This window comes from Shewanella sp. BJSY2023SW005 (assembly GCF_047314585.1).
Lineage (GTDB): Bacteria > Pseudomonadota > Gammaproteobacteria > Enterobacterales > Shewanellaceae > Shewanella > Shewanella algae.
The window spans coordinates 1-57,163 of sequence record NZ_JBKORJ010000065.1 but is presented as its reverse complement, the minus strand read 5'-3'; the positions used below and the strand labels follow the sequence as shown (position 1 = coordinate 57,163).

Sequence of the window (57,163 nt, the reverse complement as noted above, 5' to 3'; positions counted from 1 at the left end):
AGAATATTGTCAACAATCTCGCCCTTGACCATGGCAAAGTGCAGTTGATTATCTATGGTGTCGCGAAAGGTGTGTAGCTCAAACTCACCGAAACGGGTAGGCAGCTTGCACCTGGCCTCACGCACCACTGTGGTTTCTGTGTTATTGCGGTAATTGATCAGATCGGCAATGGTGCCCATCTTAACGCCGTGCTCCTTGGCGAACACTTCCAGATCCGGACGGCGCGCCATGGTGCCATCCTCGTTAAGGATCTCCACGATCACAGCCGAAGGTTCCAAACCGGCCAAACGCGCCAGATCGCAACCGGCTTCGGTATGACCGGCGCGCACCAGCACTCCGCCATCCTGCGCCATCAAAGGGAAGATATGCCCGGGCTGAACTATGTCGGACGGCGTGGCATTTTTAGCCACAGCCGCCTGTACTGTCACGGCGCGGTCATGGGCGCTAATACCTGTGGTCACCCCTTCAGCGGCCTCGATGGAGACGGTGAAGTTGGTCGAAAACTGGGCGTTGTTATTGCTGACCATCAGCGGCAGATTCAGCTGCTGGCAGCGAGCCTTGGTCATGGTTTGGCAGATAAGACCACGGCCGAAGCGAGCCATGAAGTTGATCGCTTCCGGGGTAACTTTCTCCGCCGCCATGATGAGGTCGCCCTCATTTTCTCTGTCCTCATCGTCCATCAGGATAACCATTTTGCCCTGACGAATATCCTCGATGATCTCTTCGATACTGTGTAGCGCCATTGTAAGACCTTTATCTCTTGTTCTGTGTAATCAATGAATTCTAACCTGTTAGCGCGCGATAACCAGTGGGCTGGCGCACATCTAGCGCATGAAGCCGGCCTTGGCGAGCATAGCCAGGGTGACACCTTCGCTCGGCTGCGCTTCCTCTTTGTGCTGCATCAGACGCTCAAGATAGCGGGCTATCTGATCCACCTCCAGATTGACCTTATCGCCGGGGCGCAGCTCAAGCAGAGTGGTTTCACTGGCGGTATGCGGCACTATGGTGAGACGGAAATTGCGGCCATCCACTTCGTTAACCGTGAGGCTGACGCCATCGACGGTAATGGAGCCTTTATGGGCAATGTAACGGGCCAGCTCAGCGGGTGCCTCGAGCCAAAACTCCAGCGCCTTGCCCCTTGGAGTCACACTGATGACCCGCGCCATACCATCCACATGGCCACTGACCAAGTGCCCACCCAAGCGGGTGTTTGGCGTGACCGCCTTTTCCAGGTTGACTTTGGTGCCGACGCTGTAGCGGTCAAAGCCGGTGAGACTGACAGTTTCGGCCGAAACATCGGCCACATAACCCTCCGCCAGGCGTTCAACCACGGTCAGACACACGCCGTTGGTGGCAATGCTATCGCCCAGACGCACATCACTGAGATCCAACTTGCCGCTGGCCACAGTCAGACGAATATCATCACCACGGCGCTCCAGTGCCCGTATTGTACCGACAGCTTCAATTATTCCGGTAAACATTCAATCACCTATCTTGAGAGTAAGCCGGGTATCATTGCCAAGCTTACGTTGATCTGTTACCCGTATCGCCGGGGTATCGGCTATCTGCTGATAGTTTGGCAAGGCCAGCAGGTTTCGGCCAGCGGCGCCAAGCAGTTTCGGGGCTTGATAAAGCAGCAGTTCATCGGCCAACCCGGCACTAATAAAGGCGCCGCAAAGCGTTGCCCCGGCCTCGACCAACACCGCATTACAGCTCTGGCTCAGGTGTTGCAGCAACGCCGCGATATCGACTCTGTTGTCTTCACCGGCCAGCACCAAAGTGGTGACATAAGGCGGCAAAGCGGCTAGGAATTCATCCTCATAGGGACGGCAGCTGACCAAGAGCACCGGGCTGGCAATTTGCAACAGCCTGGCATCGAGCGGCATACGGCAGTTGCTGTCGAGTATCACTCGCAGCGGTTGAATAAGCTGTTGCTCGCTGAGGGTTTCACCCAGGCTGCCAAGCTCAGCGTGCCGGACATTCAGGGAAGGGTCATCGGCCAATACGGTTTCAATGCCGGTGAGCAGAGCGCAACTGCGGGCTCTGAGCCTTTGCACGTCGCGGCGCGCCTCGGGGCCGGTTATCCATTTGGACTCACCGTTGGCCAGTGCCGTCTTGCCATCGAGACTCGCCGCCAGTTTGAGGGTGACCCAAGGGCGATTTCGCTCCATTCGCGATAAAAAGCCCGGATTCAACTCTCTGGCCTGCTCGGCCAAGAGACCGCTCTGCACCTGGATCCCAGCTTCCTGCAGCATGCCGATACCTTGGCCGGCCACCTGAGGGTTGGGATCTGTCATTGCCACCACCACCCGCTTGAGGCCATGTTTAATTAAGGCTTCGGCACAGGGCGGCGTGCGACCATAGTGACTGCAAGGTTCGAGGGTGACATAGGCAGTAGCACCGCGGGCCTTGTCAGCGGCCATTTTCAGGGCATGTACTTCGGCATGGGGCTCACCGGCACGCTGGTGCCAGCCTTCGCCGACAATCTTGCCACCGGCATCTATGATGACGCAGCCGACATTGGGGTTGGGGCGGGTTGTATAACGGCCACGGCGAGCCAGCATTATGGCGCGGCTCATCATGGCGATATCAGTATTGGACCACATGGGGGTTTCCGTTACTTAACAGTTGGCTGTGACTGACAGCCTATTTTTTCTCCAGCTTGGCAATCGCTTCACCAAACTCTGACACATCTTCAAAGGCACGATACACAGAGGCAAAGCGAATATAGGCCACCTTATCCAGCTCAATAAGATGATCCATCATCAGATTGCCGATCATTTCCGAGGTCACTTCCCGCTCGCCTGTGGCTCTGAGGGTGGACTTGATCTTGCTGATCGCCTCTTCAATCTTATCCATGGAAACCGGACGTTTCTCGGCGGCGCGCAGCATACCGCCGCGCAGCTTGTCCTCATCGAACGGTTGCCTGCTGCCATCGCGCTTGATCACTCTGGGCATGACAAGCTCGGCACCTTCAAAGGTGGTAAAGCGTTCATGACACAGAGTACATTCCCGGCGACGGCGCACCTGATGACCGTCTGCCACCAGCCTGGAATCTATCACCTTGGTATCCGTCGCACTGCAAAATGGACAATGCATTATGCCTCCTGGTGCTCAGTTGCCGGCAGCGGCTGCTGCTAAATGGCAGAAACAAAAATGGCCGCTGAATTCAGCGGCCATCGAAGTTTATCCTATTCCCTTGAAAAGGTTAACCGTAAACAGGGAAGCGAGCGCACAGTTCCAGCACCTGGCCCTTCACTCGCTCGATAACGGCGTCATCGTGAGCATTGTCGAGCACATCACAGATCCAGCCGGTCAGTTCACGGGCTTCGGCTTCCTTGAAACCGCGGCGAGTGATGGCCGGAGTACCGATACGCACCCCGGAGGTCACAAAGGGTGAGCGGGGATCATTAGGCACTGAGTTCTTGTTGACTGTGATATTGGCACGGCCCAGAGCGGCGTCGGCTTCTTTACCGGTCAGCTCACGGCCAATCAGGTCCACCAGCATCAGATGGTTGCTGGTACCGCCGGAAACTATCTTGTAACCGCGTTCGAGGAACACCTCAACCATGGCCTTGGCGTTATTAACCACCTGCTGCTGATAGGTTTTGAATTCCGGCTCCAGTGCTTCTTTGAAGGCCACGGCTTTACCGGCGATAACGTGCATCAGAGGACCACCCTGACCGCCCGGGAATACCGCGGAATTCAGCTTCTTGTACAGATCTTCATCGTCGGCAGCCGACAGAATCACACCACCGCGGGGACCGGCCAGTGTCTTGTGAGTGGTCGAAGTCACCACGTGGGCGTGCGGCACAGGGTTAGGATAAACACCGGCAGCGATAAGACCGGCCACGTGGGCCATATCGACAAACAGGTAAGCGCCAATTTTGTCGGCGATTTCGCGCAGCTTGGCCCAGTCAACTATGCCTGAGTAGGCCGAGAAGCCGCCGATGATCATCTTGGGCTTGTGTTCCAGCGCCAGCGTTTCGAGTTCGCTGTAGTCAATCTTGCCGGACTCGTCGATACCGTAAGGAATGATGTTATACAGCTTGCCGGAAAAGTTAACCGGAGAGCCGTGGGTCAAGTGACCACCGTGAGCCAGGTTCATCCCCAGTACGGTATCGCCGGGTTGCAGCAACGCCATATAAACCGCGCTGTTGGCCTGTGAACCTGAGTGTGGCTGAACGTTGGCGTAAGTAGCGCCAAACAGCTGCTTGGCACGCTCAATTGCCAGAGTCTCCACCACATCGACATACTCACAACCACCGTAGTAACGCTTGCCTGGATAACCTTCGGCATACTTGTTGGTCAGTTGTGAGCCCTGGGCTTCCATGACTCTGGGGCTGGTGTAGTTTTCGGAGGCGATCAGCTCAATGTGCTCTTCCTGACGACGGGTTTCATCCTCAATCGCCTTGAACAGCTCAGGATCATAGTCGGCAATGTTCATACTTTTCTTCAGCATCTGTCACTCCAGCTGGCAAATCTTATTGGTAGGGTTGCGCGGTATTCTACTCTGAGTGTGACAAATATCCCAGTCGCAGGATGATGAAAATCCTTGTGTCAGCAGATGACTATGTTTCATTTGCTGAACAATGGTGCCGCTATCTGGCCGCATCTGGCAGGAGCCCTGTCAAATTGGTAAACTGCCGCCAGTTTAGGAAAACTCAGTTCAGGACAACAGAGAAACAATATGGCTCAGTTTGTATACAGCATGCTGAGGGTCGGTAAAATAGTGCCGCCCAAAAAGCAGATCCTCAAAGATATTTCATTGAGTTTCTTCCCCGGCGCCAAAATTGGTGTCCTGGGTCTCAACGGCTCGGGTAAATCCACCCTGTTGAAAATCATGGCAGGTCTGGACACAGAAATTGAAGGTGAAGCCCGTCCCATGCCGGGACTCAAGATAGGTTACCTACCCCAGGAGCCCCAGCTTGATCCCAACAAGACAGTACGGGAAACCATAGAAGAAGCCGTCAGCGAAGCCAAAAACGCCCTCAAGCGTCTGGATGAAGTCTATGCGGCCTATGCTGAGCCGGATGCCGACTTCGACGCCCTGGCCAAGGAGCAAGGCGAGCTGGAAGCCATCATTCAGGCCCAGGATGCCCACAATCTGGACAACATTCTCGAGCGCGCCGCCAACGCCCTGCGTCTGCCGGAATGGGACGCCAAGGTGGAGGTGCTCTCCGGGGGTGAACGTCGCCGGGTGGCCATCTGTCGTCTGCTGCTGGAAAAGCCGGAGATGCTGCTGCTGGACGAACCGACCAACCACCTGGATGCCGAATCCGTTGCTTGGCTGGAGCACTTCCTGCAGGAATACTCAGGCACTGTGGTCGCCATTACCCACGACCGTTACTTCCTCGACAATGCCGCCGGCTGGATCCTGGAACTGGACCGGGGTGAAGGTATCCCATGGCAGGGCAACTACTCCTCCTGGCTGGAGCAGAAAGATGCCCGTCTGAAGCAGGAAGCCGCCAGCGAAAGCGCCCGCCAGAAGACGATTGCCAAGGAATTGGAGTGGGTGCGTCAGGGTGCCAAGGGACGTCAGTCCAAGGGCAAAGCCCGTATGGCCCGCTTCGAAGAGCTGAACAGCTCAGATTATCAGCGCCGCAACGAGACCAATGAGCTGTTTATTCCGCCCGGTCCTCGCCTGGGTGACAAGGTGATTGAGGTGCGCAATCTCACCAAGAGCTATGGTGACCGCATTCTGATAGACAACTTAAGCTTCAGCGTTCCCAAGGGCGCCATAGTCGGTATTATCGGTGCCAACGGTGCCGGTAAGTCGACCCTGTTCAGAATGCTCAGCGGCGCCGAGCAGCCGGACAGCGGTGAAATCGAGATAGGTGATACAGTCCAAATCGCCTCTGTGGAACAGTTCCGTGACTCGATGAACGACAAGAACACGGTTTGGGAAGAGATTTCCGGCGGTCAGGACATAATGCGGATCAACAATCTGGAGATCCCGAGCCGCGCCTATGTCGGTCGCTTCAACTTCCGTGGTGGCGATCAGCAGAAGATCATCGGCTCACTTTCCGGCGGTGAACGTAACCGGGTGCATCTGGCCAAGCTGCTGCAAGCCGGCGGCAACGTGTTGCTGCTCGACGAACCGACCAACGATCTGGACGTGGAAACTCTGCGGGCACTGGAAGAAGCGCTGTTGGAATTCCCCGGCTGCGCCATGGTGATCTCGCACGACCGTTGGTTCCTCGACCGTATCTGTACTCACATCCTCGACTACCGTGACGAGGGGCAGGTTAACTTCTACGAAGGTAACTACACAGAATACTCGGCCTGGCTGAAAAACCAATTCGGTGCCGATGTGATTGAGCCACACAGACTCAAGTACAAGCGGATGACCAAGTAATAGAAAAACCGTACAAAAAACGGAGGCAAACGCCTCCGTTTTTTATTTCCTTTAACCCAGGCCCGCTTCAGAATCGTCCAACTGCCTGCCACTGTCCGAGCGAAACGCCTGCTCTCTGGGCACACACTCAAACACTTCACGCACATAATGGCGTTTGCCGCGGTTACCTATCCGCTCCAGCTTCATTCCCGGCATCTGCCGCTGGTAGAGCTCGGCCTTGGCCGGATCCCAGGAGACCCGAATAATCTCCTGCGCCGCTCTTGTTGTTTCCACCAGGCACTTATAGTCCTGACGTTGCCCCTTGGGCTGTGCGGCAGCCAGGGGCAGACTCAAGAGTATGGCCAAAGACAACATCAGCTTGTTCATCATCCGCTCCTCAGTTGGCCTGATAGTAATAAATCTTGTTGGTAGACGGGCCGCCGCCGACACACTTGTGATCGCCAGCTGGGCAGCCTGGATCCGGCTTCACCTTCTCCATATCTTCGCCGGCATTGCCAATGCCTATCAAATACATATAGCTATCGGCCACAGTGCCATCACTCCTGATATTGGGCGGCACAACCAACTGCGGTGTATCCGGGACACTCTCTCCCATCTCCAGATAGGTTTTTGTGTAACTGCGGGTGCCCTTGTGCAGATCAAAGCCATAGAGGTAGCCCTGCCCGGCAACCAAACACTGGTTGGTGGAGGTCTGCGAGCCGGGCACATAGGAGGTAAAGAAAACCCGCCCTTTGATGATACTGGCATCGGAAAGGCTTTTTTCACCATTGCGGGTAAAGTCGTAATACCAACCGCGCTTGCGGCCAAAAGCAATATGTTCTTTCTCTGAAGTCGGCGCCTTGGCAGTCACATCGTAAAGATCCGCCAACGTCAGTGCCTGAGGCACTGCCTTGCCCTTGAAACTCTGACTGAGGGTATTTCTGTCCTGCAGAACAAAGAACATGTCCGAGCGACTGGTATTCGATGGAGATGGCCTGAGTCCGGAGCCGACCACCACGGCATCGTAAGGGATCTGCTGCGCCGAAATCACCGTCTTTGACTGGCCGTTGACCGTGACACGGTTCTCGCTCAGATTGCCAAACATGGTTTGCGCCACCACAGGGGCGGCAAAGAAGCGCCTGTCGGTATTCTCTGTGCTGCCACCAAGAGAAGCAAACTTGAAGGCACTCCATTGTTTGGTGTCGGCACCAGCCATATCCAGCCGCCAAACATTGGCCCCGGTATCTGTGGCATAGATACGGTCAGTAACGCCATCACCATTGCTGTCAAGAATCGCGACCGAATTGGGAATGCTGTCCCTCAGCCCCGGCATTGGAGTATCACCGCCGGGGCCAAATCTGTGCAGTAACTTGCCGGTTTCGGCATCCAGAATGAACACCCCTCGGCCCTGGCTATCGGCGCCACCGACCTCCAGAGTATCCTTGGCCGGAGAGTACCCTGCCCCAAAGATGAGCACCGGCTTATCACCCTGACCTGGAATGGTGGTCACCACAGGCTTGGCCCAGCTTTGCCCCAACTCACTCATGCCGGCCGAGTCTGCGCTGATATGCCACATCAGGCTAGGCTTATCCGGATTGGTCACATTCATGGCGTAGTAACCACGGCCACCACGCCGCAGCCCCATAAATACCCAAGCCTTCTCCATCTTGTTGCCGCTGCGCTTGATATAAGCCACGGGTGAGCCATCAAAACCATAAACCGAATGCACGCCGGAAGGTACGTTGGCTCTGAGCGTTGCCAGATTGGGCAAAAATTCCCAAGGCATAAAGGCCCAGCTCTCATTGACCGAGTCCCCTTTGTCCTGAAACATATGCAGCATGCCGTGGTTACTGCCCACCAGAATACGGATATCCGGGTTCTTTGCGGACGAACCGAAATCTATGGCCAAAGGTTTGGAATGCAAGGGGTCGCCCAGAAGGTCATGGCGCTTATCGCTGCGGCTGTTGTTTTGGTTGTCATCGTCAATATCCTTGCCGATAACCCAGTCGAACAGATCCTGCAGTTGGCTTTTGTCTACTCCCATATGCTGCGCCAGCTTGGCCTCGCCACCGGCGTAACTGCTGGCCGCGGCCTTGGTCAGGGGCGACAAACCGCCTTTGGAAGCAAAATTGCCGTAGAAAGTGCGCTGCTTTTGGTTATAGAGGGCCTCGGCCACCCCACCTTTGGTGACATCGTCGCCATCACCACCGGCGTTGCAAGCCGCCTGAGAGCTCCAGAAGGAGCAGGCCGAGGTATTGATATTGCCATTGTCGGCAATGGCCGGATTGCCGTTTTTGTCTACCACATCCCCTGTGCCTGTCACCCTGAATTTCTTGATATTGCCACGCCAACGGGGGCCCTTGTTGGGCAGAAACATGGAGTAGTACACAGAGTCAAAGGTCTGCACCTTGTTAAAGTTGTTGCTGGCCACTGAGGGCGAGGTGAAACTGGCATTCTTCTCCAGAATTTGATTGACCACCAACTGGATTGCCGACTGCAGCTTGCTGGCATTTTGGGCATCAAAGTAACGGCCGCCGCCTTTTTCAGCAGTCTTTCTCAGCAAGGCTTCCGCCCTGGCCGCCCCCTCACTGAAACCTATGGTAAAAGTATTGACCGTCTGTTTGCCGGCCATATTGGGGTTGACATCATTGCTGGCCATCCAGCTGCTCAGGGCACTGAGATAACTGTTGCCATTACGGCTCACATAGGCATCCTTGCCCCCGGTCATCCCCTGCACCAAGCCGTCAGCGGCGCTATCCAGCGTCGGCTCACCGTCTGTGATATAGATTACATAGGCTTGGTTCTGACATTTTTTAAACGGTGAATCATAGATGCCATTCTTGATAATGCTCGGATCCGCTTGCGGCGTATTTTCCGTAAGGTAGGTGCGGGTGACTATGGGGCGGCCCCAACGATCAGTGACAACCCGCCCCCAATAGTCCCTCTTGTAGAAAGTGTAATCGCTGTCATCGTCTCCAAAATACACCCCTTGACCACTAAAGTAACGATAGGCCTCGTAGAGGGTTTCACACAAGGGTGTATTCTGGGCGTAAGCGATTTCCTTGACACTCTCGATAAGTGCTATCTTACTGGCAGCACTCTGCTGTTTTATCCCGGAGATGATCCGCCCGCCGTCACGCACTCCTTCCCTGTCATGGTTGAGGTTGAATATGGCCAGTCCCAAATCCACCCCGGGAGTCGTCACAATCACGTTCTGAATCGCTTCCTGGGCGAGTTGCAGGCGAGTCTTGGTGACCTTTTTCTTGTCGCTGTGGTACCAGCGTAGATAATCTTCTGTGTAGAGGGTCACCACACGACCTGTGCCAAAACCTGTGCGCTCGGCCGAGTCCTTAGCCGCCTTCTTCTGCGCCTCGGTCGAGCCATTGCTGACCTGGGTGTAGCTGATCACTTGATTGCGGTTACCGGCACTATCCAGCGGCAAACCATCGGGTATCCCTTCGGCATTGCCATAACGCTCATCCTGAATATCCTCGAAACAATCTACCAGGGTAACATTGGCACCATTGTTTTCGGGCAACTCTTTCCAGGTGCCATTTTGTCCGGAGAAACTGTATTCACGGACAAAACCGGTATAAATCCCATACTTGTTCAGATATTCCCAGGACGTTTGGCAGCCGTTATTGCTGCGCAAAAAACGCCAGGTCTTATCCTGCTTGCCCGGAACCGGCATATTGTCTGAATCAGGAGCACCTTTGGTGAAGTAAATAAATTCTTTCTTGGGCTCAAGAGCGCCACCACCTGCGCCGGGAGAATAACTCTCATCCACATCGTATACATAATTACCCATACTGGCCGAGTTATCGAAAATGATCAGCATTTGCGGCCGGGCACCGCTGCGCGATGAGGACTCATAAACATAGAGTTCAGTGTCATCGGCCAATAATGGGCTGGCCAATATAAAACTGCCAATACAGGAGAGCAACAAGGCCAGGAATCGCCTGCTGATTTGCCGCCAACAAGGGCCGATACATCCGTGATTTGTCATGGTAGTTACGTCGTGTTTTACCGGTGTTTATTCCACTGTTCTGATAGATAGAGATAAACAAAACACCGGACTGTAAAATAAGGCTTTTATCTCTTCGAGCCTCTATTTACCACGACAGGAACACCCAAACAACAAATTAATCAAATTATTTACATTAATATCAAAATGTGTCGATTTGGCCTCAGGTTAATCAAACAGATTTGACCTTAGCCAAATATCTGACTCGACTTCAACATTTAACCGAACACCCGCACAATATCAGCCAGTTCATTTTAGAAGATCCGGTATTCACTACTATTATGGTGTTTTTAAAATGACCTTTATTCAAAACAGGAGTGGCACACCTCTTGGCTGCGCCGAATCAAATGTAAAATATATGTATCAAAACCTCAATTGTAATTAACATGGCATTTGCTGATATCCTAAAAATTCGGAATAAGGCACCGAAGAAGAAAGTTATCAATAGGAGAGACTTGGCCACGAAAGAAACCTCTTGTTCGGGCATTTACCTATTTGATGCAAACAGAGCGATGAAGCCAACCCTGGGTCTCTCAGTCCAGATTTTTGCCGGCCTGGTCGATTTTTCTTCCTGTGGCAGAGTAAAATTCCTCATTCCTTGATACGCACTCAAACACTTCGCGTATGTAATGGCGCTGCCCACGATTGCCAATCCGCTCCAGCACCATTCCCGGCATCTGTCGCTGATAGAGTTCCGCCTTGGACGGATCCCAGGAGACCCGGATGATCTCCTGCGCCGCTCTTGTTGTTTCCACCAGGCACTTATAATCCTGTCGCGTTTGCCCCTCACTCGCCATCAGGGGGAAACATACGCTCAAAGACAAGCTAAGGATCACCTTGTTCACTGTACACCTCTGCGCTTCAATCGGCCTGGAAGTAATAGAGTTTGTGAGTCGCCGGGCCTTCACCGACACACTGTTCGTCCCCAGCAGGGCAGCCTTTATCATCAACCAGCTTGTCCATGAGTGCCGCAGCATTCCCAATACCAATCAGATAGAGATAGCTGTCCCCGGCAGTTCCGTCGGCATTGGTGCCTGGCTGCACCACCAACTGCGGGGTGTCGGGGAGACTTTCCCCCGTCTCCAGATAAGTCTGGGTATAGCTGCGCGCCCCCTTATGCAGATCAAAGCCGTAGAGATACCCCTTGCCCGAGACCAGACATTGCTCCGCCGAGGCTTTACTGCCCGGGACATAGGAAGTGAAAAACACCCGCCCTTTGATAATACTGGCATCGGACAGACTCTTTTCACCACTGCGGGTAAAGTCATAATACCAGCCGAGTTTGCGGCCAAAATCGATATGTTCCTGGGCGGAATTCGGCGCCTTGGCCGTCACATCGTAGAGTTCGGCCAGGGTCAGTGGTTGTGGGGGATCTATTTCATTGAAATTTTGGCTGGCAGTGTTTCTGTCCTGCAACACAAAGAACATGTCCGAACGACTGGTATCCGAAGGCGATGGCCTGAGTCCAGAGCCCACCACTACGGCATCATAGGGGATCTCCATGGATGAATTGACTGTCTTTGACTCGCCGTTGGTCGTGACCCGGTTCTCGGTCTGATTACTTAACATGGTTTGCGCCACTACAGGCGCGGCAAAGAAGCGCCTGTCCGTACTCTCAGTGCTGCCGCCAAGAGAAGCAAACTTGAAGGCGCTCCAATTATTACGGTCGGCATCAGGCAGGTCCAGACGCCAGATATTGGCCCCAGTGTCTGTAGCATAGATGCGGTCGCTGACACCATCACTATTGTCATCAAGCACGGCCACCGTATTGGGGATACTGTCTCTGAGTTCAGGCATTTCGGTATCACCGCCGGGGCCGAACCTGTGCAGCAACTTACCGGTTTCAGCATCCAGGATAAATACCCCGCGCCCCTGGCTGTCGGCGCTGCCCACCCTCAGAGTATCCTTGGCCGGAGAGTACCCTGCCCCAAAGATGAGTACCGGCTTATCCCCATAACCAGGAATACTGGTCACCACAGGTTTGGCCCAGCTTTGCCCCAACTCGCTCATCCCGGCCGTATCGGCATTAACATGCCACATCAGCTTGGGATTATCCGGGTTGGTAACATCCAGAGCATAGTAACCACGGCCGCCGCGCCGCAGCCCCATAAACACCCAGGCTTTCTCAAGCCTGTTGCCCACACGTTTGGTAAAGGCCACAGGTGAACCATCGAAACCATAAACCGAATGCACGCCCGACGGTGCATTGGCTTTAAGTTCAGCCAGATTGGGCAGAAATTCCCAGGGCATAAAGGCCCAACTCTCACTGACCGAAGCCCCCTTGTCCTGAAACATATGCAGCATGCCATGATTGCTGCCCACCAGGATACGGATATCCGGGTCGGTTGCGGACGAACCAAAATCTATCGCCAGAGGCTTGGAATGCAGGGGGTCACCCAAAAGATCGCGACGCTTATCGCTGCGATTGCCGTTGCGGTTGTCGTCATCGACATCCTCGCCGCGTGCCCAATCAAACAGCCCCTGCAACTGGCTGCTGTCTACCCCCATATGCTGCGCCAGCTTGGCTTCACCTCCGGCATAACCGCTGGCGGCATCTAAGGTCAGCGGTGACAAGTCGCCCCCGGCGGCAAAATTGCCATACAAAGTGCGCTGCTTTTGGTTATAGAGGGCTTCGGCCACCCCACCCTTGGTCACATCATCGCCGTCGCCTCCTTGACTGCAAGCCCCGCTGGAACTCCAAAAAGAACAGCTCTTGGCACTGATATTGCCATTCTCGGCAATGGCCGGCTCACCTTTGCTGTCGACCACTTTGCCTTTATCCGTCACTTGGAACTTCTTGATATTGCCACGCCAGCGAGGTCCCTTGTTGGGCAAAAACATCGAGTAATACACTGAATCCAAGGTTTGTAGCTTGTTGAAATTATTGCTGGCCACCGAAGGCGAGGTGAAGCTGGCGTTCTTCTCCAGAATTTGATTAACCACAGATTGAATTGCCGACTGCAACTTGCTGGCATACTGGGCATCGAAGTAGCGGCCGCCCCCCTTTTCGGCGGTTTTTCTCAGTAAGACTTCGGCCTTGGCCGCCCCCTCGCTGAAGCCTATGGTAAAAGTGGTCACTGTCTGTTTGCCTGCCAGATTGGAGTTAAGGTCATTCCGACTCATCCAACTGCTCAGGGCACTGAGATAACTCCGGCTTCTTTGGGTGATATAGGCATCCTCATCCCCCGTCATCTCTTGGATCAGATCATCGGCAGAGGCATCCTGAGTGGGTTCACCGTCGGTAATATAAACAACATAAACCTGGCTCTGGCATGGCTTGAACGGCGAAACATAGCTGCCACCCTTGATAATGCTCATATCCCTTTGCGGGGTATCTTTAACCAGATACTGATCGACAACCTTGCCATCGCTGTTTGTAAAAAAATAATCACTGTCTTTATCGGCGAAGTGCACTCCCTTGCCGCTAAAATAGCGAAAAGCCTCATAAAAGGTCTCACACAGTGGCGTGGCCTGGGCGTAGGAAATATCATTAATCCTGTTAATGAGCTCTATCTTGCTGGCAGCGGTCATGGACTTGATCCCCGAGATGATCCGTCCACCATCACGCTCCCCTTCCAGCTTGAAGTTCAAGTTGAAGATTGCCAGCCCCAAATCAACCCCAGGAGTGGTCACTATCACATTTTGAATCGCGTCCTTGGCGACCTGCAACCGGGTCTTGGTTACTTTCTTTTTGTCGCTGTGATACCAGCGCAGATAATCTTCCGTGTAGAAAGTAACCGGCCGACCCGTGCCGAAACCGGTTCGCTCTGCGGCTTCCTTGGCGGCTTTTTTCTGCTCAGCGCTGGAGCCGTCATTCACCTCTGTGTAACCAACCACTTCTTTACGATTGCCGGTGCCATCGAGCGGCAAGCCATCTACAATTCCTGAGGCGTTACCATAGTGTTCATCCTGAATATCTTCGAAACAATCAATCAAGGTAAGATTGGCACCGGCATTCTCAGGTAATTCTTTCCAGGTACCATTCTGCCCCGAGAAGCTATATTCCCGAATAAACCCGGTATAAGTTCCATACTTATTTAAATACTCCCAGGAAGTTTGACAACCGTTATTCTCCCTCTTGAACCGCCGGCTTCCTTTCTGTTCATCCAACACAGGAATATTAACTGAATCTGGAGTGCCCTTGGTAAAATACAGGAACCCGCTTTCGGTATTTTGACTGCCGGAGCCCTCTACTCCCGAGTAACTTTCATCGACATCATAGACGTACTCTTCCATGCTGCGGGAATTATCAAAAATGATCAGGATTTGCGGCCTATCGCCGGTTCGCGAGGAGGATTCGTAAACATAAAGCTCAGTATCATCGGCTGGTACCGGCCGCGCCATCATAAAGAAAATAGCCAGCAGAATTAAATTACGAGCTTGCTTTCCGCCATAACAATAACGTGAAAACTTTATATTCCTGTAAATATTCATTGTGTTTCACCATATTTATACAGGCACCAATACAGTATTCCATGAATAAACAGAACACCAAACCAAATAACAACACCAATATAAACAACTCAGTTAGCACATATAAAAACAGGCGCACAAGCGCCAAAGGAAATAATTTAATATGACTTATGAATATGATGACCAAGTCTCATTAAAACCAAGGTAAAATGACTCCTGACAAATATCTGACTCGGCAAAAATTTACAACTACACATCTTACAACTCATTTTATTAAAAACTGTTGCAGGCAAGGAACAGTTTGAGAGAACAGATTCAGACATTCGCCATCGGTCACATTTTCACACTGGAATTTGCGCTTTTTTACACTCATTTACCAGCTTTATGCTTGAGGCTCCCGTAAAATAGGCAACCTTCAGATCCTAGCGGATCTCTACCGGCATCAGATGGGACACAATGAAAAAACCTTATATCGGACTCCTGGTTCTTGGCCTTTGTGTGGCCGCCTATCTCCTCTTGACTCCGACGGCAGATAAAGCCGGCAACAAACCTGGCTCAGGCATGGGGATGGGCAAAGCCGCCGTTCCCGTAATTACCGCCACAGTCACAGAGCAATCCCTGGCACAATCCCTGACTCTGATAGGCAAGCTGGAAGCAGAACGCTCGGTCACTATAGCGCCTCAAGTCGCCGGCAAGATAGACGCTATCGCAGTGCGCTCCAACCAGGAGGTGAAGGCGGGGGAACTCTTGCTGGTTTTGGAAGAGTCCAAGGCCAAAGCGGCGGTGATGGAAGCTGAATCTTATCTGGCCGATGAGCGGCGTAAGTTGGGCGAGTATGAAAAACTCATAGGCCGCAACGCCATTACCCAGACAGAAATTGATGCCCAACGCGCCAGCGTCAGTATCGCCGAAGCCAGGCTGGCCTCGGCCAGGGCCGAACTTTCCTACCATCATCTGCGGGCTCCCTTTTCCGGTACAGTGGGCCTGGTGGATTTCAGCAAGGGTAAGCTGGTGAGCCAGGGAACCGAACTCTTGAGTCTCGATGATCTGAGCTTATTGCGGCTCGATCTGCAGGTGCCCGAATCTTATCTGTCGCAACTGAGTGTCGGCATGCAGGTACAAGGCAGCAGCAGTGCCTGGAACGGCCAACTGTTTCAGGGCAAGGTGGTTGCCATAGATCCCAGAGTCAACCCGGATACTCTCAACGTCAGGGCGCGGGTAGAATTCAAAAATAAAAACAAATACTTGAGACCTGGCATGATGTTATCGGCCACCCTGACCTTCCCACCAATTCATCAGGCGGTAGTACCTGTACAGGCGTTGGAGTATTCCGGCACCAAGCGTTATGTCTATCGCATCGATGAAAACAGCATAGCCCACCGCACCGAAGTGCATTTGGGCGCCCGGGTCGACAATCTGGTGCTTATCACAGATGGCGTCAGCCTGGGGGATCGCATTGTGGTTCAGGGACTGGTGAATATTCGTGATGGCGCCAGCGTCAAGCCCTTGACCGCCGAAGCAGTACAGCAGACCGGGGAGCTTCACTGATGTTGTTATCCGATGCCTCGGTCAAACGGCCGATCAGCGCCATAGTGCTGAGCCTGCTTTTGTGTGTCTTTGGTCTGGTGTCTTTCAGCAAGCTGTCGGTGCGGGAAATGCCGGATGTGGAGAGCCCGGTCGTCACTGTGATGACCACCTATGAAGGGGCCAGCGCCTCTATCATGGAGAGTCAGGTCACCAAAAACCTTGAGGATGAGCTGACAGGCATCAGCGGTATCGATGAAATCACCTCGGTGAGCCGCAACGGCATGTCGCGGATCACTGTGACCTTCAAATTGGGCTGGAACCTCACCGAAGGGGTGAGCGATGTCCGTGATGCCGTGGCCCGGGCGCAGCGCAGGCTGCCGGAAGAAGCCAACGACCCGATAGTCTCCAAAGACAACGGCTCGGGCGAGCCCTCCATCTATGTCAACTTGAGCTCCAGCGAGATGGATCGTACCCAGCTCACTGACTATTCCCGCCGAGTACTGGAAGATAAGTTCAACCTGATCACAGGGGTCAGCTCGGTGGATATCTCAGGAGGCCTCTACAAGGTGATGTATGTGCGCCTCAAGCCTGAGCAGATGGCCGGTCGCAATGTCACTGTGCAGGATATCCTTACAGCCCTGAAGGCGGAGAATATGGAATCCCCCGGTGGTGAGCTGCGTAACGACACCACAGTGATGACAGTGCGCACCGCCCGCCTCTATCTGAGCCCTGAGCAGTTCGACTATCTGCAGGTCAGCAGCGCAAACGGCTCGCCGGTTTATCTCAAGGATGTGGCCGAGGTATTTGTCGGCGCCGAGAATGAGAACTCCACCTTCAAGAGCAACGGCATAGTCAACCTCAGCCTGGGGATAGTACCGCAATCGGATGCCAACCCGCTGGATGTCGCCAAAGATGTCTACAAGCAGGTGGACGCACTGCAAAAGTTTCTGCCGGCCGGTACCCAGCTATATGTGGACTACGACTCGACCGTGTTTATCGATCAGGCCATAGACGAGGTATATTACACCCTCTATATCACGGCGGCGTTGGTACTGCTGGTGCTGTATATTTTCATCGGCCAGCTGCGGGCAACGCTTATTCCTGCTGTGACTGTGCCGGTATCGCTGATCTCGGCCTTTATGGCCGCCTACTTCTTGGGCTTTTCCATCAACCTGCTGACCCTGATGGCACTGATCCTGGCCATAGGCCTGGTGGTGGATGACGCCATTGTGGTGGTAGAGAATATCTTTCACCACATAGAGCGCGGGGAAGACCCGCTGCTGGCCGCCTACAAGGGCACCCGCGAAGTGGGCTTTGCCGTTATTGCCACCACGGCGGTATTGGTGATGGTATTTCTGCCCATCTCCTTTATGGAAGGCATGGTCGGCTTGCTGTTCACCGAGTTTTCCGTGCTGCTGGCGGTGTCTGTACTGTTCTCATCCCTAGTGGCGCTGACACTGACACCTGTGCTCAGCAGCCAGTTGCTCAAGGCCAATGTCAAACCCAACGCCTTCAACCGCGCCTTGAATCGCTTCTTTGCGGCGCTCGAGCTTAAGTATCGCGCCATGGTGGCCATTGCCATACGTCACAAGGTTGCGGCACCCTTGGTTATCCTCGCCTGTATCGGCGGCAGCGCCTTGCTGGTAAACCATATTCCCGCACAGCTGGCACCGCAGGAAGACCGCGGGGTGATCTTCGCCTTTATCAAGGGCGCCGAAGGAACCAGCTACAACCGCATGACAGCCAACATGGACATAGTACAGGACAGACTGATGCCGCTGCTGGGCCAGGGCGTGCTCAAGTCCTTCAGTGTGCAGGCGCCGGCCTTTGGTGGCCGCGCCGGTGATCAGACAGGTTTTGTGATCATGCAGCTCGAGGATTGGGAGGACAGGGATATCAACGCCGATCAGGCGCTGGTGATGATAGCCCAGGTATTGAAAGATATTCCCGATGTGATGGTGCGGCCCATGTTACCCGGCTTCCGTGGCCGCTCCAGTGAGCCGGTGCAGTTTGTTATCGGCGGATCCGACTATAAAGAGCTGTTCAAATGGGCACAGCTGCTGCAACAGGAGGCCAACAGCAGTGGCCTGATGCGCGGCGCCGATCTGGATTATGCCGAAACCACCCCTGAGCTTCTGGTCACGGTTGACAGACAAAGGGCGGCAGAGCTTGGTGTCAGTGTTGCCGATGTTTCGGAAACCCTGGAAGTGATGCTCGGCGGCCGCAAACAAACCACCTATGTGGACAGGGGTGAAGAGTATGATGTCTATGTGCGCGGGGATGAAAAACAGTTCAGCAGCATGAGCGACCTTAGCCAGATCTATATGCGTACCACCAAGGGCGAGCTGGTTACCCTCGACAGCCTGGCGCATATCGAAGAAGTGGCCTCGCCGCAGCGACTGAGCCATACCAACAAACAAAAGTCCATCACCATCAAGGCTAACCTCATGGATGGCGCCACTCTGGGAGAAGCGCTGGATTTCCTCGACGCCAAGGCGATTGAATCCCTGCCCGGTGATATCAGTATCAGCTATACAGGTGAGTCGAAAGACTTCAAGGAAAACCAGAGCAGCATGCTGCTGGTATTCGGTTTGGCCCTCTTGGTGGTTTATCTGGTGCTGGCGGCTCAGTTCGAAAGCTTTATCAACCCACTGGTGGTGATGTTGACCGTCCCCATGGGGGTATTCGGCGGCTTCCTTGGCCTGTGGCTGACACAACAAGGGCTCAACCTCTACAGCCAGATAGGGATGATCATGTTGATAGGCATGGTGACCAAGAACGGTATTCTGATAGTCGAATTTGCCAACCAACTGCGAGACAAGGGGCTGGCCTTCGAACAGGCGGTTATCGATGCCTCGGCGCGGCGTTTGCGGCCTATCCTGATGACCTCCTTCACCGCGATTGTCGGCGCGATTCCGCTGATCTTCTCCACCGGTGCCGGCTCTGAGAGCCGTATTGCCGTGGGAACCGTAGTGTTCTTCGGTATGGCGTTTGCGACCTTTGTCACCCTGTTGGTGATCCCGGCCATGTATCGACTCTTGTCCTATAACACCAAGTCGCCCGGCCATGTCAAAGACAGGCTCAATGCCGCTATCGCCCGGCAGCAGGCGCAGATAAACATAGGCTCAGGTTCAGATTGATTCTGCCTGGCTCAATAGAAAGCCTCAATAAAACACGGGATGCCAAGCGGCATCCCGTGTTTTATTGAGGAGTCAAAGAAAGGCTACTCCTTGAGCAGCATCTCAAAGCCGCCCCAGATCATCCTCTTGCCATCGAACGGCATATCGCCGAGAGTCTCGGGAACAGAAGGATCTGTCATGATAAACTGCATACCTTTATCGCGCGTGGCCTTGTCCGGCCAAACGATCCAGGAAACCACCACAGTCTCGTCGTCCTGGCGCTTTATCGCCATAGGCATGGAAGTAAGCTTACCTTCCGGGACATCATCCCCCCAGCATTCTACCAGCTCCAAAGCCCCCTGAGACTTGAACAGACCCGCCGCCCGGCGTGCATGCTCAAGATACTGCTGTTTCTTGGCGCTGGGAACCGGAGCGACCATCACATCGATATAACTCATTCTCGCCTCCTTTGCTATGTTATCCCTGAACTTGCATCTTCCCTTGCAAGTGTAGGAGGCGAAACGGCATTTTGCCGTCTGATCCAATGGTTATCTGTCAGCCTGTCAGTATTCACAGCAGCAGGCCTGGTTCAGCGCTTTACTTTATTTAGCCCAGGTTTGGCAAGGACTGACAGCGCTCAAGCCAAGAGCATTTGAAGCTTCAGGCATCAGACGCTTTGATGCTCTACTCTGGAGGCGCTCAACAGGTTGTCATGCACGGGACAACGATGGCAGACAGTATCGAGAAACTGCTGCTTTTGTTCTGCAGTCATGTCGGCGTCAATATCGGCATCCAGGGTAATACGGCGAAACCCGACAGGATCCTCGCTGGCTTTCCCCAGCAAACCGTCGGAATTCATCTCGCCACGCACCTTGATGTTCATCCCCCGGAGATCGATTTTCTGCTCTCTGGCTACCATTCTGGCAATGGCAGAAATACAGCCCCCCAGAGAAAACAGGAAGGTCTCAAGCGGATTGGCTCCTTCGTTACCGGCCGTCGGTTGGTCAATGACCAAGGTATGCTCACGCACCTGCGCTGTCACTTTCCAGCCTTTACCCATTTTGGTTTCAAGTTCAATAATCTTTTCTGGCATGGTACACCCCTATCCATTAGAAAAATTTCATTGAGAATAATCTAATGATATATAGAATGCAAACCACCACAATAATAAACGCCAACTGGTTCACAATCTAAAACCCGGGCTTTTCGGCACTCGCTATGAGGGGATGCAATTTAAGCAAAACACACACCCTTTGCGAAAGGTGTGGCCCGGGTATTTGCTGATTTCAGTGGCCTGTGATTCGACTCAGGGCACAGATGGGACTTGCTCGCATCTTCCCTAAGACTCAGGTACTATTTTTAACCTTTCCAAACCAGGCGACTCAATCAAAGGATGAGAATGAGATCTGGAATAATAGCTGTATTAACTTGTTTTATTTACATGTTTTCTTCAACATTGGCTTGGGCCGAAGCAGAGACAAAAGTCTTACTCGCCGCCGAAGACAGCTGGCCACCTTTTGCCGACAGAACCGGGCAAGGCTTATCCCACCAACTGATAACCGCCGCTTTCTCTATTGAGCATATTCAAGTGGAAAGCTTGGTAGTGCCCTATTCCAGAGCCTTGATGATGGCCCGTAAGGGACAGGTGCAAGGGGTGTTCAATGTGACCCGTGAGCGCAGTACCGAGCCGGATTTTCTGTTTGGTGAAGAGCCGCTGTTTGTTGCCAATGCCTCCTTCTACTACAACAGAAATCGGCCACTGAATGCCCAAAACAAATGGCAGCTACCCAAGGGCAGCGTCGTTGGGATAATCAAGGGTTACGAATACGGCGATGAATTTGCCAAACTGAGCCAACAGTTACAGTTGGTACCGGTAGCCAGCCAGGAGCAATTACTCAACCTCTTACTGCTCAACCGCATAGATGCAGCCATTATGTTCGACAAGGTGGCCGAAGGTTTTATCAAACGTATGGGTGTTGAAGAGGAGATCCTACCGGCATTTTCCAATCACCAGAGCCGAATATTTCTGGCTTTTTCGCTGCAAAATGCCTCTTCTCCAAAGCTGGCCAAGGCACTGGATGAAGGACTGAGACAGATGAAACAAAGCGGTCAATACCAGCAGATCATCAGTAGCAGCCGCCTCTGAGCTGACCTTTGCCGGCGCGAGTGCTAAACTGCCGGGCGCGACTCAATTACAGGTATTTGCATGCAACTCAGCTTCAGCCCTTGGTTTCATTTTCAATTGCAGATCTACTACGAAGATACGGACTTTTCCGGCGTGGTGTACCACCCCAATTTTCTGAAGTACTTCGAGCGCGCCCGTGAACAGGTTATAGGTGCCAACGAACTGAAACGCCTGTGGCATTCGGATGGAATAGGTTTTGCTGTCTATCGCTCCGAGCTCACCTGTCAGGAAGGGGTCGAGTTTGCCGATATCCTGGATGTCCGTACCCGTTTTGCCTTCGAAAGCAAATACCGCACAGTGTGGGAACAGGAGATCTGGCGCGAAAACGCCGCCAGGGCGGCAGTCAGTGGCCGGGTTGAAATGGTGTGCATGAATAGCCAGCGCCAGCTTTGCCCTATGCCGGCGACACTACTCGAACAGTTGGAGACACAGTTAAGGGCATAGCAGCAACAAGATTAGGCCTATAGCCAATAGTTCAGCTCACCGTCTTGGTTTGCATGCTGTGCTTGGCGTACCAGTATTCAAGCTCAGGCGCCGTCTTGGGTTTGGCGACAATATCACCCTGCAGCTGATCGGCCCCCAGGGAGATCAGCATCTGTTTCAGCGCCATAGATTCGATCCCCTCGACAGTGACCTCAAAACCCAGTGACTTGGCCATCTGGATGCTGGCACGCATAATATGCTTGGCATTGCTGTTGCTGAGCAACTCTTCATTGAACGCCTTATCGATTTTGACTTCATCTACCGGCAGATTTTTCAAATAGGCCAGCGACGAGTGCCCGGTACCAAAATCATCTATCGCCAGACGAATGTCCAGTTGCCGCAGCCGCTCCAGGATTTTTATCGCCTGCTCAAGATCGGCCATCAGGCTGCTCTCGGTGATCTCTATCGCCAGTACCTCACCCGGCAACTGATACTCCTGCAGTTGGCGTTCAATCTCCTGCAGCATGCAGCCGTTGTTGAGATCCTGCGCCGAAAGGTTAAGCGCTATCCGCACCTTGAAGCCACCGCTGCGCCACTTGCGCTGCTGCATCATCACCTGCTCCAGCGCCCACTGACTCACCAGGCCTATCATGCCGGAATACTCGGCCAGTGGAATAAACTCGGCCGGAGAAATGGTGCCGAATTTGGGATGTTCCCAACGGATGAGCGCTTCAACCTGGCGACAAAGGCCGCTGCTCACCTCTTCTTTGGCCTGATAAACCAGATACAACTGCCCTGTCTTCAACGCCTTGGGCAGGCTGTTGATGATCTCCAGCTCGCGCATTTGGATACTGTCTTCACCCGTCTGATAACCGGCCAGCAGATCACGGCTATTGCGGGCTTTTTTCAGCGCCAGATCCAGGCGGCGCAACATCAGGCTGAGATCGGTATGATGGGCATGCAAATCCAGATAGCCCATCTGAATGCGGATACTTACAGGCGTACCTTCAATATCAAAAGGCACCTGTAACCTGCCCCGCAGCCGATGCAGATCTTCTTCTGTCTGTTGCTGCTCAAAGTACAGCAGAAACTCATCTTCATTCATCCGCGCCAGTAATCTGGGCACCTGCTGCAATCCCAGCAGGCGGTCTGCCATCTGCTTGAGCAGCTGATCGCCAAAGGCAAAGCCAAACAGGTCATTGACGTAACGGAAACGGTAGATGTCCAGCAGCACCATGGTGCCCTGTTGCAGCGGCATCAAGGCGGTAACGCTGCGCTTGAGCCCTACCCTATTGGCAAGACCTGTGAGTTTATCTTTCCCCACAGGTGGCGGAAGGGCCTGCAGCAACTTCTCCAGGCTATTGACCAGCTCATAGAAGGCGACCGGCACCCAAGGCAGTTCAAGTGGTGCGCGCGCTTTTATCTGATTGTCGAGTTGTTTGCCGAGCAGCTTGATAAAGCGCCGCTCTTTTTGACGCTGGCGGCGCCACAAAAGGAGAATAAACACTGTGATTAACGCGATAGAAAGCAACCATGGGCCTATCATCAAAGCGGTATTCTCCCGTGAACGACAAAGATGGGTTAACTCAATATTTACTCATAGCTTTGCTTGATTGAATGGTACTTGTCCAGAAACTCATCACTGCCTAGCAGTTCGGCACTGACGGGCAAGCCCCTATCGACAAAGACTTCCAGACGCTGTTCAAGCTCGGCGCCGGCTCGCAACTCCCCGGCATAGAAGGCCGCCGAGCGAATGAAGTCCAGGTAAGTCACATGATCCGGCAGATAGGGCAAATCAGCCCAGCGCTCGACCACTTCCATCACATCCGGGGCAAAGTCCCAGCTCTTGAGTACCGCCCGCCCTATGGGCCCTTGCATCTTGCGCACCAAGGCTCTTAGCTGATCTATGCTGCCAAAGAGCTCCGGGTGAGCCTCGGCCTCGGTCAGTACCGGCAAGGCACCGATATTATGCACCAGCCCCGCCAGGGTCAAAGTATCATAATTCAGGCCGCTGCCCGGATGGGTCTTGTTATAGATAAGCAGCATGGCGCCGGCCGCGGCGGTTACATCTATGGAAGTGCGCCACACCTCATCCATGACTTCCCACACCATCTCGTTGGTGGAGATGAACAACTGCTCCATGGCGATGGAGGTGGCGATGGATTTGATCTGCGCCAAGCCTATACGGGTTACGGCACTGTTGATGTTTTCCGCAGGAATACCCCGGCTGTAGAAAGCACTGTTGGCTACCTTGATCAAACGCGCCGATATGGCGGCATCCTGACCTATGATATCGGCAACTTCCCTCAGGCTTGAGTCGGGACGACTGACCACCTCCTGCACCCGCATGGCCACTTCCGGCAAGGTTGGCAGCACCAGGGTATCGTTCTTGAGTTTCCGCAACAAACCAACCAAGAGTTGATGTTCGGTAGACATGCACTCTCCAATGTAAAAAAACTGTTCAGATACTGTGACTCAGTATATCAGCAACCCCGGCAGCCGTGAGCGTAAAAAAACGCCAAGTGATATCAAGTTGCCGTAGTTGGCTACTGAAATCGACTGCCGGTCACTGTTTAATCGCCACCTTGTCCCAAATGGTACCAGAAGTCGCACCTTCCTTTGATAAGGCAAGGTTTCTTGTTGTTATGCCCGTTGTGATTGACAGCCAATGTTTGGGATATTTGCATACCCCTACTTTAATTAAGTAAAATGCCGCCCCTGCTGCCACGTCGTGCAACCGCCGGACTGCCGTTAATTGAGAGTAAATTATGTTTAAACCAGAGCTTCTGTCTCCCGCCGGGACCCTGAAAAATATGCGTTATGCCTTTGCCTATGGTGCAGATGCCGTATATGCGGGCCAACCCAGATACAGCTTAAGGGTACGTAACAACGACTTTAAGATGGAAAACCTGGCTACGGGGATTCAGGAAGCCCATGCTCTGGGCAAGAAACTCTATGTGGTCAGCAATATCGCTCCCCACAATGCCAAGCTCAAGACCTATATCAAGGACATGGAGCCTGTGGTCGCCATGCAGCCGGATGCCCTTATCATGTCAGATCCCGGTCTTATCATGATGGTTCGTGAAGCCTTTCCCGAGCAGGTAGTGCACCTGTCGGTACAGGCCAACGCCATCAACTGGGCCTCGGTTAAATTCTGGCAGTCCCAGGGGATCAAGCGCGTGATCCTCTCCCGCGAGCTATCGCTGGATGAAATCGAAGAGATACGCCAGCGTTGTCCGGACATAGAGCTGGAAGTGTTTGTTCACGGCGCACTATGCATGGCCTATTCCGGCCGTTGCCTGTTGTCCGGCTATATCAATAAACGCGATCCCAACCAAGGCACCTGCACCAACGCCTGCCGCTGGAAGTATGATGCTCACGAGGCCAAGGAAAATGAAACCGGCGACATAGTCGCAGTCAACCCGGTGCAGATAGAGCAGCCGACTCTGGGCCAGGGCCCAAGCAGCGATCAGATTTTCCTGCTGCAAGAAGCCAACCGTCCCGGCGAATATATGCCGGCCTTTGAAGACGAGCACGGCACCTACATAATGAATTCCAAAGATCTGCGCGCCATTCAGCACGTAGAACGCCTGAGCCGTATCGGCGTGGATTCATTGAAGATTGAAGGCCGCACCAAGTCATTCTACTACGTGGCGCGCACGGCGCAGCTTTACCGTCAGGCCATAGATGATGCCGCAGCCGGAAAAGACTTCGACCGTAGCCTGATGAACCGCCTGGAAGGCTTGGCCCACAGAGGTTACACCGAAGGCTTCCTGCGCCGTCATGTTCACGATGAGTACCAGAACTATGAATACGGCCACTCTATCAGTGACAACCAGCAGTTTGTCGGTGAGTTTACCGGTCAGCGTAACGCCGAAGGTCTGGCCGAAATCGAAGTGAAGAACAAGTTTTTGCTGGGCGACAGCCTGGAGATGATGACGCCACAAGGCAACATCAACCTGACATTGGAAAGCCTGCAAAACCGTAAGGGTGAAGCCATTGAGGCCGGTTTAGGTTCGGGCCATACCGTCTATATGCCGGTACCGGCCGATTTGGAACTGGACTCAGCCATCTTGCTGCGTAACTTGCCGGAGGGGACGGACACCCGCAATCCCCATGCCGAAACAAAAGCCGAAACCAAAGCCGCAACAAAATAAACCAGGCTTGATTGAAAACAGAGAAAGGCTGCCTTGGCAGCCTTTTTTGTATACTTTTCGCACACACTCACATTGCAGAATACCACTGTGTTCTATATCGAATAATCTCCTGCTACGGGGCGAGGCTTATCAGGAGATCTCGGCAGCCGGTATACGGGCATTTTCACGGCGATTGGTCGCTGTGATAAACAGCAGGCCAATCACGGGAACCAAAATGGCAGCGAATGGGATCATATCGGCACCCACTTGGCTATCGAGCACCATGCCGCCGAGAAATCCGCCGAAGGCATTGGCCAAATTAAATGCCGAGATATTGGCGGTCGCCGCAAGCTCCTGACCATCGCCACCGTGATCCATGACCCTTAGCTGCATGGCGGGCACGTTGGCAAAAGAGGCGATACCGAAGATGAAAGTCGTCACGATAAACATCAGTTTGCTCTCAACCGTCAGGCCAACCAACAGCAGAGAAACTATCATCGCCAAGGTCCAGAACACAGATGCCTTATGCAGATCCTTGTCAGAGGAGCGCCCACCCAAGGTATTGCCCACAATCAAGCCGACACCCACCACAACCAGGATCCAGGTCACCGCGCTTTCACCAAAACCGGTAACATGCATGGCAATGGGAGCCAGATAGCCGTAGAGGGTCATGAATCCGGACCAGGCAAAGACGGTTATCGCCAGGCTGAGCAGCAGCATGGGATTTTTAAAAGCCGCCAGTTGCGCCCTGACATCTTTGGCCTGACCGCTGCCTGTGGACTGGATCACTGTCAGGATGAAAAACAAGGCAACCAGACCCAATGCGGCAACGGTCAGGAAAGTGGTATGCCAACCAAATTGCAAACCAATCCAGGTTCCTCCTGGGACGCCAAGCACATTGGCCAGAGTCAGGCCGGCGAACATTTGCCCCACGGCTCGGCCAGCCATTTTTTCGGATACCAGATTGGTGGCCACCACGGCCCCTATGCCGTAAAAAGGACCTTGCACCAGGCCGCTGACAATGCGGCTTATCATCAAGACTTGATAGTCAGGGGCAAATGCCGACAACAAGTTGCCGGCAATGAACAACACCATCAAACCGGCCAGAACTTTCTTTTTGTTGAAACGTGCCAGGTAGATGGTGAGTATCGGCCCACCAAATACTATGGCCAGGGCATAAGCACTGATGAGATAGCCCGCCTGCCCTTCGGTAATTGACAATGAAGCGGCCACCTGGGGAAGTATACCGGCGATAACAAACTCGGCTGTGCCTATGGCAAATGCTGCAAGTGTCAAGATCCAGACCTGCAGCGGCATTTTTTGCTTGTTCATAATGAAATTTCCTGAGCTTTGAACGATGTCGGCTTGGCGCAGACACCGCACTATTGTTGTTGGGAATCGCTTTGGTAAAAGACGCTTAGTTGAGCAGCGCCCCGCCGTCGACATCGATAACCACGCCCGTCATATAGGGGTTTTGCAGCAATAACAGGTAGGCCAGGGCGATATCTGCAGTCTGGCCAATCCTCTTTACCGGCAAGGCCGCTTCGGCGCGCTGATACATGGTGTTTCTGGCTTCGTCTGACATGCCATGGTGCGCTTGTGTGTCAGTTAACCCGGGACTGACGGCATTGACACGAATCGGAGCCAACTCCTTGGCAAGCACTCGGGTTACGGCTTCTAAAGCGGCATTGATTGCCGTTTTCACATAAGTCGCGGCAACCACTTTGCGTGCCAACATTCCGGAAGTCAGAGTGATGGAACCACCGTGTTTGATGTAACGTGCAGCCTGTTTGGCAGCATTTATTGCGCCCCAAGAAGGCGGCTTTGGCCTGAGCCAGCTCAACATCAACCACCCTGCCTGCCGGAGCGAAGGAACCTGCGGTAATGATCAGGTGATCGAAGGCACCTACTGATTCAAAGAAGTGATAAACAGATTGCTCATCGCTGATATCCAGCCCGGTTCTACGACTCGCAACATGAACCTGTGCTCCTTCGGCCTTCAATAGCCCTGCGAGTTCGGCGCCTATGCCGGATGTTCCGCCTATAACCACATAAATTTGGTTGTCTGTTTGCATTGTGTCTGTCTCCAATTACTAAGATGGAGCCAGTATATTTATTGGATAAATTTTGATAATTGGCTAGCATTTGAATTGATTATTCAGCTCAACCAAATAATAAGCGGGACAAGTGGACAAATTTGCAGACATGACCTTGTTTGTCAGTATCGTCAAGAATCAGGGCCTGGCCGCCGCCGGTCGGGAATTGGGCCTGTCGCCGGCGACAGTCACCGCCAGATTGCAATCCCTTGAGGAGCGCTATGGTGTCAAGCTGCTGAATCGCAGCACTCGTCATATCTCCCTCACAGATGCCGGCGCCCTCTATCACCAGGCCAGCCTTGAAATAATCAACAGTGTCAAAGAGACGGAAAACCTGTTGCAAAACGGTACCAAAGAAGTACGGGGGCCATTGAAAATCTCGGCGCCGCGGGACATAGGCAAACAATATGTGTCGCCGATACTGACGGCCTTTACTGAGCTTTACCCGGATGTCATCCCCTACCTCTATCTGAACGACAATCTCACCAACCTGGCCGAATCCGGATTGGATATAGTGATACGTTATGGTGAACTGGCCGACAGCAATCTGATTTCCCGCAAGCTGGCTTCCAGCAGAAGGGTTTTGTGCGCCTCGCCCGACTATCTGGCCAAAAAAGGCACACCCATTACGCCGCAGGATTTGGTCGGCCATGATTGCCTGGCCATGATCCGCAGTAATGAAGAGCTGAAAACCTGGCATTTTCAGGATGATGAAGGCTACAAGGCCATCACGGTTGTGCCCAAACGTTTCTCGGACGATGGTGAAGTGATCCGCCAGTGGGCGCTGCAAGGTGCCGGCATTGCCCTGAAATCAATTCTCGATGTACAGCAAGACATCAAGCAGCAACGTCTGGTTACTGTGCTGAATGGCTATATGAAAAACTTCAGTGCTTCCTCCTCGGCAACTGGGGCTGATTTGAATGTTATTTACTTGAGTCGACAATACCAACCCAAGCGCATTCGCCTGTTTGTGGATTTTTTGATTGAAAGATTTCGCACCCAAACCCAAGAAAGTTCGCTGTCGAATTGAGACTTCAGGCAGGCAAAGCCTAACACCAATCTTTGCTGTGCCGCCCGGCTCACACTAATAGTGTTGCTCACAGGCACAGGCCCTGTGATAAAATCTGTGCTATGACTTAGTTTGGGCTGCACCTGCTACTGTTTTGTGCGCCAAGCGTTGACCGAAAACCTGCAAGACAGGATAAGTAATTCCGAGGTAATACAAGGCAATGGCCTTAATCATTGATGACAGCTGCATTAACTGCGACATGTGTGAGCCCGAGTGTCCCAACCAAGCCATCACTATGGGTGAAGAGATCTATGAAATAGATCCGACGCGCTGCACCGAATGTGTTGGCCACTACGACAACCCAACCTGTGTTTCTGTCTGCCCTATAGACTGTATCGACAAGGATCCCGAACATCAGGAAACCCAAGACGAATTGCTGGTTAAATACGCTCAACTGACCGGCAAGCTATAAGGATAAAATGATGAAAACATTACTGCTTCTTGCTGCATTACTCAGTCTTGGCGCCTGTGCCGAGCTCAAGGAAACCGGCCGTACCATAGGCCATACCACCAGAGACGTGACCAAGGAGATAGGCCACACCACCCGGGATGTGACCCGTGAAATCGGCCACGCCTCCCGTGATGCCGCCAAATCGGTCAAGGAAGAATTGAAAGACTGAGCGCGCCAGCCAACCGGGCAAAGCTCAGCCTGGTTGGCAAGCGCATTCAAACATCAGAGTTATCAGGCGGCATTGGCCCGCATACCGTGAGGCACGGGCAAGCCGGCTTCATTCACATTGACGAAGACCATCTTGTCAATGCTGACAATAGGCGCCAAATTCAGTTTATTGCGCACTTCGCAGCGAATGGTGATGGAAGTATGCCCCAGGCTGATAAGCTCAAGGCCAAATTCAATCACATCCCCAAGCTTGGCCGGGGTCATAAAGTTGATTTCCGAGATAAGCTTGGTCACATGGCTGACACTCTTCATCTGGCATGCGGCGAAGATGGCCGCTTCCTCATCGATCCAGCTCATCAACTGTCCACCGAACAAGGCTCCCGCCGGGTTGAGATGTTCGTGTTTAACCAAACGCCGACTGTAGTATTTCATGTTTGCGTCCTCGCATTCGCCTGTGATTGGAATTCTCACTTGAACTAAAGCAAATTGGACGCCAAACATTCAATCAATATAATTCAATAAGTTACACCACACTTGTGTTCATAAATGCCATTGCGATGCACCAGGATCACTCCTGCTGCACCGTAATGGACCGTGCTCAAACCTAGCTGAGCACCCGCTTGAAGGCCTGCAGAGTCTTATCGATATCGGCAGCGCTGATATCTTTGTGAGTCACCAGGCGTAGTTGCCGAGCGCCGCTGATACGCACTCCTTCCTGCAACAAGCCTTTGACCAGAGCTTCAATATCCACTTCATCGGCCAAAGTGGCAAACACCATATTGGTTTGTACCTGGCTCATATCCAGTGCCAGCTCATCCAACTGACTCAAACCTTCGGCCAAAGCCTTGGCATTGGCGTGATCTTCCGCCAAACGCGCCACCTGCTCAGTCAAGGCCAACTCAGCTGCAGCTGCCAGGATCCCGGCCTGGCGCATCCCGCCACCCAGCATCTTCCGCCAGCGACGCGCCTTATGAATAAGCCGTTCATCCCCGAGTAATAAAGAGCCAACCGGCGCCGCCAACCCCTTGGAGAGACAGATGGATACCGAGTCGAAATATTGGGTTATATCGGCTATCTCCAGTCCTTGCGCCACGGCGGCATTGGCCACCCGGGCACCATCGAGATGGATTTTCAAACCGTGATTGAAGGCCAGCTGCTGCGCCCTGGCCAGATATTCCTGCGGCAATATCTTTCCACCTATGGTGTTTTCCAGGCTTAATAGACGAGTGCGGGCAAAGTGAAAATCATCGGGTTTGATGGCAGCACGAATATCTTCGAGCGCTATGCTACCGTCGGCCTGATTATTCAGTGGTTGAGGCTGAATACTGCCTAACACGGCCGCGCCACCGCCTTCAAACTTGTAATTGTGGGCTTGTTGGCCACACAGGTATTCATCGCCCCGCTCGCAGTGGGACATGAGTGCCAACAGGTTGGCCTGAGTGCCCGAGCTGGTAAACAAGGCACTGTCAAAGCCGAACATCTCGGCGGCCATGGCTTCCAGGCGGTTAACCGTCGGGTCATCTCCGTAGACGTCATCGCCTACCTGCGCGGCCGCCATGGCCTGGCGCATCGCGGCAGTAGGTTGGGTCACGGTATCGCTTCTGAAATCTATCATCTCTCCCCCATATCACATCCAGTTGCCCCGCATTAAGATACATGGGGCCAAAACACTCTAGCGCCGCTCGGCTTGACTGTACAGCACCAGGAGAGCAAAGCTAAATAACTGGACTTTTTACCAAATTGACACCCCCAAACAGCCCAAACAAAACGAGAGAAAGACAAGTGTACACATTAATCAGTAATCCTCATACCAGATAAAAAATAAAACCATTTAAAATCATAAAAATACACAAACAATGAACAACAAACAATAATCAACCATAAATAAAACTAATCCAAAAATTTAAATAAAATCACTGTTAAACTGCGGTATTTTCCGGCAGAATTCTGATCCTTTGTTATTTTGATGCGAATATTATGCAAGAAGCTCAGTTTATCGCCATACTTTGGCTGATTGGTGTACTGGCCGAAGCAATGACCGGCGCATTGGCGGCGGGTAAAAAACAGATGGATCTCTTTGGCGTGGTAATTGTGGGGTGCGCTACCGCCATAGGCGGCGGCACGCTCAGAGACATGCTATTGGGTAACTACCCGCTGATCTGGGTAGAAAACTGGCATTATCTGGTGGCTATCGGCTTTGCTTCACTGTTGACTGTGATAATTGCCCCTGTAATGCGTTACCTGTCAAAGCTGTTTCTGGCAATCGATGCCCTTGGCCTGGCTGTGTTTTCCATTGTCGGAGCCCAAAAGACCCTGCTGCTGGGTTTCAGTCCCGTAGTGGCTGTGGTAATGGGGGTGGTTACCGGGGTTTTCGGCGGTATTATTCGCGACATTCTCTGTAATCAGATGCCGCTGATCTTTCGCAAGGAGCTGTACGCAGTGATCTCCATCATCACTGCAGGGCTCTATGTATTTTTGTCGCAGTGGCAACTGGCCGAATGGATCAATCTCAGCCTGTGTCTCACTCTGGGTTTCAGTTTGCGGATGCTGGCCATCAAGTATCACTGGGCCATGCCAACCTTCGACTACCAAACCGGCTCAGATCCACATCTGGACTAAGTGAGCAGGTAGCCCTCTAAAACTGAAAACGCCGGCACACAAGCAGGCGTTTTCACATTCAGCCCTTGCTGATTTCGCTCAAGGCCTTGAGCGCCGCGTCGTAATCAGGATGGTGAGACACATCTGCCACCAGCTCACGGTACTTGAGCTGGCCATTGGCATCTATAATAAATATCGCTCTGGCCAGCAAGCCTCGGTTAGGGATCAACAAACCATATTTATTACCAAAATCACGCCAGACTGAGTCTGATAATACCTTGATTTTATCGACATTCTCCACCTTGCAGAAACGTTTCTGGGCAAAGGGTAAGTCCTCACTGACGGTCAACATGATCACTGAATCATCAAACTTGCTGAACTCCTTATTGAATCTCTTGGTCTGCAGGGCACAGACGCCGGTATCCAGACTGGGAACCGCGCTGATAAGTACAGTCTTACCCTTGAAGTCACTTAAAGTCACTGGGGCAAACTTGTCATCCACCACCTTAAACCCTGGTGCAAGCTGGTTAAGCTCGGGCAACCTACCCATCAAGGTGACACTCTGGCCGCCCATTTTGACTTCGGCTGCCACTTTCCCTTCTGTCGCCATAGCCGAGGCGCTCGCCAAGGCCAATACACACACGGCGCTCCACTTTGTCAGTTTCAACATAGTTTTCTCCATCAATTCTGGTTCAAATTCATCCTGGCTAATATAACCCATTGTCAGAATACAGGTAAAAAAAGACCGGCATCTGCCGGTCTTTGTCCAAAGCTGAACTTACTTGGAAGGCAGCTCTTTGACATGCAGATCCATCTGAGGATATGGAATGCCAATGCCGTTTTCGTCCAGAGACTGTTTAATCTGCTCCATCAGTTCGAAGTAGACCCCCCAGTAATCAGCGGACTTCACCCAAGGGCGAACCACATAGTTAACCGAAGAGTCAGCCAGTGTGTGCAGACCCACAGTATAGCCAGGCTCTTTCAGCACTTTCTCGTGGTTATCGAGAATGCTTGTCAGTATTTGCTTGGTATGACGGATATCGGCATCGTAAGAAACCCCAATCACCAGATCGATACGGCGCTTGTCCATAGCAGAATAGTTGGTGATGCTACCATTCATGATAGTGGAGTTGGGCACTATGATGACCTTGTTGTCCGGCGTTTTCAGACGGGTAGAGAAGATGGTGATTTCATCTACAGTACCGGCAACACCTGCGGCTTCAACATAGTCACCCACACGACAAGGGCGGAACAGTACCATCAAGACACCGGCGGCAAAGTTGGACAGTGAGCCCTGCAGCGCCAAGCCCACAGCCAAACCAGCGGCACCGAGAACTGCAACCAGAGAGGCAGTCTGAATGCCTAGCTGCCCCAAGGTAGCGATAACGGTAAATACAAACACCACGGCCCAAGCCATGTTGGCGACGAAGGAAACCACTGTCTGATCTATCTTGCGCTTGCCCAACATTTTAGCCGTGACTTTCTTGGCCACATTGGACAGATACTTACCGACAAAGAAAATGACAATGGCAAGCAGTATCTTGATGCCATAGGCCGCGATTAACTCGGGCGCTTGTTTGAACAGCCCTTCGAGATTTTCCATTGAAATACTCCCTTAAAAACCTTATTTAACTTACTTTTTTAAATCGACCACAAACTCAACCCTACGGTTAAGGCTGCGACCCGAGACACTGGTATTATCGGCGGCAGGCTGCTTACTGCCATATCCGCGGGTACTGAATTGCGCCCCCGGAAAACCATAATCTTCAATCAGTACCATTTTGGCACTTTCGGCCCTGGCTTCAGACAAAGGTTGATTTATGGCATCTGAACCGCTGATGTCGGCATGTCCTTCAATGCACAAGTTTACCTTATATTGATGAAGAAAAGCTTTCATTCTGGCAAGTTGCGGCCACTGAGCCAGGGGGATCTGCGCCGAACCCAAGTCAAAATACAGCCTTACTGGGTTGGCTGTACCGCATTTTGGGGGATAGACACCACCTGACGTTGTCGGTAAACAGATATCTGTCAGGGAGACGGCCTTGTCCAAGACACAACCATTGGCGCTCACAGCTACCTGTGCCGGGGTATCGGGACAGGCATCTTTAGCGTCAGGGACACCATCACCGTCTGAATCTTCCCAGGCAAGTACAGCGCTGCTCAGCAACAGCAGAGGAATAAACCCCGCCAAGCCCAAATAACGGTTCACTCAGGCCTCCCTAACTATCAATCCTTCATCTGTATAGATGAGTTCCAGGCAGAACACAATCCGCCGCCGGTTCACTTGGCTTTAGTGCGCCAAGTCACAGGTCACCGGCTAACGCATTGTATAATCGTCTGTAATTTTAGCCAAGATAAACCAGTATCTGCGGTAAAGAGTCGCTACTACAGCAGAAACCTCCTACATATAGTTGCCTTTTTATTAAACACCTTGCTGATATGGGCCGACATACTTGAGCCGTAAACTGTCATAGAACCAGTTAAACAAAGGGTTGTAGCAAAAGAAGAACACCAGAATACCGGCCTCGATAAAGAAAGCGTTGAGCAAGCTGGTTTCCAGCGCCCAAGCAATAGCGGGAACCGTCACCAGAATGAGTCCGCCTTCAAACCCCAGGGTATGCAATAACCTGAGCCCAATACCACGGGCATCACGGTTATTGCCATAAAGCCGGTCAAACCCCAGGTTGTACAAGTAGTTCCACACAATGGCACACAAACTTAAGAAAACACTCACGCCTGCCATGGTGCCCACTGCGCTGCCTGTGGCCCAGGAGGCAACCGGGATTAATAGAATAAGGGCTATGGCTTCGAATAGCAGCGCCTGAAAAATACGTTCTTGAATAGTCATGCTTATTTCCATTCTGATTAACAGGCCGCGGATTATCATCTATCATCAAGATACCTAAAAGTTAGATACCATCACCAATAGTGATATGTTAACCACAGAACAATTAGAAGCTTTTGTCGCCAGTGTCGAGACGGGCTCCTTTTCAGCCGCCGCCAGACAACTGGGTAAAGTGCAATCCGGTATTAGCCAGCAGATAATGAATCTGGAGCTGGATACCGGGCTACAACTCTTTGACCGCAGCGGTCGTTATCCCCAACTGACCGCGGCTGGGCATCACCTGTTGCCCTACGCCAAAGCCGTGTTGGCTCAGCACCGCAGATTGGCTCAACAGGTATCCGGTTTAGGCAGTGACACATCAATGGAAGTGATTCTGGCGGTTGATGAAGGGATCCCCTACAACCGCCTCGGCGATCTGCTCAGACAACTGGAACAGGAGTTTCCGCAAATTTGCCTGAGTTTGCTGTGCGCCTCGAGCAAAGATGTGATTGCTCTGGTCAAGGAAGGCAAAGCCACTTTGGGCCTGCTGTTCAGTGAACCGGTTTACCCCGAAACTCTGGACTTTGAAACCATAGGCACTGTGACTTTTGAGTTACTGGTCAGCCCCAAACACCCCTTGGCCGAGATACGTGCCATGCATACGGATATTCTCAAACTGCACAGACAACTGGTCATAGGCAGCAAATACTCGAGTAATTTCTGGTTCGATCAGGTGCACTCGCCGGATGTTTGGTTTGCCGACAACTATTACGTCCTGTTGGAGCTGGCCAAACAAGGGTTTGGTTGGGCACTGCTGCCAAAGCCTTTGGCTCAGGAAGCAATGAGTAAGGGGGAATTACAGGCCGTAAAGCTGGATTTTGAAGTAGGTGGCTGGCAAGCCAATGTGGATGTACTCCAGTCATCGGCCAGTCAGGTCTCCAGAGTCAATGTCAGAATGCGGCAACTACTGCGTGAACTGCTTAAAAAACAATAAAGCGGCTTTATGCCGCTTTATTCCAATGTTGAATTCCCACATTGTGCCCGTGTGGATCAGAGGTTATTTTTCCACCTTGGGCGGGAAGTTGCTCATTACACTGGCTACCGCCTCGTTAACCTTGGCAATTCGCTTTTGCGGAGTATCGCTATCGCGAATAGTGTCAGCCACTGAGCCACGCCAGATGAGCTTGCCGGACTTGGCGTCGACCAGATCCACAATCAAGGTACCGACTTCATATTCGCGTACTGTGGTTTGGGTCTGCATATTGCCGCCCCAGCCCCAGCCCGGCCCCCAATATGGGTTGTAACCATAGTTGGTGTTGAAAGTGTCGACATTGATTTTCTTGTCTACCTTGGTCAGATAATTAACCAGGATATCGGCGTTTTCCTTGGTAGCAATCTGCAGGCCCTTTTGTGCCAACTGCCGATCCAAGGCATCACGTACTCGCTGATCCATCAAACCATCCAGATGATAGCTGGTGTCTTCGGATTGCTTTTCCACCCAGGCATAACTCTTGTACTGGCTGAAGTTCACACCCGGGTCATAATCCCAGCCAGTATTCAGTGTACTGCAAGCACTTAGCATCAGTGCCATTGCGGCTGTTATCAGATACTTCATCGAAATTTCCTCGTTTACCCAGGCCAGGAAACGGCCATAAAAACCCATGAAATCAGCTTACATTTCAATCTTCTGCTCTACAACCGAATTTAACAAAATTTAGTTTACCGATTCAGCTTGACTTCAGTATAGCACCAAATGATAATGATTATCATGTAGATTAAATGGTGAATGACTCATGCTTTGGTATCTCGCATTCTTTATTATTGCCAGTGGCGTTTTGCTGACTCGAAATTCTCTGCTGCAACAGGCGCAGGAACTGGCCGGAATAGGCAGCATCAATCAAGCCAGGCGTTTGCTTATCCTGCCGCTGCTCATTCTCGGTTGGCTCGGTGCCAGATTGGTCGAGCAACAGATTTCACCTTTTGATCTGGCCGCTTTCGGCTTCGTCCTGACGACACTGACACTACTGGTGCCCAAGCTAAGAATACTGATGCTGCCCTGCGCCTTTTTATCTGTGGTGGCAGTGCTTGGCGGAATACTGCTTTCCTGACATCTTCTTGTGATTGCCGGCGTCCAAGCCGGTGGCTGATATTGTTCCCTGCACAATTTCAGTTTTTTACCAGCCACCTTAATGGTGGCTTTTTTTTGATTTCAGCGGCTTGGAGCAAGCCATTGGGCGCTTAGGTTAAATCTGCTAGACTGCGCCCATAAGCCATAGATCAGCATCAACAATGAAAACAGATCCCAATGTCAGTTTGGTATACAGTACCGACAAAGGCCGTATTAGCCAGCCCAAGGAACAAGCCACAGTCCCGACATCCGATGGTATAGTCCGGATCCACAAGGACAGCAAAGGCCGCAAAGGCAAAGGTGTTTCAGTAATCAAGGGGCTGGGACTGGACGCCAAGGCGCTGAAAGAACTGGCACAAAAACTCAAGAAGCAATGCGGTTGCGGCGGCACGGTAAAAGCGTTCGACATCGAGATCCAGACCGACAATCGTGAGCAAATCCAGGGCCTGCTGGAGAAGCTGGGCTACAAGGTGAAGCTGGCCGGCGGCTGACAGGCAACAAGTACCAGGAGCAGTATGATGGACAGTTTGCAAAATCATTTTCTTATCGCCATGCCTTCGCTCGATGATACTTTCTTCGAGCGTTCGCTCATCTATGTGTGCGAGCACGACAGCAAGGGTGCCATGGGACTCATGGTCAATCGTCCCATAGGCATTGAGGTTGATGAGTTACTGCTGCAGATGGAGCTGGCAGAAGAGGTATCTCTCAAGCCTTCAATAGACAACAGCGTACTGGTAGGCGGTCCGGTGAACCCGGAGCGGGGCTTTGTACTGCACAGCAGTCAACCCTATTGGGCCAACAGCACTGCCATCAATGACGAGATTATGCTGACCAGCTCACGGGATATTCTCACCTCTCTTGGCACCTCAAAGGCGCCGGAGCATTTTCTGGTGGCGCTGGGATACGCTGGTTGGAGCCGCCACCAGCTGGAGCAGGAACTGGCGGAAAACAGCTGGCTGACCATTCCCGCCACACCCGAGATACTGTTCAATACTCCCCATGAGCATCGCTGGCTCAAGGCCACCCAATCACTGGGATTCGATATCTGGCAAATGTCCAGCCAGATGGGACACGCTTGATTACAGAGGCAAAATGACTGCAAAAACCGTACTGGGCTTCGATTTCGGCACTAAGAGCATAGGCATAGCCATAGGTCAGCAGTTGACCGGCAGTGCCAGCCCACTGACATCCATCAAGGCAGTGGATGGTATTCCCGATTGGCAGCAGATAGCGGCTTTAATCGAAGAGTGGCAACCGGATCTCGTGGTGGTGGGACTGCCACTCAATATGGATGGCACAGAGCAGGAGATGACCCAGAGAGCCCGTAAGTTTGCCAACCGTATTGCCGGGCGTTTCGGTGTCAAGGTAGCCACCCAGGATGAACGCCTGACCACGGCCGATGCCAAGGCCAGATTATTTGAACTCGGTGGCTTCAAGGCGCTGACCAAGGGCCAGATCGATGCCGTCTCTGCTGTGCTGATCATCGAAAGCTATTTCGAGAACCAGTACTGAAACTTCAGCGGCTTAAAGACTCCCGGGGAGTTCAAGCCGCAGCTGGTCCAATCTTATTTCGGCTTCCTCAGGAATGAGTCCCATCTGGATCGGCCCTAGACCCTGCCCCCAAGCGATCAGGGCCTTTTGCCAGCCAACTGTCTGAGCCCCTGCAGCAAAACCTCCATATCCTCACCATCGGTATAGATATGCGGCGAAAAGCGAAAGCCAAATCTTGGGCGCAAGTCTGTCTTGATCCCCAATCTGTTGAACACTTGCTGCGCCGCCTGCCTATCGGCGAAATCGAGTACCACAGTGCCACTGCGCTCGCCGCTGATATTGGGCGTTACCACCTTGAGTTCATGACTCAGGGCACAATCCAGGATCCCCTGCCCCAGGCGCTGATTGTGTTGATAAATTTGACTATCGCCGAAAGCGCGCAGCTGCTGCAGTGACGCCGCTGCCAGCATGTAAGGCAATACGGAAGGCGTGCCCCCCCAAAACCTTTTTGCTCCCTTGGCATAGCGAAAATCATGGATATCGAACTCAAACGGCGCCTCATGGGAGAACCATCCCAGATCCACAGGCTCCAGCGTCTGGGCCAACCTATCGCTGAGCCATAAAAAGGCCGCCCCCGGGCCAGCACAACACCATTTAACGCAGGAACCCAAGACAGCATCAGCCTGCCACTGCCCCAAATCTATCGGTATGACTCCGAGAGACTGGGCAATGTCCACCACAGTCATTACTCCTAAGCTTCGGGCCAGAGCGCAAATTTCACTCACAGACTGCAACTGACCGGTTTCGGAAATGGCATGGGTGATAAAGGCCAGCGCCACATCCTCTCCCAAGGCCTGTTGCCACTGACTCAAAGACACCAGCCCGGCTTGCGGCTCAAGCAGCTGCAGGCGGTAGCCCTTCTTCTCGGCCTGTTGCAGTACAAACCCCATGGAGGGGAAATCCAGTTCAGTGGCCAAGATCCGCTGACCGGGCTTGGCATTCGGCAGGGCGCCGACCAGCTTGGATAAAGCCGAAGAGAGATTCAGCTGCGGGCAAAAGCCACTGGTGGGAACTCGGGTCAAAGCCGCAAGTTGCTGCAAAAACTGCTCAACCCCCTCGAGCCACACAGGCCAGGCGTCACCGCCTTGATGCTTCCAGGCGCCGAGAAACTCGCTGGCCGCAGCTTCGCAGCCCTTTGGCATGGCGCCCACTGAGTGGGACAAAAAATAGTGCCCTTCGGGCAGATGAAAACGCGATTTCAACGACATTCCAGGCTCCTCAGTCGGCAATCGAGTCGCGTTTGACACCGTAAACACCGCCCCAGATATCTGTCATCTGACCGCGAATTTGCCACAGTTTAGGGAAAAACTGCATCTTCATACCTGAGTTAAGGATTTCAGTGCTGCGCCCCTTCAGCGACATGCTGTCTATGCCTATGCTTCTGTGGATGAGTTTGATGTGATGGTAACGGAAGTGCTGAAACAGCTGGTCGTACTCTATCATGGCCTCGGCCACCATATAGCTTTCATCATGACGGTATTCACTGTTGTATATCTGCTCGACCGTCAGCCCCTTTTGCTCAAGGTAGACTCGCTCAAAGGTGAGCCACAGCGGCTTATAAAGCTGCAACAGGGTTCTGAATCCCGGTGATTCCTGACCGCTGCCGTTGCCCAGTTGCAGTCGAATGGCCTGATAATCCTTGATAGACATAGTGTCGAGAATACTCAGTTGCTCGATAAGAAACCCCATCGCCTTATGTACCCTGGCAAACAGGGTCAACACCTTGAAGGTCTCCCCTGCGGCCATACGCTCATCAATCTCCAGCAGGGTGTAGCAGATGAGCTTCATCCACAACTCCTCCGACTGATGCACTATTTGAAACTGCAGCTCATCGGCGTTACACAGCTGCTCATAGGGCTTCTGACAGCTGAGCAATTTGGGAGTATTGAGGTACTTTTCATAATCCAGTCGACCCTCTCCGGCCATGCTGGCATATATCTGCTCGCGATCCATGATGCCTTATCCTTATTCTTGTGTTGTTAACCATAAATTAACATTCAACTTGCCAAGCTAAGGCATAGCGTGGCAGGCAACAAGGGCAGCGAAGCGATCCGCAAAGAACAGCAGTGTCAAATATTGTTGGCAGGGCTGCCGGACTGCAGCCCTGATTAGGGGGGAGGAAGAATGCTTACAGATAGGGACGAACCAACTCCGCCATCATCTCTATATGGCGCGGTCTGTCGTTGAGCGCCGCTATATAGCGGAATGACTTACCACCGGCCTGTTCGAAAAACTCACGGTTCTGCCCGGCAATCTCCTCCAGAGTTTCCAGGCAGTCGGCGCTGAATGCAGGACAGGCAACGGCTACATCTGTGATCCCCTGCTTTGGCAGAGCCATCATGGTTTCATCCGTGTAAGGGCCCAGCCATTTGGCCTTGCCGAAACGGGACTGGAAGCTACTGATCACATCATCCTCTGCCAGCCCAAGACGCTCGACCAACAATCTTGAGGTCTTGATACAGAAGCAGTAGTAAGGGTCGCCCAGCTTGAGATTCCGCTCCGGCATACCATGGTACGACAGCACCAATTTCTGCGGTTTGCCGTGTTGGGCAAAGTCTACTTCGATGGACTCGGCCAGCGCCTCGATAAACAGCGGATTATCGTGGTAGGTATGGATAAAGTGCAGCGACGGCAGGTAACGCCATTGAGTCAACTCTTTGGCTATGGCATCAAATGCAGAGCCCGTGGTAGGGCCGGCATATTGAGGATAGAGCGGCAGCACAACCAGTTTATCGACCCCTTGATTGTGCAGGCGTTTGAGCACATCGCCCACCGCCGGGTTGCCGTAACGCATCGCCAAGGCAACTTCGGCTTCAACGCCTTCGGCCTTGAGTTTTTCTGCCAAGGCCTGGGTCTGGCGCTCACTGATATCCATCAGTGGCGAGCCCTTATCAGTCCACACCTCACGGTAAAGGGCCGCCGATTTGGCCGGCCTGACCCTGAGAATAATGCCATGGAGAATAAGCTTCCACAGCGCCTTGGGGATCTCCACCACCCTGGGATCGGAGAGAAATTCGGCCAGATAACGCCGCACCGCCGCGGGTGTCGGTGCGTCCGGCGTCCCCAGATTCAACAGCAATATCCCGGTTTTACCACGCCCGGCGTGGCCCTTGTCTTTATCAAGACCGATAAACTTAGCCAAAATCACCTCAGATAGAAAACGAATAAGTCAGATATTAAAGCACAGATTCAATCGCTTTGATCAATTCATCACTATCGGGTTTGACTCTGGAGTTAAAGCTCTGCACCTGTTTACCGTCGCCACTGACTAGGTACTTGTAGAAGTTCCACTTGGGCGCGCCGGCCTGCTGCCCCAGATAGGCAAATACCGGGTTCACATCACTGCCACGAACCGCAGAGGTAGCCACCATGGTAAAGGTCACGCCATAGTTGATGTAGCACACCTTGGCGGTATCCTTCTCTTGGTTTTCTTCCTGGAAGAAGTCATCGGATGGGAAACCTATCACCACCAGCCCGCGCTCGCGGTAGTCCTTATGCAGGGCTTCAAGCGCTTTGAATTGAGGCGTAAAACCACAATTGCTGGCGGTATTGACCAGAAGCACAGGTTTACCTTGGGTGAGTTCACATAGGTCGACAGACTCCTGGGAATGGAGCTTTCTCAACTTGATATTGAGGTAATCGGGGCACTGACCGGCAAAAGCCGCCGTGGGCGCTAAAGCCAATGCTGTAAAAGCCAGCCTCTTCAATGCAGGCCCGGTTAAATTCAATCTTGCCAAGGGCTTGAACACCTTCACCATAACACCTCCATTTGTTTTTATTCTTACCAGCTTCAGCCGTTAAAAGTAGAAGCCAACATTGATATTCAGCCTTGAATGCCAGCTGCTGTCGCCTTCGGCAATACCTATGCCGGGGCCGTTGACAAACCACATGTTTTTACCGGCGATCCAGTCCACGTAGGAGTAAAACTTACCGGCGCTGATGGCGCATCCTGTGACATTCTGCACCGAATCATCCAACCCGGTACCCGAGGCAAATACCTGGCTGTAGTCGTTATAACAGTTGAGCTGAGTGATAGGGCCCCAATCAACATCTATGGTGCGCGAAAGGTTAAATGTGAGCACATCGGCCTCGGCCGCTATCTCAAACGGGTAGGCAAAGGCCGACAGTGCCAAACGCTCGCCTGGCATGTCATAGTCATAATGCAGATACTGCACCTGAGTCTGCCAGGCGTGCCAATCCATTTGCCAATGGGCTGCTACCGCCAAGCCATCTGTGTCTTCACCGGCAACGGCGCCGGCCATTGGCTTGTAGTCCAAACGGCTATATTGCACAGAAGCGCCCAGTTTATGGGCAAACTCGCCATACTTCAGGCTGCGCTCGACTCTGGCGTTAAACTGCCCTGCCTCTTCATAGGGGGCGTTTTCTGTGGTGGCGACATCGAAGGAATAGCGCTTGAAGCGGCTACCGTCGCCATATTCATCATTGGCAAACCAGGCGAGATCGTAGCGCCAGCCGTCCTTGTTGTACTGCCAGTGAACACCGGCATCATAGTCGTCTTCAAAGCCGAGATAATAAGTCGCGCCGAACCAGAAGGAATGAGCCGCATAGGGCAGCAAACCGAAAGGCACCTGGGTGACCCCGAGGCGAATGTCCGAGTTTTCTGAAAAGCGATAGCCAAAGAAGGCATGCTGGATCACATCCTGATCCTGATACCAGCGGTACTGAGCCGACGCGAACAGTTCTCCGTTATCGTATTTGACATCGGCGCGAAACAGCTCGAACTCCAACTTGGCATCGTCATCATAGTCTTTCCAGCCATAGTTGACTCGTACCGCCCCGCCGATATCCAGCTCGTCGGAAACCGGCACGGCCGCGGCCGGCAGAGTGAAACAACCGGCCAGAGCCAGACCCAAAGCTGAAAATAAAGTGGTTTGCTGCAATTGCATTCCCCTTCCATCCTTTTCACAAAACAGGCGCAACACAATAACAAAAAGATAGCTCTTTTTCGAACAATCCACTCAATACAAACAAAAAAGGCGTCATTCCGACGCCTTTTGCAGTGCTTTCCCACTAATCCATATCCAGGGTAACTCCCTCCATGAAACCTGAATTGCCGGTGTCATTGCTGTGGAGTTTAATCATGAGTCGCAGGTCGTTAGGTGAGTCGGCATGATGCAGTGCATCGGCGTAGCTGATCTCTCCTTCACAGTAGAGCTTGAACAGCGCCTGGTCGAAGGTTTGCATCCCCTGCTCGTTGGACTTGGCCATGGTGTCCTTGAGCACGTGCAGCTCGTTCTTTTGAATAAGACTGGCCACCCTGGGGGTGTTGATCAGCACTTCGATGGCGGCGCGCCGGCCGCTGCCGTCCACCTTGGGCACCAACTGCTGGGCCACAATACCGCGCAAGTTAAGCGACAGGTCAAATAGCAGTTGTTGGTGCTTACTCTCTGGCACCAGGTGCATGATGCGATCCAGCGCCTGGTTGGCGTTGTTGGCGTGCAGGGTTGCCATACACAAGTGGCCGGTTTCGGCGAACGACAGGGCAAACTCCATGGTTTCCTGGGTACGGATCTCACCGATAAGGATAACGTCCGGCGCCTGGCGCAATGAGCTCTTGAGTGCCGCATCAAACGACTCGGTATCTATACCCACTTCCCGCTGGGTGATAATGCTCTTGCCGTGTTGGTGAACAAATTCCACCGGATCTTCGATGGTGAGTATGTGTCCCCTGGCATTAGCATTACGGTAACCGATAAGTGCCGCCAGCGAGGTGGACTTACCCGTACCGGTTCCCCCTACCATGATCACCAATCCGCGCTTGCTCATTACCAAGTCTTTGAGAATGGGCGGCAGGTACAGCTGCTCCACAGTAGGGATCTTGGTTTCGATGCGCCGCATCACGCAGCCCGCCGACTCCCGTTGCCAGAAGGCACTGACCCGGAAACGCCCCAGCTCTTTGGCGCCCACGGCAAAGTTACATTCGCGGGTCTCGTGAAACTCCTTTTTCTGCTCCGGTGTCATCAAAGACTCAACAAACTCCAGCGACTGCGCCGGGGTAAAGGCGTTTTCCGCCAGCGGTCTGAGTTCACCGTCCACCTTGGCACTGGGAGGAAAGGCCGCGGTAATAAAGAGATCCGAGGCCTTGCGATCCACCATAGCCTTGAGAAAAGGTCTGACTTCCATGGGAACTCCTTAGAAATTCGCTTGTTTGTTGGAGCTCTTGGCCATGGCATCTTCCCGACTGATCAAGCCGCGATTCACCAGGTTCTGCAGGCTCTGCTCCAAAGTTTGCATGCCATGGGCCATACCGGTTTGGATAGCAGAATACATCTGTGCCACCTTGTCCTCACGGATAAGGTTTCGGATAGCCGGGGTTCCCATCATGATCTCATGGGCCGCCACCCGGCCGCCGCCAACTTTCTTGATCAGGGTCTGGGAGATAACCGCCTGCAACGACTCAGACAACATGGTACGCACCATGTCCTTCTCGCCTGCGGGGAATACGTCAACCACACGGTCAATGGTCTTGGCCGCCGAGGTGGTGTGCAAGGTACCGAACACCAAGTGGCCGGTTTCTGCCGCGGTCATCGCCAGGCGTATGGTTTCCAAATCCCGCATCTCACCGACCAGGATGACATCCGGGTCTTCACGCAGGGCGCTTCTGAGGGCGGCGTTAAAGCTGTGGGTATGGCGATGCACTTCCCGCTGGTTGATAAGGCATTGCTTGTTTTGGTGCACGAATTCGATAGGGTCTTCAATGGTGAGAATATGATCGTGACGGTTCTCATTGACGTAATCTATCATCGCCGCCAGGGTGGTACTCTTACCCGAACCTGTGGGGCCGGTTACCAGCACCAGGCCGCGAGGATATGAAGCAATTTTCTTGAAGATTTCCGGCGCGCCCAGTTGTTCCAAAGTCAAAATGTCGCTGGGAATAGTACGAAAAACCGCGGCGGCGCCGCGGGACTGATTGAAGGCATTGACACGAAAACGCGCCAGATTGGGGACTTCAAAGGAAAAGTCGATTTCCAGAAACTCTTCATAATCCTTACGCTGCTTGTCATTCATTATGTCGTAGACAAGTCTGTGAACCCCTTGGTGATCAAGCGCAGGGACATTAATCTTTCTGACCTCGCCGTCGACGCGTATCATGGGAGGCACACCGGCCGACAGGTGCAGATCCGAAGCGTTATGCTTTACACTAAAGGCCAATAATTCAGTGATTTCCATAGTTTGGGATATCCGTTCAACCAAAAAGTTTACATCATGACAACAATAGCAGACAGACTGGCGCTAGCCCAGCGCAGGATAGCTCAAGCGGCGCAAATTTCGTCCCGAAATGCAAGCGAGATCAAGCTGCTGGCTGTCAGCAAGACCAAGCCGATCGCCGACATTGAACAAGCTTATGCCGCCGGGCAACGTTGCTTTGGCGAAAACTATGTCCAGGAGGGGCAACAGAAAGCCATGGAACTGGCGCAGCGCTGTCCCGATATAGAATGGCACTTTATCGGCCCGCTGCAATCCAATAAATCAAAAATTGTCGCCGAGCACTTCCATTGGATGCACACCCTGGAGCGGGAAAAAATTGCCCGCCGCCTGTCGGAGCAGCGCCCAGAAGGCATGCCACCACTGGAAATCTGCATCCAAATCAATGTTTCGGGTGAAAGTTCCAAAGCAGGAATAGCAACACAGAGCGAGATGTTTCAGTTGGCAAGCCTGGTGGACTCATTGCCCAACCTCAGACTCAGGGGACTGATGACAATTCCCAGTGCCGGTGAAGGTCCAAGGCTTGAGGCGGAGCTGTCGCACATGCAGCAACTGTTTGCCAAACTGAAGCTCAAGTTTCCACAGGTGGATACCCTGTCCATGGGTATGAGTCAGGATCTTGAGCTCGCCATCGCCAAGGGCTCTACCATGGTCAGAGTCGGCAGCGCTATTTTCGGCGAGCGTAACTACGGCTGATAAACCAGCCAATAAGATCTGAGATTGGCCGCTGAGACCTTGTTTTTGATAGTATTGGCCCAAATACTAATATCTCCCGCACGGTCAAACCCGATGCGGGATACACTCCAATCACAAGTGACAGGGGACAGCATGGCTCAAAAGAAAATCTGTTTTATCGGCGCCGGCAATATGAGCCGCAGTATCATCAGCGGGCTGGTGGGCAGCGGTTATCCGGCTGAATTGATCCAGGCCAGCAACCCAAGCACAGGTAAACTCGATGCCCTCAAGCGCGATTTCGGCATCCTCACTACCACAGACAACCAAGCCGCCTGTGACTGGGCCGATATCATAGTGCTGTCGGTCAAACCGCAACTGATGCAGCAGGTGTGCGAGCAACTGGCAACACTGCCGCTGGCCAACAAGCTGTTTATTACCATAGCGGCAGGGATCCCGGCCACCAGATACAATGACTACTTCGGCCAGCAGATTAAGCTTATCCGCACCATGCCCAACACCCCAACCCAACTTGGCTATGGCATGACAGGCCTTTATGCCGCAAGTGGGGTTGAGCAGGCGGATAAAGATCTTTGCCAGCAGATTATGGCCAGTGGCGGCGAGACTCTGTGGGTAGACAAAGAAGCGGATCTCAATTTGGTAATCGCCTTAGCGGGCAGTTCTCCGGCCTATTTTTTCCTGTTTATGGAAGGCATGATGGATGCAGCCAAAGAGCTGGGGCTGGATGAATCCAAGGCCAGGTTACTGGTGCAGCAGGCGGCGCTGGGTGCCTCACAGATGGTGATTCAAAACCCTGAGCTGAGCGCCGGCCAACTGCGGCAGAATGTCACCTCCAAGGGCGGTACCACCCATGAAGCGGTGGAAACCTTCCAACGGGGTGATCTCAAGGGACTGATCAAGCAAGCAATGAATAACTGTATTGCCAGGGCTGAAGCCATGGCCAAAGAATTCTAAACGACCCAAGGGCGAAACTTTTCATGAATGAAGCATTGATTTACCTGATTACAGTCGTATTCGACCTCTATTTTATGGTAGTCATACTGAGGATCTGGCTGCAGCTGGTGCGGGCAGATTTTTATAACCCCTTCAGCCAGTTTATCGTCAAGGCCACCCACCCTATTGTGGCGCCCATGCGGCGGATACTGCCCTCCATAGGCAGTCTGGATACGGCCTCTGTGGTGCTGGCGCTGCTGGTAGTGGTAGTCAAAATACTCTTGCTGACCCTGATGGCGGGCCAGGCGTTCAACTTGGTTGCAACCTTGATGTTTGCCCTGGTGTCCTTGTTCAAAAAGGCCGGGGTATTGCTGTTCTGGATCCTGATCATTCGCGCTATCCTCAGTTGGGTCAGCCAGGGGCGCAACCCGATTGAATATGTGATGATGCAGTTGACCGAGCCGCTGCTGGCGCCCATTCGCCGCTTCCTGCCGCCCATGGGCGGGCTGGACTTGTCGCTGCTGGTGCTGATGGTGTTGATGAATTTCGTCAACATACTGCTGGCCAAGACGATTCCTTTCTGGGCCATCGCTTGATGAAAGCCGTTAGTTGGGAGCAGCAGGATCTACTGCTCAATCTCTATATCCAGCCCAAGGCCAGCCGGGATCAACTGGTTGGCCTGCATGGTGAAGAGTTCAAGGTGGCCATTACCGCGCCACCTGTGGACGGCAAGGCCAACGCCCACCTGACCAAGTATCTGTCCAAGGCCTTCAAGGTGCCCAAGGGACAGATAGCCATAGTCAAGGGAGAACTGGGCCGCCACAAGCAGGTGCGTATTGAAGCGCCCAAGATACTGCCCGCTGAAATCGAGGCCTTGCTCTGATGCCATGGCAGCAGACAAGGGACTATAATCAATTCAACACACTTAACCTCAGGTAAAGCATTATGTTGCGCAAATTTTTGACCCTGCTTTTGTGTCTCGGCTCTCTGGCCGGTGTCGCCCAAGCCGAACAGAAGCAGACCGTCGGCCAGTTCGATATTCACTATATGGCGCTGGGCAGCACCTTTTTGACGCCATCCATCGCCAAGAGCTACGGCATAGAACGCAGCCGTTACACGGGTATCATCAATATCGCCGTATTGGATACCAGTGAAGAGGGCAATCCGGCAGTACCGGTCGAGATATCCGGCCTGGCCAACAATCTTATCGATGCCAGGATGCAGTTGAAATTCCGCGAAATTCGCGAGGGTGATGCCATCTACTATATTGCCGAGGTGCCCTATCGCGACGATCAGGAGATTAACTTTCAAATCCTGATAAAACACGGCAACGAGCTCAACACCACTCTGGCGTTCAAACAGAAATTCTACGTCGATTGAGCAGCACATTCCGTCAATAGAGCGCCGCCGAATGAGCGGCGTTTTTTATGGCCGCCCCGAGTGGGTATTGACCGCCGACTTAGAGAAACGACAACAGCCATTAGGGCTCAAACCTTCCACGGCTCTACTTGTTTTCGCACCTTTTCATTGTCGCTGAGTGAGTAAACTCTTTTGCAAAATGGTACTATTGCCGGCATTGCGAAATAAGGAAAATCCAAGATGAAACAGATAGTGCTTGCCAGTGGCAACAAGGGAAAACTCAAAGAATTCGCCGAGATGTTCAACGCCTTCAATATTGAGGTGTTGCCACAAAACCAATTCGATATGCCTGAAGTGGCGGAAACCGGCACCACTTTTGTTGAAAATGCCATTATCAAGGCGCGCCATGCCGCCGAAATCACCGGCCTGCCCGCTATCGCCGATGACTCAGGCCTCGAAGTTGATGCTCTGGACGGCGCTCCCGGCATCTACTCCGCCCGTTACAGTGGCGCCAACGCCACGGCCGAAGGCAACTACAACAAGCTGCTTGGCGCCATAGAGGCAACGCCTGCCCCCCGTACCGCCCGTTTCCAGTGTGTACTTGTGTATATGCGTCATGCCAAGGATCCGACTCCCATCATCTGCCAGGCCGCCTGGGAAGGGGAAATAGGTTTTGAACCCAAGGGCGACAATGGCCATGGTTATGATCCCGTATTCATTCCCTGTGGTTACCAGCAAACTGCCGCCGAGCTCAGCAGTGATGAAAAGAACCATCTCAGCCACAGAGGCAAGGCGCTGAAATTGCTGCTTGAAGCCTTCAAACAACAGGGGATCCTCGGCTGATGCTGACGCTGCCACCGCTGAGTCTCTATATTCATATTCCCTGGTGTGTGCAGAAATGCCCTTACTGTGATTTCAACTCTCACGGAAAACAGGGTGAGCTGCCACAGCAGGAATATGTCGATGCCCTGCTTGGCGATCTCGACGCCGACCTGCACTATGTTCAAGGCCGGCAACTGCACAGCATCTTTATCGGTGGCGGCACCCCCTCCCTGTTCGATGCTGCCCAGATAGGCAGGCTGCTGCAAGGCGTGAACCGGCGCATTGCCTTTGCCGATGACATAGAGATCACCATGGAGGCCAACCCAGGCACTCTGGAACATGATGACTTCAGCGCTTACCGCGCCGCAGGTGTCACTCGCCTCTCCATCGGTGTGCAGAGCTTTGCCAAAGACAAGCTCAACCTGCTGGGGCGAATTCACGGCAAGGACGAAGCAGTCAACGCCGCCAAAGGCGTTGCCGCAGCCGGATACCAGAGCTTTAACCTGGATCTGATGCACGGTCTGCCGAACCAGAGCTTTGAAGAAGCCATGGCCGATATCGACACGGCGGCGGCGCTCAATCCTCCGCACCTGTCCTGGTATCAGCTCACCATAGAGCCAAACACCCTGTTTCATTCGCGCCCGCCGCAGCTGCCGGACGATGAAGCGCTTTGGCACATCTATGAACAGGGCCAGCAAAGACTTGCGGCCCTTGGCTACCAGCAGTATGAAATATCCGCCTACGCCAAACCCGGTTTTCAGTGCCGCCATAACCTCAACTATTGGGAATTCGGTGATTATCTGGGAATTGGTTGCGGCGCCCACGGCAAGCTGACGCTACCGGAGCAGGACCGCATAGTACGCACGGTAAAGATAAAACATCCAAAGGGTTATTTGGCCACAGAGGATTATCTATTTGAGGTAAGTGACGTGCTGCCGGAAGACAGGGCGCTGGAGTACCTGATGAACAGGCTGCGACTGATGAGCCCCATCCCCTGGAGCGAATTTGAAGCGCGCACCGGCGTTGCGGCCAACACCCTGGATAAAGGCATGCAGCAGGCCGCCGAGCGCGGGCTGGTGGAGATCACTCCCGGTTACTGGAAGCTCACCAACAAGGGGCATATGTTCGTCAACGATCTGCTGTCGCAGTTCTGTTAACTCCATCTCTTATTAGCCTCCTCTTGCTGCTGCCAAAGCGAAAGCAGCAAGAGGAAATATTTTCTAACATTTACGCCAAAGGAAGGTGTATATAAGCCCTCGTGGCACTCTGGCTTCCACAGCAATTGGCATTCAAGGCATCTGACTGAAGGCATGCCGGGGCCTGCCAAAGTCGGATAACGCCGAAAGCCTGTTGCTGTGGAAGCCCCAAAGGGCGTGTCTTACAGACCTGTCTGCTGTGTTGTGACTCTTGCAAAGGGCTTGCCATTCGCTGCGAATCACGCCTTGCATCCAAGCCTGTAAGCCAACGCAGAGCACACATGGGGCTTGTACACACCTTCCTTACGTTACCGTATTCCATTAGGATAAACTTCTTTAGACGCAAATGAGCCATAGCAGTCGCGGTTTCTGTGCGTCTTTCCTAACTCGGGCCATCGTCATCCGGCCTGCCATTGCCAAGAAAAAAGGAAGTTGTCCATGCCTATAACCATAAGAAAAAGTCTGTTGACGCTGGCCCTTGGCGCCGTTTTAAGCAGCAGTTATCCCCTTCTCGCCCAAGCCTCCGTCTCCGGGCAGAGTAACCAAGCATCAAACCTGGCTCCTGAGGTCATCAAGGCCGAATCCGCCAAAGCCAACGCCCTGTTTGAAGCCATCTTCAACGAAGATGTCGCCGCTAGCCCGGTGCGGCAGACCTTTCTTGGTATCAAAACAGATTACGGCAAATGGGACTCACTGGGCGATGCGGCCGATGATGCCGCGCTTGCTCGCGCCAAACAGCAGCTTGGGCGCCTGTCGCTACTGGATCCGACAAAGTTGGACTCACAGAGCAAGTTGAGCATGGAGCTGTTGACCGCCAAGCTGCAACGCCAGATCCGCGATGATAAGTTCCGCCACTACAACTACCCGGTCAACCAGATGTACGGCATTCACTCGCTGGTGCCTTCATTATTGATAAACCAACACTCGATAGCCGACGAAGCCGATGCCCGCGCCTATATCAGCCGTATAGCCGGGGTTCCTGAACTGTTCGAGCAGTTGATTACCGCCCTCGAGGTTCGCGCCGAGGAAGGCATAATCGCCCCCAAGTTCGTATTCCCCTACGTGCTTTCAGACAGTCGCAATATTATTCATGGCGCGCCGTTTGATGGTGAGCCGGACAGCGCCATCTGGGCCGACTTCAAGAGCAAGTTGGCAAAACTCAAGCTGGATGAAGACACCCAAAATAAACTGCTGGATCAAGCCGCCATCGCCCTCAAAGAACAATTGAGGCCAGCTTACCAAAAGCTGATTGCCTATCTCGAAACCCTGGAAAAACGGGCCGACAGCAGAGATGGTGTCTGGAAATTCCCGAGCGGCAGCGCCTTCTATAACAATGCCCTGGCCAATACCACCACCACAGAGATGAGCGCCGATACCATTCATCAATTAGGACTGGACGAGGTCGCCAGGATCCACGGCGAAATGCGCGCCATCATGGACAAAGTTGGCTTCAAGGGCGATCTCAAAGCCTTCTTCGAGTTTATGCGCCAGAATGAGGGCTTCTACTTCCCGGACAATGACGCCGGCCGCAGGGCCTACTTGAGAGAGGCCACCGCCCTTATCGATAACATGAACTCGCACCTGGATGAAGTGTTCAAGGTAAAGCCCAAAGCGCCTTTGATAGTCAAACAGGTGGAAGCCTTCAGGGAGAAGTCTGCCGGCAAGGCTTTCTACAACCAGCCCTCGGCCGATGGCAGTCGCCCGGGAACTTACTATGCCAACCTCTATGACATAATGGCTATGCCCAAATACCAGATGGAGGCACTGGCCTACCATGAAGGGATCCCCGGGCATCACATGCAGATAGCCATAGCCCAGGAACTGGAAGGACTTCCCAGCTTCCGTCGCTTCGGCTCTTACACGGCTTATATCGAGGGCTGGGGCCTTTATAGTGAGTACTTCCCCAAGGAGATGGGGCTTTACAGCGATCCTTACTCAGACTTTGGCAGATTGGCGATGGAGCTATGGCGCTCCTGCCGTTTGGTGGTGGATACCGGGATCCATGCCAAGAAATGGACTCGAGAGCAAGCCATAGCCTATTACATGGATAACACTCCCAATGCCGAATCTGACGCAGTAAAAATGGTTGAGCGGCACATAGTTATGCCCTCGCAGGCAACCGCTTACAAGGTGGGGATGAACAAGATACTTGCGCTTAGAGCCTACGCCAAGGAGGCGCTGGGTGAGCGTTTCGACATTCGCGCCTTCCACACCCTGGTATTACAAAACGGCCCCTTGCCGCTGGATGTACTTGAGCAGGAAGTAAAAGACTGGGTGGCCGCGCAAAGCCAGGCTTGAAATTGAATCAACTGCCGCTCCCGTGAGCGGCTTTTTTATGCGCTTGATTCCCTCCTGAAAACAGGCATAAAAATACCCCGGCCACCTGGGCCGGGGTAAACCAAAATCAGGATGATGGTTTTAAGGCCGACATTGTTTTAGTTCGAAAACCTGGGTCGGCATTGATAAGGGCTTAACACTCTGTGTTGAACCAAGCAGTCTACAGCAGGAGGGGTCAGTCCCACGGCACACCCGTATGTTGGTTCCACCCGAATCAACTGCAACCATTGTATTGATTTCAGAACAGACTGCAACAAGATTATTAAAAACCTTTAGGATTCACTAAACAATAAAGCGATAAAAAAACCAACAAAATCTCAATATCTATATGATATAAAAACAAAAAACACCCAAGCGGAACTTGAGTGTTTTTCATTGTTCTATTATAAGAACGATATTTCTTTATTTTTCCTGGCGCAGGGCAAACAGATCTGCGTATTTTTTGTCCCAATAGGGTGGTGTACCTATGTGATCCTTAATGAACTCGATAAAGGCACTCACCTTGGGAGCCAAGTGTTTACGTCTTGGATAAACCGCCTGCAGCGGCAGATGGTGGGTCAGTTGCCAATCGGGAAGTAGAGGAACCAGAGTGCCTTTTTCTATTTCATCTTCCAGCAGATAACTGGCGAGATAAACCACCCCAAGCCCGCTGACAGCGGCAGACTTGAGCGCCGGCGCATTGTCGACTCTGAAATTACCCGAAACCCCTATCTCACAGTAGTCATCGCCCTTCTTGAATTGCCAGACGCTGTGCTCATGCCATTCACCGTGGTAAACCAAACAGTTGTGCTCCACCAGCTGCTCCGGCCGGGCCGGCATACCGTGGGCCGCAACATACCCGGGGGAAGCCACCAGCAGGAACTGACACTTCATCAGCGGGCGGGCCACCATACCCAGAGGCAGTTGCTCTGACATGGTCAGCAGCAGATCCAGGCCTTCACTGACCACATCAACCTTATGGTCCAACAGGCTCACCTGCAGCTCGAGATCCGGGTGACGAGTCATAAACTCGGGCAGTGCCGGAATAATATGCATGGTGCCGAACGACTGGGAGATCCCTACCTTGAGCACGCCTCGGGTGGCATCATTGAGGTTGTGCACACTGGCCACCGCCTGATCCGCATTCCGGAGCAGTTCTTCCCCCTGCACATACAGCAGATTACCGGCTTCGGTGAGGCTTAAGCTACGGGTTGTTCGCTGGATCAACTGGATCCCGAGTTTATGTTCAAGATCGGCAACCTGGGTACTGACCTTGGATTTGGATATTCCAAGCCTGCGCGCCGCGGCACTGAAGCTGCCGGCACGGGCGACATGAGTGAAAATAGCGATAGGTTCTAACAGTTCTAACATGAAAGTCGCCTTAAGCCGTTTACAACACTGGTAAAAGCTTTCCTGGAAAAGCGACGGGCCTCACCGTCAAGACCCCAAATTGGGGTGTGGGCTGCCGGGTTTTGGAAAGCGCACTGGGTAGAGTCACTGAGTCCTGACTTGGGTGTCAGTTTTATTATTTTTGCGAAGTATACCAATTCTTTCTTATTGACTCTAACCCAAGGATAGCCTTGAGCCAAAAAAACCGCCGCAGTGATGGCATAATCAACAGATAATCAATAAAAAACCCCTGTATCAAGGGAGGGGAAGATACAGGGGGAATCACCAGCTTAAATCTTATTGCTGCAGTTCAACCTTGCCGGACAGTACCTGGAATTCGCCCAGCTCAGGGATCTGCTTGCGTAACTTGTCTTCCAGCACCACCAAACGTTGGAAGTTGTCGCAAAGCGCGTCGGCTCTCTGCTCCATCTCCTGGGCGCGGGACTCCATTTGCACTTCAATATCCTTGCCCATCTTTTCCATCTTCTGGCTGAAGGCATTGATCTTCTCATCAAAGGTTTCGCCCTCACCTGACATCATGGCACTGCCCATGGCCATCATCAAACTGCCTAGCGACTGCTGTACCAGTTGCTCTATTTCTTTGGAAAACTCATCACCAAAGGCGTTTTCCAGCGACTCTTCAGTGGCCCCGAGGAAGTACTGGTCACCATTGCGATGAGCCACTTCATAGACTCGCTGTTGCAGACTGCCCATGGTTTCATCCAACTTGGCACCGGCGGCATCACCCAAGAGTGGTGTCAGGGCCATGCTCACGGCCTCGCTCGCCATGGTGACGGCATCTTCCACCAAAGAGATAACTTCGGGTAACTGCTGAGCCATGGCATCCGAGTACTCGTTGACAAGCTTGCTCTGCTCGGCATTCAAGGCCACTTCTTCACCTTCCACATAAAGGCGGCCCGGCTCAATTCGATAGTGTTCTTTCCCTTGATTACTGACACTCAGCTTCTTGGGTTCCAGTGATATGTCGTAGTTGAGTGACATCTCGCATTGCTCATCTCTTGGCTCAAAGTTGATCGCCATAGCAGGCGCCGCCGCAAACAGTGCACACACCAAAGATATTCCACCAATTGCTTGTTTCATTCTGTCTTCCCTCTCGTTTTAATCTGCCGAGTAAACTTGGTTACCGCTTATGGCTCAGAATAAGGCAGACTTTGTGCCAAAGTTATAATCAACTGATACTAAAAGAATAAATATCAAGTATGGCAGCAGAATATGAAAATCCACCATCTAGGAGTGGCAAATTTTACCAACTTGTAGCCGTTATGATGAATAAGACACAAGAAACCAAAGAAAGGTTTAACAGGGAAAGCTCTGGATGGCCAAGACAGTTCCTTTTCTTCACTGCATTCGGGATTAAAAGCCATAATAGCCGCTGTGCCAGCAGCCTAAAGTCGTGGAGCAAGTGCATCCATGCACAAGAGCCAGGTCGCCCCTTCGAACCAATTGGCTACAATGCCAGCGACGGCTCCAAAGGGGGAGTTGGTGCAATTCTGTGAGAATAGCGTTGCTTGAAACTGCTTATATGCCCACAGAAATACGCCCATATTCCAGGCACAGGCGGAACTGTGACCGTCGAAAACAAGGATGTTTTCGTCGAGGCTACAAGGACGTATTAACGCCGAGTCACAGGATCGCCTGTGCGAAAGGCCGTTCTTGGACATCCTGTCCTTCACGGCATTCAGGCTTCCTGCCTATCCGCACCGCAGGTGATGGGCTGCAACTTAGCTTGCAGCTAAAACCAGGTTTATTGGTGAGTTTTGGCTTAAAGCCATGATAGCCGCTGTGCCTGCGGCCTAAAGTCGTGGTGCAAGTGCATCCATGCACAAGGGCCAGTTCGCCATCCCTGGCTCTCGCTCGTAAGCATGTCGCTATGCGACACTCGCCAAACCACACCGGGCAAGGAGCTTTGCTTGTCCAAAGCCCCTAGCATCCCCAAGGACACCCCCGACGTAGCCGAAATCCCCGCTGGCTTATGAAACAAATTGGCTACACTCAGGACTCGCCAAACGCATCCATGCATAAGGGCCAGCTCGCCTTCCTTGGCTCGTGCTCATGAACTTGTCGCTTCGCAACATTCGCCTTGCTCGACCTTCGAGCCTCGACATCCCTGTCTCGGCTACGCCAATTTGCAACAACGCCAGCGGCGGCTCCGAAGGGG

At 52.8% G+C, this 57,163-nt stretch carries 54 protein-coding genes (1 of these 54 cut by a window edge); 23 read left to right on the top strand and 31 right to left on the bottom strand.

Going from position 1 to position 57,163, the window contains the following annotated elements; translation table 11 throughout:
• From ribBA to glyA, 5 genes are all read right to left on the bottom strand, one after another.
• Positions 1-743 carry the 5' portion of a bifunctional 3,4-dihydroxy-2-butanone-4-phosphate synthase/GTP cyclohydrolase II gene (ribBA, locus tag ACMHXI_RS20865; protein WP_144191079.1) on the bottom strand. 364 nt of this gene lie to the left of the window's left edge, so 743 of the gene's 1,107 nt are visible here — the first part of the coding sequence; the start codon lies at positions 741-743; the stop codon falls past the left edge of the window.
• A gap of 81 nt (positions 744-824) precedes the next feature.
• Complete coding sequence (locus ACMHXI_RS20860) at positions 825-1,481, bottom strand: riboflavin synthase (RefSeq protein WP_392468924.1); 657 nt, start codon at positions 1,479-1,481, stop codon at positions 825-827.
• Positions 1,482-2,606 (bottom strand): bifunctional diaminohydroxyphosphoribosylaminopyrimidine deaminase/5-amino-6-(5-phosphoribosylamino)uracil reductase RibD, encoded by a 1,125-nt coding sequence (gene ribD, locus ACMHXI_RS20855; RefSeq protein ID WP_392468926.1) that lies wholly within the window; start codon positions 2,604-2,606, stop codon positions 1,482-1,484.
• A gap of 40 nt (positions 2,607-2,646) precedes the next feature.
• Positions 2,647-3,099, bottom strand: coding sequence for a transcriptional regulator NrdR (gene nrdR / locus ACMHXI_RS20850; RefSeq protein ID WP_025009434.1), 453 nt, complete (start codon positions 3,097-3,099; stop codon positions 2,647-2,649).
• Positions 3,100-3,208: 109 nt separating this feature from the next.
• Positions 3,209-4,462 (bottom strand): serine hydroxymethyltransferase, encoded by a 1,254-nt coding sequence (gene glyA / locus ACMHXI_RS20845; RefSeq protein WP_025009435.1) that lies wholly within the window; start codon positions 4,460-4,462, stop codon positions 3,209-3,211.
• 228 nt (positions 4,463-4,690) lie between these two features.
• On the opposite strand from glyA, the gene ettA reads away from it, so the two are divergent.
• A complete protein-coding gene (gene ettA, locus ACMHXI_RS20840; RefSeq protein WP_025887609.1) occupies positions 4,691-6,358 on the top strand; it encodes an energy-dependent translational throttle protein EttA in 1,668 nt (555 codons plus the stop codon).
• Positions 6,359-6,409: 51 nt separating this feature from the next.
• Here the strand turns inward: ettA and ACMHXI_RS20835 are convergent, their stop codons facing one another.
• The 4 genes from ACMHXI_RS20835 to ACMHXI_RS20820 form a co-directional block, all read right to left on the bottom strand.
• Entirely contained in the window at positions 6,410-6,727 is a 318-nt protein-coding gene (locus ACMHXI_RS20835) for a TapY2 family type IVa secretion system protein (RefSeq protein WP_144159086.1), read from the bottom strand.
• A gap of 7 nt (positions 6,728-6,734) precedes the next feature.
• Positions 6,735-10,253 carry a pilus assembly protein gene (locus ACMHXI_RS20830; RefSeq protein WP_413736019.1) on the bottom strand — a complete coding sequence of 1,173 codons (3,519 nt, stop codon included), beginning with the start codon at positions 10,251-10,253 and terminating at the stop codon, positions 6,735-6,737.
• 641 nt (positions 10,254-10,894) lie between these two features.
• Positions 10,895-11,308: a TapY2 family type IVa secretion system protein gene (locus tag ACMHXI_RS20825; protein WP_263858844.1), complete on the bottom strand. Its 414-nt coding sequence runs from the start codon at positions 11,306-11,308 to the stop codon at positions 10,895-10,897.
• A complete protein-coding gene (locus ACMHXI_RS20820) occupies positions 11,223-14,795 on the bottom strand; it encodes a pilus assembly protein (protein WP_413736017.1) in 3,573 nt (1,190 codons plus the stop codon). Before ACMHXI_RS20820 ends, ACMHXI_RS20825 begins: the two co-directional genes overlap by 86 nt.
• A gap of 435 nt (positions 14,796-15,230) precedes the next feature.
• Here ACMHXI_RS20820 and ACMHXI_RS20815 point away from each other — a divergent pair, with 435 nt between their 5' ends.
• Both ACMHXI_RS20815 and ACMHXI_RS20810 read left to right on the top strand, forming a co-directional pair.
• Entirely contained in the window at positions 15,231-16,322 is a 1,092-nt protein-coding gene (locus ACMHXI_RS20815; RefSeq protein WP_144164797.1) for an efflux RND transporter periplasmic adaptor subunit, read from the top strand.
• The gene (locus ACMHXI_RS20810) at positions 16,322-19,441 is read left to right on the top strand and encodes a multidrug efflux RND transporter permease subunit (RefSeq protein ID WP_208142615.1); all 3,120 of its coding nucleotides are present in this window, start codon (positions 16,322-16,324) and stop codon (positions 19,439-19,441) included. The genes ACMHXI_RS20815 and ACMHXI_RS20810 overlap by 1 nt, the downstream gene beginning before the upstream one ends.
• Positions 19,442-19,524: 83 nt before the next feature.
• Here ACMHXI_RS20810 and ACMHXI_RS20805 read toward each other — a convergent pair whose 3' ends face one another.
• Both ACMHXI_RS20805 and ACMHXI_RS20800 read right to left on the bottom strand, forming a co-directional pair.
• The gene (locus ACMHXI_RS20805; protein ID WP_025887599.1) at positions 19,525-19,878 is read right to left on the bottom strand and encodes a DUF1428 domain-containing protein; all 354 of its coding nucleotides are present in this window, start codon (positions 19,876-19,878) and stop codon (positions 19,525-19,527) included.
• Positions 19,879-20,087: 209 nt separating this feature from the next.
• Entirely contained in the window at positions 20,088-20,513 is a 426-nt protein-coding gene (locus ACMHXI_RS20800) for an OsmC family protein (RefSeq protein ID WP_107352705.1), read from the bottom strand.
• 300 nt (positions 20,514-20,813) lie between these two features.
• Here ACMHXI_RS20800 and ACMHXI_RS20795 point away from each other — a divergent pair, with 300 nt between their 5' ends.
• Both ACMHXI_RS20795 and ACMHXI_RS20790 read left to right on the top strand, forming a co-directional pair.
• Entirely contained in the window at positions 20,814-21,566 is a 753-nt protein-coding gene (locus tag ACMHXI_RS20795; protein WP_037436415.1) for a substrate-binding periplasmic protein, read from the top strand.
• A 60-nt stretch (positions 21,567-21,626) separates the two neighbouring features.
• Complete coding sequence (locus ACMHXI_RS20790; RefSeq protein WP_117200446.1) at positions 21,627-22,049, top strand: thioesterase family protein; 423 nt, start codon at positions 21,627-21,629, stop codon at positions 22,047-22,049.
• Between the two features lie 31 nt (positions 22,050-22,080).
• On the opposite strand, the gene ACMHXI_RS20785 is transcribed toward ACMHXI_RS20790, so the two are convergent.
• The gene (locus tag ACMHXI_RS20785) at positions 22,081-23,574 is read right to left on the bottom strand and encodes a putative bifunctional diguanylate cyclase/phosphodiesterase (RefSeq protein ID WP_117200445.1); all 1,494 of its coding nucleotides are present in this window, start codon (positions 23,572-23,574) and stop codon (positions 22,081-22,083) included.
• 47 nt (positions 23,575-23,621) lie between these two features.
• Positions 23,622-24,464, bottom strand: a complete 843-nt coding sequence (locus ACMHXI_RS20780) for an HDOD domain-containing protein (protein WP_025887591.1) — start codon at positions 24,462-24,464, stop codon at positions 23,622-23,624.
• A 332-nt stretch (positions 24,465-24,796) separates the two neighbouring features.
• Here ACMHXI_RS20780 and yegQ point away from each other — a divergent pair, with 332 nt between their 5' ends.
• Positions 24,797-26,185, top strand: coding sequence for a tRNA 5-hydroxyuridine modification protein YegQ (gene yegQ / locus ACMHXI_RS20775; RefSeq protein WP_025009443.1), 1,389 nt, complete (start codon positions 24,797-24,799; stop codon positions 26,183-26,185).
• 129 nt (positions 26,186-26,314) lie between these two features.
• Here yegQ and ACMHXI_RS20770 read toward each other — a convergent pair whose 3' ends face one another.
• On the bottom strand, positions 26,315-27,496 hold the full coding sequence (locus ACMHXI_RS20770; protein WP_413736012.1) for an MFS transporter: 1,182 nt from the start codon (positions 27,494-27,496) through the stop codon (positions 26,315-26,317).
• Positions 27,497-27,581: 85 nt separating this feature from the next.
• The gene (locus ACMHXI_RS20765; protein WP_222943368.1) at positions 27,582-28,010 is read right to left on the bottom strand and encodes an SDR family oxidoreductase; all 429 of its coding nucleotides are present in this window, start codon (positions 28,008-28,010) and stop codon (positions 27,582-27,584) included.
• Between the two features lie 341 nt (positions 28,011-28,351).
• On the opposite strand from ACMHXI_RS20765, the gene ACMHXI_RS20760 reads away from it, so the two are divergent.
• The 3 genes from ACMHXI_RS20760 (at position 28,352) to ACMHXI_RS20750 (ending at position 29,949) form a co-directional block, all read left to right on the top strand.
• Entirely contained in the window at positions 28,352-29,290 is a 939-nt protein-coding gene (locus tag ACMHXI_RS20760) for a LysR family transcriptional regulator (protein ID WP_413736010.1), read from the top strand.
• A 199-nt stretch (positions 29,291-29,489) separates the two neighbouring features.
• Entirely contained in the window at positions 29,490-29,741 is a 252-nt protein-coding gene (locus tag ACMHXI_RS20755) for a YfhL family 4Fe-4S dicluster ferredoxin (RefSeq protein WP_025009446.1), read from the top strand.
• A 7-nt stretch (positions 29,742-29,748) separates the two neighbouring features.
• The gene (locus ACMHXI_RS20750; RefSeq protein WP_025009447.1) at positions 29,749-29,949 is read left to right on the top strand and encodes a hypothetical protein; all 201 of its coding nucleotides are present in this window, start codon (positions 29,749-29,751) and stop codon (positions 29,947-29,949) included.
• A 62-nt stretch (positions 29,950-30,011) separates the two neighbouring features.
• On the opposite strand, the gene ACMHXI_RS20745 is transcribed toward ACMHXI_RS20750, so the two are convergent.
• Both ACMHXI_RS20745 and ltaE read right to left on the bottom strand, forming a co-directional pair.
• Complete coding sequence (locus tag ACMHXI_RS20745; protein WP_025009448.1) at positions 30,012-30,380, bottom strand: acyl-CoA thioesterase; 369 nt, start codon at positions 30,378-30,380, stop codon at positions 30,012-30,014.
• A 172-nt stretch (positions 30,381-30,552) separates the two neighbouring features.
• On the bottom strand, positions 30,553-31,563 hold the full coding sequence (gene ltaE / locus ACMHXI_RS20740) for a low-specificity L-threonine aldolase (RefSeq protein ID WP_117200443.1): 1,011 nt from the start codon (positions 31,561-31,563) through the stop codon (positions 30,553-30,555).
• Between the two features lie 362 nt (positions 31,564-31,925).
• On the opposite strand from ltaE, the gene ACMHXI_RS20735 reads away from it, so the two are divergent.
• Entirely contained in the window at positions 31,926-32,567 is a 642-nt protein-coding gene (locus ACMHXI_RS20735) for a trimeric intracellular cation channel family protein (protein ID WP_025887582.1), read from the top strand.
• A gap of 58 nt (positions 32,568-32,625) precedes the next feature.
• Here the strand turns inward: ACMHXI_RS20735 and tpx are convergent, their stop codons facing one another.
• From tpx to ACMHXI_RS20715, 4 genes are all read right to left on the bottom strand, one after another.
• Positions 32,626-33,216 (bottom strand): thiol peroxidase, encoded by a 591-nt coding sequence (tpx, locus tag ACMHXI_RS20730; RefSeq protein ID WP_028779035.1) that lies wholly within the window; start codon positions 33,214-33,216, stop codon positions 32,626-32,628.
• 108 nt (positions 33,217-33,324) lie between these two features.
• Positions 33,325-34,149: a mechanosensitive ion channel family protein gene (locus tag ACMHXI_RS20725; protein WP_025009451.1), complete on the bottom strand. Its 825-nt coding sequence runs from the start codon at positions 34,147-34,149 to the stop codon at positions 33,325-33,327.
• A 30-nt stretch (positions 34,150-34,179) separates the two neighbouring features.
• Positions 34,180-34,755: an OmpA family protein gene (locus ACMHXI_RS20720; RefSeq protein ID WP_117200442.1), complete on the bottom strand. Its 576-nt coding sequence runs from the start codon at positions 34,753-34,755 to the stop codon at positions 34,180-34,182.
• 213 nt (positions 34,756-34,968) lie between these two features.
• Positions 34,969-35,394, bottom strand: coding sequence for a PACE efflux transporter (locus ACMHXI_RS20715; RefSeq protein ID WP_117200441.1), 426 nt, complete (start codon positions 35,392-35,394; stop codon positions 34,969-34,971).
• An 85-nt stretch (positions 35,395-35,479) separates the two neighbouring features.
• On the opposite strand from ACMHXI_RS20715, the gene ACMHXI_RS20710 reads away from it, so the two are divergent.
• A complete protein-coding gene (locus ACMHXI_RS20710) occupies positions 35,480-36,364 on the top strand; it encodes a LysR family transcriptional regulator (protein WP_117200440.1) in 885 nt (294 codons plus the stop codon).
• A gap of 63 nt (positions 36,365-36,427) precedes the next feature.
• Here ACMHXI_RS20710 and ACMHXI_RS20705 read toward each other — a convergent pair whose 3' ends face one another.
• The gene (locus ACMHXI_RS20705; RefSeq protein ID WP_025009455.1) at positions 36,428-36,985 is read right to left on the bottom strand and encodes a DUF4136 domain-containing protein; all 558 of its coding nucleotides are present in this window, start codon (positions 36,983-36,985) and stop codon (positions 36,428-36,430) included.
• Between the two features lie 178 nt (positions 36,986-37,163).
• On the opposite strand from ACMHXI_RS20705, the gene ACMHXI_RS20700 reads away from it, so the two are divergent.
• The 4 genes from ACMHXI_RS20700 to ruvX all read left to right on the top strand — a co-directional run bounded on the left by ACMHXI_RS20700 (position 37,164) and on the right by ruvX (position 39,010).
• Positions 37,164-37,478 (top strand): hypothetical protein, encoded by a 315-nt coding sequence (locus ACMHXI_RS20700; RefSeq protein ID WP_025009456.1) that lies wholly within the window; start codon positions 37,164-37,166, stop codon positions 37,476-37,478.
• 181 nt (positions 37,479-37,659) lie between these two features.
• Positions 37,660-37,989 carry a stress response translation initiation inhibitor YciH gene (gene yciH, locus ACMHXI_RS20695; RefSeq protein ID WP_101059075.1) on the top strand — a complete coding sequence of 110 codons (330 nt, stop codon included), beginning with the start codon at positions 37,660-37,662 and terminating at the stop codon, positions 37,987-37,989.
• A 27-nt stretch (positions 37,990-38,016) separates the two neighbouring features.
• Entirely contained in the window at positions 38,017-38,577 is a 561-nt protein-coding gene (locus ACMHXI_RS20690) for a YqgE/AlgH family protein (RefSeq protein ID WP_062793315.1), read from the top strand.
• 13 nt (positions 38,578-38,590) lie between these two features.
• A complete protein-coding gene (ruvX, locus tag ACMHXI_RS20685) occupies positions 38,591-39,010 on the top strand; it encodes a Holliday junction resolvase RuvX (protein WP_025009458.1) in 420 nt (139 codons plus the stop codon).
• 116 nt (positions 39,011-39,126) lie between these two features.
• Here ruvX and ACMHXI_RS20680 read toward each other — a convergent pair whose 3' ends face one another.
• From ACMHXI_RS20680 to ACMHXI_RS20650, 7 genes are all read right to left on the bottom strand, one after another.
• On the bottom strand, positions 39,127-40,257 hold the full coding sequence (locus ACMHXI_RS20680; RefSeq protein WP_123115954.1) for an aminotransferase class V-fold PLP-dependent enzyme: 1,131 nt from the start codon (positions 40,255-40,257) through the stop codon (positions 39,127-39,129).
• A gap of 10 nt (positions 40,258-40,267) precedes the next feature.
• A complete protein-coding gene (locus ACMHXI_RS20675) occupies positions 40,268-41,002 on the bottom strand; it encodes a tryptophan 2,3-dioxygenase family protein (RefSeq protein WP_071237900.1) in 735 nt (244 codons plus the stop codon).
• A gap of 175 nt (positions 41,003-41,177) precedes the next feature.
• On the bottom strand, positions 41,178-42,191 hold the full coding sequence (gene hemH, locus ACMHXI_RS20670; protein WP_025009459.1) for a ferrochelatase: 1,014 nt from the start codon (positions 42,189-42,191) through the stop codon (positions 41,178-41,180).
• A gap of 34 nt (positions 42,192-42,225) precedes the next feature.
• Positions 42,226-42,807: a glutathione peroxidase gene (locus ACMHXI_RS20665; RefSeq protein ID WP_096141504.1), complete on the bottom strand. Its 582-nt coding sequence runs from the start codon at positions 42,805-42,807 to the stop codon at positions 42,226-42,228.
• A gap of 39 nt (positions 42,808-42,846) precedes the next feature.
• Complete coding sequence (locus tag ACMHXI_RS20660; RefSeq protein ID WP_144166379.1) at positions 42,847-43,956, bottom strand: hypothetical protein; 1,110 nt, start codon at positions 43,954-43,956, stop codon at positions 42,847-42,849.
• A gap of 124 nt (positions 43,957-44,080) precedes the next feature.
• On the bottom strand, positions 44,081-45,193 hold the full coding sequence (locus tag ACMHXI_RS20655) for a PilT/PilU family type 4a pilus ATPase (protein ID WP_025887558.1): 1,113 nt from the start codon (positions 45,191-45,193) through the stop codon (positions 44,081-44,083).
• Positions 45,194-45,202: 9 nt separating this feature from the next.
• A complete protein-coding gene (locus tag ACMHXI_RS20650) occupies positions 45,203-46,240 on the bottom strand; it encodes a type IV pilus twitching motility protein PilT (RefSeq protein ID WP_025009461.1) in 1,038 nt (345 codons plus the stop codon).
• 36 nt (positions 46,241-46,276) lie between these two features.
• Between ACMHXI_RS20650 and ACMHXI_RS20645 the strand changes: the two genes are divergently transcribed.
• The 8 genes from ACMHXI_RS20645 to ACMHXI_RS20610 all read left to right on the top strand — a co-directional run bounded on the left by ACMHXI_RS20645 (position 46,277) and on the right by ACMHXI_RS20610 (position 53,577).
• The gene (locus ACMHXI_RS20645) at positions 46,277-46,972 is read left to right on the top strand and encodes a YggS family pyridoxal phosphate-dependent enzyme (RefSeq protein WP_115388995.1); all 696 of its coding nucleotides are present in this window, start codon (positions 46,277-46,279) and stop codon (positions 46,970-46,972) included.
• Positions 46,973-47,104: 132 nt separating this feature from the next.
• On the top strand, positions 47,105-47,923 hold the full coding sequence (gene proC / locus ACMHXI_RS20640) for a pyrroline-5-carboxylate reductase (protein WP_115388996.1): 819 nt from the start codon (positions 47,105-47,107) through the stop codon (positions 47,921-47,923).
• Positions 47,924-47,946: 23 nt separating this feature from the next.
• On the top strand, positions 47,947-48,498 hold the full coding sequence (locus ACMHXI_RS20635; protein ID WP_025887553.1) for a YggT family protein: 552 nt from the start codon (positions 47,947-47,949) through the stop codon (positions 48,496-48,498).
• Complete coding sequence (gene yggU / locus ACMHXI_RS20630; protein ID WP_037467122.1) at positions 48,498-48,785, top strand: DUF167 family protein YggU; 288 nt, start codon at positions 48,498-48,500, stop codon at positions 48,783-48,785. The genes ACMHXI_RS20635 and yggU overlap by 1 nt, the downstream gene beginning before the upstream one ends.
• Positions 48,786-48,847: 62 nt before the next feature.
• Positions 48,848-49,282 carry a DUF4426 domain-containing protein gene (locus tag ACMHXI_RS20625; RefSeq protein ID WP_025887551.1) on the top strand — a complete coding sequence of 145 codons (435 nt, stop codon included), beginning with the start codon at positions 48,848-48,850 and terminating at the stop codon, positions 49,280-49,282.
• Between the two features lie 219 nt (positions 49,283-49,501).
• On the top strand, positions 49,502-50,104 hold the full coding sequence (gene rdgB / locus ACMHXI_RS20620) for an RdgB/HAM1 family non-canonical purine NTP pyrophosphatase (protein WP_208165807.1): 603 nt from the start codon (positions 49,502-49,504) through the stop codon (positions 50,102-50,104).
• Complete coding sequence (gene hemW / locus ACMHXI_RS20615; protein ID WP_096141507.1) at positions 50,104-51,240, top strand: radical SAM family heme chaperone HemW; 1,137 nt, start codon at positions 50,104-50,106, stop codon at positions 51,238-51,240. The genes rdgB and hemW overlap by 1 nt, the downstream gene beginning before the upstream one ends.
• Positions 51,241-51,717: 477 nt before the next feature.
• A complete protein-coding gene (locus ACMHXI_RS20610; RefSeq protein WP_413736001.1) occupies positions 51,718-53,577 on the top strand; it encodes a DUF885 domain-containing protein in 1,860 nt (619 codons plus the stop codon).
• Between the two features lie 441 nt (positions 53,578-54,018).
• On the opposite strand, the gene ACMHXI_RS20605 is transcribed toward ACMHXI_RS20610, so the two are convergent.
• Entirely contained in the window at positions 54,019-54,966 is a 948-nt protein-coding gene (locus ACMHXI_RS20605; protein WP_335900739.1) for a LysR family transcriptional regulator, read from the bottom strand.
• Between the two features lie 315 nt (positions 54,967-55,281).
• Complete coding sequence (locus ACMHXI_RS20600; protein ID WP_071237907.1) at positions 55,282-56,085, bottom strand: YggN family protein; 804 nt, start codon at positions 56,083-56,085, stop codon at positions 55,282-55,284.
• Between the last annotated feature and the right edge of the window lie 1,078 nt (positions 56,086-57,163).

Excerpts from the sequence above, each read along its gene's own strand:
- ACMHXI_RS20860 (WP_392468924.1), bottom strand. The coding sequence starts at position 1,481 with ATGTTTACCGGAATAATTGAAGCTGTCGGTACAATACGGGCACTGGAG.
- ribD (WP_392468926.1), bottom strand. The coding sequence starts at position 2,606 with ATGTGGTCCAATACTGATATCGCCATGATGAGCCGCGCCATAATGCTG.
- nrdR (WP_025009434.1), bottom strand. The coding sequence starts at position 3,099 with ATGCATTGTCCATTTTGCAGTGCGACGGATACCAAGGTGATAGATTCC.
- glyA (WP_025009435.1), bottom strand. The coding sequence starts at position 4,462 with ATGCTGAAGAAAAGTATGAACATTGCCGACTATGATCCTGAGCTGTTC.
- ettA (WP_025887609.1), top strand. The coding sequence starts at position 4,691 with ATGGCTCAGTTTGTATACAGCATGCTGAGGGTCGGTAAAATAGTGCCG.
- ACMHXI_RS20835 (WP_144159086.1), bottom strand. The coding sequence starts at position 6,727 with ATGATGAACAAGCTGATGTTGTCTTTGGCCATACTCTTGAGTCTGCCC.
- ACMHXI_RS20825 (WP_263858844.1), bottom strand. The coding sequence starts at position 11,308 with ATGATAAAGGCTGCCCTGCTGGGGACGAACAGTGTGTCGGTGAAGGCC.
- ACMHXI_RS20820 (WP_413736017.1), bottom strand. The coding sequence starts at position 14,795 with ATGAATATTTACAGGAATATAAAGTTTTCACGTTATTGTTATGGCGGA.
- ACMHXI_RS20815 (WP_144164797.1), top strand. The coding sequence starts at position 15,231 with ATGAAAAAACCTTATATCGGACTCCTGGTTCTTGGCCTTTGTGTGGCC.
- ACMHXI_RS20810 (WP_208142615.1), top strand. The coding sequence starts at position 16,322 with ATGTTGTTATCCGATGCCTCGGTCAAACGGCCGATCAGCGCCATAGTG.
- ACMHXI_RS20805 (WP_025887599.1), bottom strand. The coding sequence starts at position 19,878 with ATGAGTTATATCGATGTGATGGTCGCTCCGGTTCCCAGCGCCAAGAAA.
- ACMHXI_RS20800 (WP_107352705.1), bottom strand. The coding sequence starts at position 20,513 with ATGCCAGAAAAGATTATTGAACTTGAAACCAAAATGGGTAAAGGCTGG.
- ACMHXI_RS20795 (WP_037436415.1), top strand. The coding sequence starts at position 20,814 with ATGAGAATGAGATCTGGAATAATAGCTGTATTAACTTGTTTTATTTAC.
- ACMHXI_RS20790 (WP_117200446.1), top strand. The coding sequence starts at position 21,627 with ATGCAACTCAGCTTCAGCCCTTGGTTTCATTTTCAATTGCAGATCTAC.
- ACMHXI_RS20785 (WP_117200445.1), bottom strand. The coding sequence starts at position 23,574 with ATGATAGGCCCATGGTTGCTTTCTATCGCGTTAATCACAGTGTTTATT.
- ACMHXI_RS20780 (WP_025887591.1), bottom strand. The coding sequence starts at position 24,464 with ATGTCTACCGAACATCAACTCTTGGTTGGTTTGTTGCGGAAACTCAAG.
- yegQ (WP_025009443.1), top strand. The coding sequence starts at position 24,797 with ATGTTTAAACCAGAGCTTCTGTCTCCCGCCGGGACCCTGAAAAATATG.
- ACMHXI_RS20770 (WP_413736012.1), bottom strand. The coding sequence starts at position 27,496 with ATGAACAAGCAAAAAATGCCGCTGCAGGTCTGGATCTTGACACTTGCA.
- ACMHXI_RS20765 (WP_222943368.1), bottom strand. The coding sequence starts at position 28,010 with ATGTTGAGCTGGCTCAGGCCAAAGCCGCCTTCTTGGGGCGCAATAAAT.
- ACMHXI_RS20755 (WP_025009446.1), top strand. The coding sequence starts at position 29,490 with ATGGCCTTAATCATTGATGACAGCTGCATTAACTGCGACATGTGTGAG.
- ACMHXI_RS20750 (WP_025009447.1), top strand. The coding sequence starts at position 29,749 with ATGATGAAAACATTACTGCTTCTTGCTGCATTACTCAGTCTTGGCGCC.
- ACMHXI_RS20745 (WP_025009448.1), bottom strand. The coding sequence starts at position 30,380 with ATGAAATACTACAGTCGGCGTTTGGTTAAACACGAACATCTCAACCCG.
- ltaE (WP_117200443.1), bottom strand. The coding sequence starts at position 31,563 with ATGATAGATTTCAGAAGCGATACCGTGACCCAACCTACTGCCGCGATG.
- ACMHXI_RS20735 (WP_025887582.1), top strand. The coding sequence starts at position 31,926 with ATGCAAGAAGCTCAGTTTATCGCCATACTTTGGCTGATTGGTGTACTG.
- tpx (WP_028779035.1), bottom strand. The coding sequence starts at position 33,216 with ATGTTGAAACTGACAAAGTGGAGCGCCGTGTGTGTATTGGCCTTGGCG.
- ACMHXI_RS20725 (WP_025009451.1), bottom strand. The coding sequence starts at position 34,149 with ATGGAAAATCTCGAAGGGCTGTTCAAACAAGCGCCCGAGTTAATCGCG.
- ACMHXI_RS20715 (WP_117200441.1), bottom strand. The coding sequence starts at position 35,394 with ATGACTATTCAAGAACGTATTTTTCAGGCGCTGCTATTCGAAGCCATA.
- ACMHXI_RS20710 (WP_117200440.1), top strand. The coding sequence starts at position 35,480 with ATGTTAACCACAGAACAATTAGAAGCTTTTGTCGCCAGTGTCGAGACG.
- ACMHXI_RS20705 (WP_025009455.1), bottom strand. The coding sequence starts at position 36,985 with ATGAAGTATCTGATAACAGCCGCAATGGCACTGATGCTAAGTGCTTGC.
- ACMHXI_RS20700 (WP_025009456.1), top strand. The coding sequence starts at position 37,164 with ATGCTTTGGTATCTCGCATTCTTTATTATTGCCAGTGGCGTTTTGCTG.
- yciH (WP_101059075.1), top strand. The coding sequence starts at position 37,660 with ATGAAAACAGATCCCAATGTCAGTTTGGTATACAGTACCGACAAAGGC.
- ACMHXI_RS20690 (WP_062793315.1), top strand. The coding sequence starts at position 38,017 with ATGGACAGTTTGCAAAATCATTTTCTTATCGCCATGCCTTCGCTCGAT.
- ruvX (WP_025009458.1), top strand. The coding sequence starts at position 38,591 with ATGACTGCAAAAACCGTACTGGGCTTCGATTTCGGCACTAAGAGCATA.
- ACMHXI_RS20680 (WP_123115954.1), bottom strand. The coding sequence starts at position 40,257 with ATGTCGTTGAAATCGCGTTTTCATCTGCCCGAAGGGCACTATTTTTTG.
- ACMHXI_RS20675 (WP_071237900.1), bottom strand. The coding sequence starts at position 41,002 with ATGGATCGCGAGCAGATATATGCCAGCATGGCCGGAGAGGGTCGACTG.
- ACMHXI_RS20665 (WP_096141504.1), bottom strand. The coding sequence starts at position 42,807 with ATGGTGAAGGTGTTCAAGCCCTTGGCAAGATTGAATTTAACCGGGCCT.
- ACMHXI_RS20660 (WP_144166379.1), bottom strand. The coding sequence starts at position 43,956 with ATGCAATTGCAGCAAACCACTTTATTTTCAGCTTTGGGTCTGGCTCTG.
- ACMHXI_RS20655 (WP_025887558.1), bottom strand. The coding sequence starts at position 45,193 with ATGGAAGTCAGACCTTTTCTCAAGGCTATGGTGGATCGCAAGGCCTCG.
- ACMHXI_RS20650 (WP_025009461.1), bottom strand. The coding sequence starts at position 46,240 with ATGGAAATCACTGAATTATTGGCCTTTAGTGTAAAGCATAACGCTTCG.
- ACMHXI_RS20645 (WP_115388995.1), top strand. The coding sequence starts at position 46,277 with ATGACAACAATAGCAGACAGACTGGCGCTAGCCCAGCGCAGGATAGCT.
- proC (WP_115388996.1), top strand. The coding sequence starts at position 47,105 with ATGGCTCAAAAGAAAATCTGTTTTATCGGCGCCGGCAATATGAGCCGC.
- ACMHXI_RS20635 (WP_025887553.1), top strand. The coding sequence starts at position 47,947 with ATGAATGAAGCATTGATTTACCTGATTACAGTCGTATTCGACCTCTAT.
- yggU (WP_037467122.1), top strand. The coding sequence starts at position 48,498 with ATGAAAGCCGTTAGTTGGGAGCAGCAGGATCTACTGCTCAATCTCTAT.
- ACMHXI_RS20625 (WP_025887551.1), top strand. The coding sequence starts at position 48,848 with ATGTTGCGCAAATTTTTGACCCTGCTTTTGTGTCTCGGCTCTCTGGCC.
- rdgB (WP_208165807.1), top strand. The coding sequence starts at position 49,502 with ATGAAACAGATAGTGCTTGCCAGTGGCAACAAGGGAAAACTCAAAGAA.
- hemW (WP_096141507.1), top strand. The coding sequence starts at position 50,104 with ATGCTGACGCTGCCACCGCTGAGTCTCTATATTCATATTCCCTGGTGT.
- ACMHXI_RS20610 (WP_413736001.1), top strand. The coding sequence starts at position 51,718 with ATGCCTATAACCATAAGAAAAAGTCTGTTGACGCTGGCCCTTGGCGCC.
- ACMHXI_RS20605 (WP_335900739.1), bottom strand. The coding sequence starts at position 54,966 with ATGTTAGAACTGTTAGAACCTATCGCTATTTTCACTCATGTCGCCCGT.
- ACMHXI_RS20600 (WP_071237907.1), bottom strand. The coding sequence starts at position 56,085 with ATGAAACAAGCAATTGGTGGAATATCTTTGGTGTGTGCACTGTTTGCG.